Origin of the sequence: Streptomyces sp. Rer75, from assembly GCF_013414305.1 — a bacterium.
GTDB lineage: Bacteria > Actinomycetota > Actinomycetes > Streptomycetales > Streptomycetaceae > Streptomyces > Streptomyces himastatinicus.
On sequence record NZ_CP058693.1, the window covers coordinates 3133750 to 3189813 of the forward strand.

54 protein-coding genes, 1 tRNA gene and 1 pseudogene (2 of these 56 cut by a window edge) are annotated in these 56064 nt (G+C 71.2%); 28 read left to right on the plus strand and 28 right to left on the minus strand.

The genetic code is table 11. From position 1 onward, the window contains the following. Nucleotides 1–219, minus strand: the start of a protein-coding gene (locus HYQ63_RS13240; protein ID WP_257231820.1) for a phosphotransferase family protein. It extends 708 nt beyond the left edge of the window; 219 of the gene's 927 nt are visible here — the first part of the coding sequence; it begins with the start codon at nt 217–219; its stop codon lies off the left edge, out of view. Between the two features lie 136 nt (nt 220–355). Here HYQ63_RS13240 and HYQ63_RS13245 point away from each other — a divergent pair, with 136 nt between their 5' ends. Next, entirely contained in the window at nt 356–967 is a 612-nt protein-coding gene (locus HYQ63_RS13245) for a restriction endonuclease (RefSeq protein WP_179940046.1), read from the plus strand. Between the two features lie 176 nt (nt 968–1143). After that, nucleotides 1144–1617 carry a nitroreductase/quinone reductase family protein gene (locus tag HYQ63_RS13250; RefSeq protein ID WP_257231821.1) on the plus strand — a complete coding sequence of 158 codons (474 nt, stop codon included), beginning with the start codon at nt 1144–1146 and terminating at the stop codon, nt 1615–1617. Between the two features lie 16 nt (nt 1618–1633). Here HYQ63_RS13250 and HYQ63_RS13255 read toward each other — a convergent pair whose 3' ends face one another. The 3 genes from HYQ63_RS13255 to HYQ63_RS13265 all read right to left on the minus strand — a co-directional run bounded on the left by HYQ63_RS13255 (nt 1634) and on the right by HYQ63_RS13265 (nt 4368). Continuing rightward, nucleotides 1634–1999 carry an MmcQ/YjbR family DNA-binding protein gene (locus HYQ63_RS13255; RefSeq protein ID WP_179934007.1) on the minus strand — a complete coding sequence of 122 codons (366 nt, stop codon included), beginning with the start codon at nt 1997–1999 and terminating at the stop codon, nt 1634–1636. A 146-nt stretch (nt 2000–2145) separates the two neighbouring features. Further along, nucleotides 2146–2832 (minus strand): NUDIX hydrolase, encoded by a 687-nt coding sequence (locus tag HYQ63_RS13260; protein ID WP_257231822.1) that lies wholly within the window; start codon nt 2830–2832, stop codon nt 2146–2148. 6 nt (nt 2833–2838) lie between these two features. Next, complete coding sequence (locus tag HYQ63_RS13265; protein WP_179934008.1) at nt 2839–4368, minus strand: hypothetical protein; 1530 nt, start codon at nt 4366–4368, stop codon at nt 2839–2841. A 216-nt stretch (nt 4369–4584) separates the two neighbouring features. Between HYQ63_RS13265 and HYQ63_RS13270 the strand changes: the two genes are divergently transcribed. After that, nucleotides 4585–4905, plus strand: coding sequence for an MBL fold metallo-hydrolase (locus tag HYQ63_RS13270; RefSeq protein ID WP_179934009.1), 321 nt, complete (start codon nt 4585–4587; stop codon nt 4903–4905). Here the strand turns inward: HYQ63_RS13270 and HYQ63_RS13275 are convergent. From HYQ63_RS13275 to HYQ63_RS13285, 3 genes are all read right to left on the minus strand, one after another. Further along, nucleotides 4871–5497, minus strand: a complete 627-nt coding sequence (locus tag HYQ63_RS13275; protein ID WP_179934010.1) for a LysE family translocator — start codon at nt 5495–5497, stop codon at nt 4871–4873. The two genes, HYQ63_RS13270 and HYQ63_RS13275, sit on opposite strands and share 35 nt — an antisense overlap. Nucleotides 5498–5665: 168 nt before the next feature. Further along, a complete protein-coding gene (locus HYQ63_RS13280; RefSeq protein ID WP_179934011.1) occupies nt 5666–6169 on the minus strand; it encodes a hypothetical protein in 504 nt (167 codons plus the stop codon). A gap of 284 nt (nt 6170–6453) precedes the next feature. Then, nucleotides 6454–6528, minus strand: a tRNA-Val gene (locus HYQ63_RS13285). Nucleotides 6529–6684: 156 nt separating this feature from the next. Between HYQ63_RS13285 and HYQ63_RS13290 the strand changes: the two genes are divergently transcribed. From HYQ63_RS13290 to HYQ63_RS44615, 3 genes and pseudogenes are all read left to right on the plus strand, one after another. Then, nucleotides 6685–7935, plus strand: coding sequence for a hypothetical protein (locus HYQ63_RS13290; RefSeq protein WP_179934012.1), 1251 nt, complete (start codon nt 6685–6687; stop codon nt 7933–7935). 94 nt (nt 7936–8029) lie between these two features. Continuing rightward, the gene (locus HYQ63_RS13295; protein WP_179934013.1) at nt 8030–8251 is read left to right on the plus strand and encodes a zinc ribbon domain-containing protein; all 222 of its coding nucleotides are present in this window, start codon (nt 8030–8032) and stop codon (nt 8249–8251) included. A 90-nt stretch (nt 8252–8341) separates the two neighbouring features. After that, nucleotides 8342–8920 (plus strand): annotated as a pseudogene (locus HYQ63_RS44615) (DUF4383 domain-containing protein); the annotation flags it as partial. 307 nt (nt 8921–9227) lie between these two features. On the opposite strand, the gene HYQ63_RS13305 reads toward HYQ63_RS44615, so the two are convergent. The 3 genes from HYQ63_RS13305 to HYQ63_RS13315 form a co-directional block, all read right to left on the minus strand. Beyond that, complete coding sequence (locus tag HYQ63_RS13305) at nt 9228–9839, minus strand: O-methyltransferase (RefSeq protein WP_179940050.1); 612 nt, start codon at nt 9837–9839, stop codon at nt 9228–9230. 80 nt (nt 9840–9919) lie between these two features. Next, nucleotides 9920–10579, minus strand: coding sequence for a response regulator transcription factor (locus HYQ63_RS13310; protein ID WP_257231823.1), 660 nt, complete (start codon nt 10577–10579; stop codon nt 9920–9922). Next, nucleotides 10564–11745: a sensor histidine kinase gene (locus HYQ63_RS13315; protein WP_179934015.1), complete on the minus strand. Its 1182-nt coding sequence runs from the start codon at nt 11743–11745 to the stop codon at nt 10564–10566. Before HYQ63_RS13315 ends, HYQ63_RS13310 begins: the two co-directional genes overlap by 16 nt. A gap of 134 nt (nt 11746–11879) precedes the next feature. On the opposite strand from HYQ63_RS13315, the gene HYQ63_RS13320 reads away from it, so the two are divergent. Further along, on the plus strand, nt 11880–12512 hold the full coding sequence (locus tag HYQ63_RS13320; protein ID WP_179934016.1) for a DedA family protein: 633 nt from the start codon (nt 11880–11882) through the stop codon (nt 12510–12512). Here the strand turns inward: HYQ63_RS13320 and HYQ63_RS13325 are convergent. The 3 genes from HYQ63_RS13325 to HYQ63_RS13335 are packed head-to-tail and all read right to left on the minus strand — an operon-like array spanning nt 12481 to nt 17079. Beyond that, nucleotides 12481–13341 (minus strand): HAD family hydrolase, encoded by an 861-nt coding sequence (locus HYQ63_RS13325; protein ID WP_179934017.1) that lies wholly within the window; start codon nt 13339–13341, stop codon nt 12481–12483. The genes HYQ63_RS13320 and HYQ63_RS13325 overlap by 32 nt on opposite strands. Nucleotides 13342–13372: 31 nt before the next feature. Continuing rightward, entirely contained in the window at nt 13373–15886 is a 2514-nt protein-coding gene (locus HYQ63_RS13330) for a phosphoribosyltransferase (RefSeq protein WP_179934018.1), read from the minus strand. After that, the gene (locus tag HYQ63_RS13335) at nt 15883–17079 is read right to left on the minus strand and encodes an HpcH/HpaI aldolase/citrate lyase family protein (protein WP_179934019.1); all 1197 of its coding nucleotides are present in this window, start codon (nt 17077–17079) and stop codon (nt 15883–15885) included. Before HYQ63_RS13335 ends, HYQ63_RS13330 begins: the two co-directional genes overlap by 4 nt. A gap of 223 nt (nt 17080–17302) precedes the next feature. Between HYQ63_RS13335 and HYQ63_RS13340 the strand changes: the two genes are divergently transcribed. Continuing rightward, nucleotides 17303–18376, plus strand: a complete 1074-nt coding sequence (locus tag HYQ63_RS13340; RefSeq protein WP_179934020.1) for a TerD family protein — start codon at nt 17303–17305, stop codon at nt 18374–18376. Between the two features lie 46 nt (nt 18377–18422). On the opposite strand, the gene HYQ63_RS13345 is transcribed toward HYQ63_RS13340, so the two are convergent. The 6 genes from HYQ63_RS13345 to HYQ63_RS13370 form a co-directional block, all read right to left on the minus strand. Further along, nucleotides 18423–19148 (minus strand): TerD family protein, encoded by a 726-nt coding sequence (locus HYQ63_RS13345; protein ID WP_179934021.1) that lies wholly within the window; start codon nt 19146–19148, stop codon nt 18423–18425. Between the two features lie 135 nt (nt 19149–19283). After that, nucleotides 19284–20462 (minus strand): DUF475 domain-containing protein, encoded by a 1179-nt coding sequence (locus HYQ63_RS13350; protein WP_179934022.1) that lies wholly within the window; start codon nt 20460–20462, stop codon nt 19284–19286. Nucleotides 20463–20513: 51 nt separating this feature from the next. Beyond that, entirely contained in the window at nt 20514–21089 is a 576-nt protein-coding gene (locus HYQ63_RS13355; protein WP_179934023.1) for a TerD family protein, read from the minus strand. A gap of 148 nt (nt 21090–21237) precedes the next feature. Then, nucleotides 21238–21813: a TerD family protein gene (locus tag HYQ63_RS13360; RefSeq protein WP_179934024.1), complete on the minus strand. Its 576-nt coding sequence runs from the start codon at nt 21811–21813 to the stop codon at nt 21238–21240. 138 nt (nt 21814–21951) lie between these two features. Continuing rightward, nucleotides 21952–22410 (minus strand): peroxiredoxin, encoded by a 459-nt coding sequence (locus HYQ63_RS13365; RefSeq protein ID WP_009718271.1) that lies wholly within the window; start codon nt 22408–22410, stop codon nt 21952–21954. Nucleotides 22411–22518: 108 nt separating this feature from the next. After that, a complete protein-coding gene (locus tag HYQ63_RS13370) occupies nt 22519–22959 on the minus strand; it encodes a DUF3052 domain-containing protein (protein WP_009718270.1) in 441 nt (146 codons plus the stop codon). Nucleotides 22960–23454: 495 nt separating this feature from the next. Between HYQ63_RS13370 and aceE the strand changes: the two genes are divergently transcribed. Further along, on the plus strand, nt 23455–26184 hold the full coding sequence (aceE, locus tag HYQ63_RS13375; RefSeq protein WP_179934025.1) for a pyruvate dehydrogenase (acetyl-transferring), homodimeric type: 2730 nt from the start codon (nt 23455–23457) through the stop codon (nt 26182–26184). Between the two features lie 1020 nt (nt 26185–27204). Here aceE and HYQ63_RS13380 read toward each other — a convergent pair. Both HYQ63_RS13380 and HYQ63_RS13385 read right to left on the minus strand, forming a co-directional pair. Next, entirely contained in the window at nt 27205–27603 is a 399-nt protein-coding gene (locus tag HYQ63_RS13380; RefSeq protein ID WP_179934026.1) for a peptidase inhibitor family I36 protein, read from the minus strand. A gap of 122 nt (nt 27604–27725) precedes the next feature. Further along, nucleotides 27726–29327 carry an MFS transporter gene (locus HYQ63_RS13385; protein WP_179934027.1) on the minus strand — a complete coding sequence of 534 codons (1602 nt, stop codon included), beginning with the start codon at nt 29325–29327 and terminating at the stop codon, nt 27726–27728. A gap of 117 nt (nt 29328–29444) precedes the next feature. Here HYQ63_RS13385 and HYQ63_RS13390 point away from each other — a divergent pair, with 117 nt between their 5' ends. From HYQ63_RS13390 to HYQ63_RS13410, 5 genes are all read left to right on the plus strand, one after another. After that, nucleotides 29445–30104, plus strand: coding sequence for a TetR family transcriptional regulator (locus tag HYQ63_RS13390; protein ID WP_123099277.1), 660 nt, complete (start codon nt 29445–29447; stop codon nt 30102–30104). A gap of 124 nt (nt 30105–30228) precedes the next feature. After that, nucleotides 30229–31434, plus strand: a complete 1206-nt coding sequence (locus HYQ63_RS13395; protein ID WP_179934028.1) for an alpha/beta hydrolase — start codon at nt 30229–30231, stop codon at nt 31432–31434. A 149-nt stretch (nt 31435–31583) separates the two neighbouring features. Continuing rightward, nucleotides 31584–32639 carry a DUF4429 domain-containing protein gene (locus HYQ63_RS13400; RefSeq protein ID WP_179934029.1) on the plus strand — a complete coding sequence of 352 codons (1056 nt, stop codon included), beginning with the start codon at nt 31584–31586 and terminating at the stop codon, nt 32637–32639. Between the two features lie 130 nt (nt 32640–32769). Further along, complete coding sequence (locus tag HYQ63_RS13405) at nt 32770–34137, plus strand: sensor histidine kinase (protein WP_179934030.1); 1368 nt, start codon at nt 32770–32772, stop codon at nt 34135–34137. Next, nucleotides 34134–34814, plus strand: coding sequence for a response regulator transcription factor (locus HYQ63_RS13410; protein ID WP_123099280.1), 681 nt, complete (start codon nt 34134–34136; stop codon nt 34812–34814). The genes HYQ63_RS13405 and HYQ63_RS13410 overlap by 4 nt, the downstream gene beginning before the upstream one ends. 12 nt (nt 34815–34826) lie before the next feature. On the opposite strand, the gene HYQ63_RS13415 is transcribed toward HYQ63_RS13410, so the two are convergent. Beyond that, nucleotides 34827–35462, minus strand: a complete 636-nt coding sequence (locus tag HYQ63_RS13415) for a C39 family peptidase (RefSeq protein ID WP_179934031.1) — start codon at nt 35460–35462, stop codon at nt 34827–34829. A gap of 62 nt (nt 35463–35524) precedes the next feature. Here HYQ63_RS13415 and HYQ63_RS13420 point away from each other — a divergent pair, with 62 nt between their 5' ends. Together HYQ63_RS13420 and HYQ63_RS13425 are read left to right on the plus strand one after the other, a co-directional pair. Further along, complete coding sequence (locus HYQ63_RS13420) at nt 35525–36055, plus strand: GNAT family N-acetyltransferase (RefSeq protein ID WP_179934032.1); 531 nt, start codon at nt 35525–35527, stop codon at nt 36053–36055. A 66-nt stretch (nt 36056–36121) separates the two neighbouring features. Next, the gene (locus HYQ63_RS13425) at nt 36122–37312 is read left to right on the plus strand and encodes an alpha/beta hydrolase (RefSeq protein ID WP_179934033.1); all 1191 of its coding nucleotides are present in this window, start codon (nt 36122–36124) and stop codon (nt 37310–37312) included. Nucleotides 37313–37372: 60 nt separating this feature from the next. Here HYQ63_RS13425 and HYQ63_RS13430 read toward each other — a convergent pair whose 3' ends face one another. Then, a complete protein-coding gene (locus HYQ63_RS13430; protein ID WP_257231824.1) occupies nt 37373–37903 on the minus strand; it encodes a MerR family transcriptional regulator in 531 nt (176 codons plus the stop codon). Between the two features lie 126 nt (nt 37904–38029). On the opposite strand from HYQ63_RS13430, the gene HYQ63_RS13435 reads away from it, so the two are divergent. Beyond that, on the plus strand, nt 38030–38839 hold the full coding sequence (locus HYQ63_RS13435) for a serine hydrolase (protein WP_179934034.1): 810 nt from the start codon (nt 38030–38032) through the stop codon (nt 38837–38839). Between the two features lie 37 nt (nt 38840–38876). Here HYQ63_RS13435 and HYQ63_RS13440 read toward each other — a convergent pair whose 3' ends face one another. After that, complete coding sequence (locus HYQ63_RS13440) at nt 38877–39608, minus strand: GntR family transcriptional regulator (protein ID WP_179934035.1); 732 nt, start codon at nt 39606–39608, stop codon at nt 38877–38879. A gap of 191 nt (nt 39609–39799) precedes the next feature. Between HYQ63_RS13440 and HYQ63_RS13445 the strand changes: the two genes are divergently transcribed. The 4 genes from HYQ63_RS13445 to HYQ63_RS13460 are packed head-to-tail and all read left to right on the plus strand — an operon-like array spanning nt 39800 to nt 44320. After that, nucleotides 39800–41131 carry an MFS transporter gene (locus HYQ63_RS13445; RefSeq protein WP_179934036.1) on the plus strand — a complete coding sequence of 444 codons (1332 nt, stop codon included), beginning with the start codon at nt 39800–39802 and terminating at the stop codon, nt 41129–41131. 39 nt (nt 41132–41170) lie between these two features. Continuing rightward, the gene (locus HYQ63_RS13450) at nt 41171–42475 is read left to right on the plus strand and encodes an L-fuconate dehydratase (RefSeq protein ID WP_179934037.1); all 1305 of its coding nucleotides are present in this window, start codon (nt 41171–41173) and stop codon (nt 42473–42475) included. Between the two features lie 52 nt (nt 42476–42527). Continuing rightward, nucleotides 42528–43550, plus strand: a complete 1023-nt coding sequence (locus tag HYQ63_RS13455) for a zinc-binding dehydrogenase (RefSeq protein ID WP_179934038.1) — start codon at nt 42528–42530, stop codon at nt 43548–43550. Next, nucleotides 43550–44320 carry an SDR family oxidoreductase gene (locus HYQ63_RS13460; RefSeq protein WP_179934039.1) on the plus strand — a complete coding sequence of 257 codons (771 nt, stop codon included), beginning with the start codon at nt 43550–43552 and terminating at the stop codon, nt 44318–44320. The genes HYQ63_RS13455 and HYQ63_RS13460 overlap by 1 nt, the downstream gene beginning before the upstream one ends. Nucleotides 44321–44385: 65 nt before the next feature. On the opposite strand, the gene HYQ63_RS13465 is transcribed toward HYQ63_RS13460, so the two are convergent. Beyond that, nucleotides 44386–45051 carry a pirin family protein gene (locus HYQ63_RS13465; RefSeq protein ID WP_179940059.1) on the minus strand — a complete coding sequence of 222 codons (666 nt, stop codon included), beginning with the start codon at nt 45049–45051 and terminating at the stop codon, nt 44386–44388. Between the two features lie 112 nt (nt 45052–45163). On the opposite strand from HYQ63_RS13465, the gene HYQ63_RS13470 reads away from it, so the two are divergent. The 5 genes from HYQ63_RS13470 to fabF all read left to right on the plus strand — a co-directional run bounded on the left by HYQ63_RS13470 (nt 45164) and on the right by fabF (nt 50120). Next, complete coding sequence (locus HYQ63_RS13470; protein WP_179934040.1) at nt 45164–46348, plus strand: CdaR family transcriptional regulator; 1185 nt, start codon at nt 45164–45166, stop codon at nt 46346–46348. An 89-nt stretch (nt 46349–46437) separates the two neighbouring features. Beyond that, nucleotides 46438–47397, plus strand: coding sequence for an ACP S-malonyltransferase (locus HYQ63_RS13475; RefSeq protein ID WP_179934041.1), 960 nt, complete (start codon nt 46438–46440; stop codon nt 47395–47397). A gap of 21 nt (nt 47398–47418) precedes the next feature. Next, nucleotides 47419–48453, plus strand: a complete 1035-nt coding sequence (locus HYQ63_RS13480) for a ketoacyl-ACP synthase III (RefSeq protein ID WP_179934042.1) — start codon at nt 47419–47421, stop codon at nt 48451–48453. 82 nt (nt 48454–48535) lie between these two features. Beyond that, complete coding sequence (locus tag HYQ63_RS13485; protein ID WP_009718247.1) at nt 48536–48784, plus strand: acyl carrier protein; 249 nt, start codon at nt 48536–48538, stop codon at nt 48782–48784. 70 nt (nt 48785–48854) lie between these two features. Then, nucleotides 48855–50120, plus strand: a complete 1266-nt coding sequence (gene fabF, locus HYQ63_RS13490; RefSeq protein WP_179934043.1) for a beta-ketoacyl-ACP synthase II — start codon at nt 48855–48857, stop codon at nt 50118–50120. 70 nt (nt 50121–50190) lie between these two features. Here fabF and HYQ63_RS13495 read toward each other — a convergent pair whose 3' ends face one another. Then, complete coding sequence (locus HYQ63_RS13495; RefSeq protein ID WP_179934044.1) at nt 50191–51126, minus strand: NAD(P)-dependent oxidoreductase; 936 nt, start codon at nt 51124–51126, stop codon at nt 50191–50193. A gap of 28 nt (nt 51127–51154) precedes the next feature. After that, nucleotides 51155–51649: a DUF3145 domain-containing protein gene (locus tag HYQ63_RS13500; protein ID WP_009718244.1), complete on the minus strand. Its 495-nt coding sequence runs from the start codon at nt 51647–51649 to the stop codon at nt 51155–51157. A 326-nt stretch (nt 51650–51975) separates the two neighbouring features. Here HYQ63_RS13500 and HYQ63_RS13505 point away from each other — a divergent pair, with 326 nt between their 5' ends. Beyond that, the gene (locus tag HYQ63_RS13505; protein ID WP_179934045.1) at nt 51976–52863 is read left to right on the plus strand and encodes an SGNH/GDSL hydrolase family protein; all 888 of its coding nucleotides are present in this window, start codon (nt 51976–51978) and stop codon (nt 52861–52863) included. Nucleotides 52864–52867: 4 nt separating this feature from the next. Here HYQ63_RS13505 and HYQ63_RS13510 read toward each other — a convergent pair whose 3' ends face one another. Next, nucleotides 52868–55393: a glycoside hydrolase family 3 C-terminal domain-containing protein gene (locus tag HYQ63_RS13510; protein ID WP_179934046.1), complete on the minus strand. Its 2526-nt coding sequence runs from the start codon at nt 55391–55393 to the stop codon at nt 52868–52870. Nucleotides 55394–55520: 127 nt separating this feature from the next. On the opposite strand from HYQ63_RS13510, the gene HYQ63_RS13515 reads away from it, so the two are divergent. Beyond that, a protein-coding gene (locus HYQ63_RS13515) for a TetR/AcrR family transcriptional regulator (protein WP_179934047.1) crosses the window boundary here: on the plus strand, nt 55521–56064 show its 5' portion. The gene runs 113 nt beyond the window's last position; 544 of the gene's 657 nt are visible here — the first part of the coding sequence; its start codon is at nt 55521–55523; its stop codon lies off the right edge, out of view.

Sequence of the window (56064 nt, forward strand, 5' to 3'; positions counted from 1 at the left end):
CGCGGCCCCCGCGTAGGCGGCCTCCAGCGACGCCGCGGTGTGCCGGGGCGCCAACTGGTCCAACGTCACGAACAGGGTCGTCCCACCACCGGCCACCCGCCAGTGGTGCGCGCCGAACCCCCAGGGCAGATAGTCCGCCTCGGCGGCCTCGGGCAGCCAGTGCGCGGCGACCGCACGCGCGACCGCGTCGTCAGTGAGGAAAGAGGGACGGGACAGCACAAGGCTCACCCTAGAAACGACGCGCGTCGCCATCACCGGAATTTCCCCGGCTCGCGAGGGGAAGAGGGTCGTGGTGACGACACGACGAGGACGTAAGCGGCCATTACGCCGCGGGGCCTGGCCCACCGGCGCCGCGCTGCTGCTCGTCCTGGCCCTGACCTGGGCCACGGTGTGGCCGTACGTCGTCGGAGCGACCCTGGTGGCGCTGCTCGGCGGCGCCGTCTGGTGGCTGCGTACGACGCACCGCACGACGGTCGCCGACCATCGCGCCTGGCAGGCCGAGGAGGAGAACAAGGCGCGCGAGCGCTCCATGGCCGAGGTCGACGCCATGACGTGGCAGCGGTTCGAGCTGTACGTCGCGGAGCTGTGCCGCCGCGACGGCTGCACCCAGGTCGTCGTCTCCGGAAAGTCGGGCGACCTGGGCGCCGACGTCACCGGCCTGATGCCGGACGGCCGTCGGCTGGTGATCCAGTGCAAGCACTACGCGGCGCACCGCACCGTATCGAGCGGGGACATGCAGAAGTTCCTGGGCACGGCGAAGGCCGAACACGGCGCGGACGTCGCGGCCTTCGTCACCACGGCCGACTTCACGCGAGCGGCCCGGGCCCTGGCCGTGAAGCACGGCATCCTCGCCCTGCATCGCAACCTCCTCGGCGCCTGGGTCAGGGGCGCCACCCTGGAGTCCCTGATCCCGCTCAACGGAGCGGGCAGCGGCCCCCCGCGCGGGCGCCGGGCGCGCGGGACGTAACAGCGCGGCCCGGATCACCCAGCACGAGCTGTTCGAGCGCTGCGTGGCCTATACGCGCCGCATGCTGGACGACAGCAGACCGATCGCCTGAAGCATTGTCAGCACCGGTAGCACGCCCCTAGGTTGACGAGCAGACGATGTTCGACGGGACGAGGGCGAGGAGGAGTCCGTCACCCATGGCTCGTACGCGATGGCATCCGCCGGAGCGCTTCTTCAACGCCGCGAACCGCGTGGTCCGGCCGCTGCTCCGGTCCCGGCTGCACCCGCTCGTGAGCGGTCGGCTCATGCTGCTCACCTACGAAGGCGCCAAGTCCGGGCGCACCTACGCGATTCCGGTGGCCTACCACCGCCCGGCCCCGGACGAGGTGTGGGCCTTCGGCGCGCGGACCGGCTGGATGAGCAACTTCCGGAACCGTCGCACCGTACGTCTGCGGCTGCGCGGCCGGGAGGTACGCGCGGAGGCCACGGCCGTCGAGGACCGCGAGCAGGTGGCGCGCTTGCTGGAGGAACTCGTCCAACGCAACGGCCCTGGGTCCATCCGGGACCCGTTCGTCGGCTTCCCGCGCGACCGCCACCCGACGCACGAGGAGGCGCTGTCCGCGGCGGACAGGGTACGCATCGCGCGCTTTCACCTGTCGACCAAGCCCTGAAGGCTCAGTGCCCAGGTCAGGACCGGTCGAGACGAAGGCGCTCGGCCCTCGGCAGCCCCGCGACCACCAGATCGTAGGAGTCCTCGATCAGCTCCCGGACCAGCTGGTCCGGGAGGTCGCCGTCCACCGTCACCGTGTTCCAGTGGCGCTTGTTCATGTGCCACCCGGGCACGATCAGCCCCGGGTGGTCACCGCGCAGCCGAAGCGCGGCCTCCGGATCGCACTTCAGGTTCACCGTGAGGGGACGCGCGTCCAGGGTCGTCAGCGCGAAGATCTTGCCGCACACCTTGAAGGCCGAGACCTCCGGCACGCGGGGGAAGGGGAACTCCTCCGCAGCCGCGTTGAAGGACACGCAAAAGGACCGCAGCTGCTCGGGGGTCACTCCAGGTCTCCTCGATCTCGGCTGATGGGGATGGCACCACAGCTCTACCAGGCCCGCGACGGCTCTGCCACATCCTCCACCATGGGCCCCGGCACGCGCCCACCGTCCATCCGTCCAGCCATCCCCGCAGGCACGGCCCGCCTGCGTCACGGGGTGTCGTCGTCCGGTCCTTTCGCGAAAAGACCGGCCAGCCGGGCGCGGGTGACCACCGCGATGGTGAAACCATCGGTGATGTCTCCCTGGCCGATCAGCTCTTCCGCCCGGCTGAAGGGCATCACGACGGCTCGCCGGATGCCCTCTGCCCTGTCCAACGTCCCGACTCCGGGAATGCGAGCCGCGTAGAGCTCGGCGTGGCCACCGAGTAGTCCACTGTCGGCGTGAACCGTGCCGAGCGAGATCAGTTCCCCGGCCCGGACGCCCAGCTCTTCCTCGAGCTCCCGGATCGCATTCGCCGGTCCGCCCTCCCCCGCTTCCCCCATGCCGCGGGGTGCCTCCAAGTGCCAGGCCCGGGTGGCATGCCGGTAGTGCTCGACCAGGACGATGTCGGAGCCGGTGCCGATCAGCGGCAGGACCACCACCCCGGGGGCGCCTCCCGCGGGCAGCGTCCTCACATACAGGCCCAGGCTGCCGTCAGGGAAGCGAACGGCGTCGCGAACGACCGTGATGAACCGGTCGGCGTACACCACACCGACCGGCTCATCGGACCCGGTGCTGCGCCGGGCCGCCTCGATATCGACCGGGTCGAGCAGGATCTCGATCCCGCCTGGCGCGTTGACGAACATCTCCGGATGCTTCCGGCGCAGGTCCTCGTAGGAAGGGTCGGGAGACTTCACGGTGCTTCAGTACTCCAGTACATCGTCGTTCTCCTGGATGGTGGTCGAACTGGTGGCCGATGGAGCGGCGCGGTCCTCCGTGTATCCCGGAAGCCGCCGGGCCAGATCGCGGAACTCGTTCCACTCACGTTCGCTGTCCAGCCGAACGGAGGCGATCTCGCGGGCGAATTTCTGCTCCCGCTGCCCGGCCGCCCGATTACGCAGGACCATCTGTACGGAACCACCGAATGACCCCACCGACGTGGCTCCGAGGCTCGCTGCCACGGACCACCCCTCGGCACCGGTCAGCGCAGTGAATACCGCCCCGCCGACCGTGAGGACGACTTCGAGGACAGGCGACCACTTGTTCGCCTCGGCCTTGGAACCCCGACGGGCCTCGACAAGCCTGACGATTTCGGAATTGAGCCGGACGTAGCGATCGAATACGTCCCCGACATTGGCATGGAAGGCGGCGGGATCGGCCGTCAGCGAACTGAACGCTTCCATGTAGCGATGCCACGGCCCGCTCTGCCGAAGCGACCAGATGTCTTCGAGGGCCAACGTGTCGATTTCCGAAGGGGTGAGACGGTCCTGAACGGTGGAGAACGCCTGCCGCTGGAGAAACTTCACCAACTGCTCGGGGTCGCGAACGGTAGCGCCTGCCGAAGCCACGCGTACGTCCCGCCACTCCTGTAACGCCACCCGGCGCAGACTTCCGGTCGGAGTCAGCGGGTACATGCCCAGGGCGTCGGCGAGATTGACGTTGTAGATGAGGTCCAGCAGGTGCTTGACCTCGGCGGAGAAGGGCTTGCTGCCGTCATACCTGCCGTCGGAGACGGGCGAACCGTCTACGCACACGAACTTCTCGTACAGCAGGTTCCGGGTGACCGCGGCGTCGCGGATGCGCTGCCTGTTGCTGAACTCGACCACCTCGCCGACCCGCTCCACGAACGCCGGTACCTTGTCGTTCGGCACACCCACCTGAGAGGCGAGCAGCGGGAGGTCCTTCGCGGTCAGCCCCTGCACCCGGGCGGCGAACGGGTTGATCAGAGCCGACCTGCTGTCCCTGGCGTTCTCCTGGTCGTTCCAGGACAGACGGACGCAGGTGACCTTCTCCGTGGCGGGCATCTCCGCCAGGGTTTCCCGCCAGGCATCGAAAGCGTCCTCGTCCAGATCCACCCCTTGCGGGCGGTCGGTGGGCTCCCGCTCCCTGAGTAAGAAGGGAACCAAGGAGCTGTCCGCCAGCAGTTTCTGATGAGCCCTCCTGGCTTCTCCGCCGTCTACCAGATCACGGCTCACGGCAGGGTTGTTGTAGAAGAAAACCCTGTTCACAACGACCTGCCGGGTATTGATGAGGCTGCGGAAATACTCGGCCCGCACTTGGTCGTTACGGAGATCCTGGATATCCCGCAGGGACTTGCCTTTCGCGATCATCTTTCGCGTCAGGTCCGCACTGACCCACTGGTTGTCCAGCGACTGCGCGATAACCGCCCCCGGATCCAGATTCTCAGGACGCGCGCGGGTCAGCGCGCCTTCACCGTCATGGCTGCTGCTCATGGTCTCTCCCCCTGACTCAAGGCCCAGCGGATGGAATCCGTTCTCGGGCGAGATCGGCTCCAAAACGCCGCATCGCCGAGCAGAGAGCAATCTGCCCAGAACCACCCGCCGCCAAGCTGACTCGTGCAGCAGACACCTTGTCGGCGGTGGTGGTCCTCGTTGAGCCCTCGGCGAAGGGCCGGACGACCGTGCGGGCGGCCGTACAGGCTGCGTCGTATGGAGGTCATCGAGGTACTACCGAGCCTGCGCATGCTTCGCTTTCCCGTGGGGGCCGCCTACCTGTGGCGGGACGGCGACGAGCTGACCCTCATCGACACCGGGACGGCCGACTGCGCGGCGGAAGTCGAAGCTGCGCACACGAACGGCTCGATCGCGCTCCACCTGCCCGGGCCGAGGGTACTGTTCACCGGCGACGCGGTCGCCAACGTCGGCCGGACCATGCTGGGCGTCTTCAACACCGACCGTGCCCATGCCATCGAGTCGCCTTCAGCGCTTGGCAGCTTCAGCTCGCCATTGCGGTTCGAATCCCCAGGGTGATCAGCACAGTTCCCGCCAGGCGACTCATGCCACGTCGGAACCGAGGTGTGTCGATCGTTGTGCGCGCGGCGGCGACCACAGAGGTCCAGAACAGCAACCACACCAGGACGACAGCCACATGCACTACGGCAAGCGTCGCGATCTGGGGAGCGATGGGGCGGCTGGACGTCAGGAACTGCGGTAACAGGGTGAGATAGACCGACGCAGCTTTCGGGTTGAGGACGTTGGACCACAGCCCCTGGCCAAAGCCCCCGAGCTGGGCCCAGGGCAGACGCCAACGCCGCCGTGTCGTTGGTTCAACGCCTCGGCGCGTCGAGCGCCACGTGGTCACGCCCAACCAGATGAGATAGATGCCGCCCAGAAGCTTCACCACGGTCAGCGCCTCAGCCGACGACATGACCAAAGCCGACAGGCCAATCGCGGCGCACGTTGCGTGCACCAGGAGTCCGCAAGCCGAGCCACAAGCGGCGCGCACGCCATCGGACCGCGAGCCCGCGATCACCTGCTGCGTGACGAGAGTGAAGCTCGTGCCGGGAATCAACGTGAGGGGTACGACTGCGGCCACGAAGCCGAGTAGCTGATGCCACTGCACCCAAGCAGCGCATCCAGCAGACACGCGGCAAGCCACCAATAGGACCCGCATCGACTCGAAGATCGTTTTCGCACTCAGCGCTTGCGCGGCGCCTGAGCGGATCGAGCGAGCAGAAGGGGATGTCGAGCAGCGGCAGACGTCAGGCGGAGTCGCCTCTCGTTCGAAGCGCTACATCACGCCCATACCTCGCTTGACCAGGCTTTTGAACTCGCTCGCGAACTCGTTGATCAATTCTCGCATCTGACGGTGCAGGTCGCGGGCAGCTGCATGTACGTGAGGGGCAAGGCGGGGCGCGGAGATCGCCTGATGTGACACGATCTCAGCATCCACTCCTGCGGCCTGGCGACGAATGATCCCCGGCATTTCCAGTAGCTTGATCGGCTGGTCGACCATTAAGCACCATTTTGGCGCCGTGCGCGGCAAAGTGGGTGCTATGTCATGCCATTCGCCCGACGGTGTCCGCCCGGACACGGCAGGGCGTAGCTGGTCCCCCGCCTGCACGAAAGGGTCGGTGAACCTCGATAGCTCGTCTTGCAGTGAGTCGACCCCGGCGATGGTGGCTGCCTTGATACTTGCTCGCCCCATAAACCTGCTCGCCGCCGCAGTGGCAACAGCTCCGGCAAGCATGCCCCCGAGGCCAATCCATGCCACCGGGATTTCCGACTGTGCCACATGCCCTCCGCCCCTCCGGGAACACCCAGCTAGGAGGATTCTGGCAGGGGCGTCCACATTACGGAACGCGCGAGGGCGCGACTGTACCCACGCGGACGGTGTCCCGTTCACCCGCGGCCGGTACGCAGCCGGTCGTCGTGGCGATCGGGCACGGTGCGAGCGCTGGCGGTGGCACCGTCGGATCGACCCGAAGTACGCCGAACTGGTCGCGACCATCCGTCGTCGTTGATGTCAGCGGCAGATGTCAAAGACCCCCGGCCGGGACCGGCCGGGGGTCTTTGGGGTGGTGGGCGCAGACGGGTTCGAACCGCCGACATCTGCCTTGTAAGGGCAGCGCTCTACCGCTGAGCTATGCGCCCTGAGCGAGCTGTCAGCCTACCTTGTTCGCGGGGCGGCGCCGCAATCCGGTTGGGGTGGGAAGAAAGCCGGAGACGCGAACCGTACCGACCTCTGTGTTCGTCCCTGGTGGGTGGGAGAATGACATCCGGGCCCGGGCGATCCAATGGGAGAGGTAAGTGGCGGCGACACCTGCGCGGCGGTGGTTCGGGGGACGCGGGGAGAGCCAGCGGGCGGAGGCGCAGGCGGCGAAGGATGCCGCGGCGGCCGCGTTCTATGAGCTGGACACCGCGCAGCGGGATCTGCGGATCTCGATCGAGACGATCACGGCGGTGGACGACTCCCCCGCCGCCCGCCGGGCCGCCGCCGACTTCGCGGCGCTCGGGCAGCGGATCGACCAGGTCAGCCACGACTACATCACCGCCGTGGACGCGCATGACCTCGACCGTGACGGGCTGGACGCGGCGGCGGCCGGGCGGGCGCGGACGGAGCTGACCCGGGCCCGGGACGAGCTGCGGCGGACCAAGGCGGACCTGGACCGGTTCGGGCAGGGGCTGGGGTCGCTGCTCCAGCAGGCCGAGACGCAGCTCGCGCGGCTCGCGCCGGCGGTGGAGCGGGCGCGGCAGGCGCTGCTGGCGGCCACGAACGCGCTGGACGAGGTGCGCGGCTCCGGGCTGCGGGCGGACGATCTCGCGGCGCGGCTGGCGGCGCTGTCGCCCGAGCTGACCAAGCTGAACCAGGGCGCCGGGCAGCACGGCGTGCAGGAGACCATCCGGCGCGCGGACGATGTGCTGCGGCGGGCGGAGGCCGTCCGCGGGGAGGCGGAGCGGCTGCCGGAGCGGGCGGCCGAGATAGACCGGCGGCTGGTGTCGCTGCGTACCCGCGCCCAGGCGATCACCACCCGGGCCGCCCAGGTGGAGCCGGTGCTCAGTGAGCTGCGCCGCCGTTACAGCGCGGCCTGCTGGCAGGATCTCCAGTCGGTGCCCGGGCAGGCGGCGCGGGACGTGGCGCAGGCGGAGGCGAAGCTCGGCGAGGCGCGGACGGCGCGCGAGGAGCAGCGCTGGCCGGACGCCACGGCCCTGCTCGGTACGGTACGGGCGCTGCTGAACACCACGGACGAGGCGGTGTCGGCGGCCGGGGACCGGTTGCGGCGGCTGGACGAGGTGTCGTTCAACCAGGACAAGGAGATCGAGCGCACCCGTTTCGCGATCCGCGACGCGCAGCGGCTGGCGATGGCCGGGCGCAGCACCCCCGATCCGCGCCACGCCCGCCCGCTGGACGACGCGGTGGCGCGGCTGGAGCGGGCGATCGCGGGGTTGGAGGGGCGGCACCCGGACTGGTGGCACTTCCTCACGGAGACGGAGGCGGTCCGGCAGACGGTCGCCCGGGTGGTGCAGGAGATCCGGGATGAGCTGGGGGCCGGGGGCTGAGCCGGATACGGGCCGGGGCTGAGCTGGATGGCCGGGGTGGGCCGGGTGTCGGGAATGGGGTTCTGGGGGCGTTCGGGCTGGTTATGCTCCTGACATGCCTCGCTACGAATACCGCTGCCGCGCCTGCGGGACCACCTTCGAGCTGAACCGGCCCATGGCCGAGTCCTCCGCGCCCGCCTCGTGCCCGGAAGGGCATGACGACACGGTGAAGCTGCTGTCGACCGTCGCCGTCACCGGTGGCGCCGCCTCCTCCTCGGCACCCGCGCCGCCCGCCGGTGGCGGGGGCGGATGTTGCGGTGGCGGGTGCTGCGGCTGATCCTGGGAGGTACGTCATCGGGGGTGCGTAAAACGGCACGTACCCCCGCGTACCCACCGCGGGTACGGCCTCGCCGGTAAGGAGGCCGACATGGCTACTGGCCGCCCCTCCCCCATCGGTCCGCACCCCGCGGGCACCGCGCGGCACTTTCCGGAGCGGATCGGCGGGCACACCAAGCTGGATGAGCATCTGCCGGTGGACCACCGGCTGAGCAGGGTCTATCGCCTCGGGGCGGGGCTGATGGGCCTGGTCCTGGTCGCCTTCGGGGTCCTCGGTCTGACCGACAACATCGGGTTCTTCGACACCGGTGGCGCGACCGTCGCCGAGCTGAACACCAACGGCGCGCTGAGCGTGCTGTCCATCGCCATCGGGGTGCTGCTGTTCGTCGGCATGGTCATCGGCGGCAACTTCGCCTCGACGCTCAACATGGTGCTCGGGCTGCTCTTCCTGCTGAGCGGGTTCGTCAATCTCGCGCTGCTGGAGACCAGCTTCAACTTCCTGGCCTTCCGGCTCCAGAACGTGCTGTTCAGCTTTGTGGTGGGCCTGATGCTGATGTGGTTCGGGATGTACGGGCGGGTCAGCAGCAAGCTGCCGCATGACAACCCGTACTGGATCTCCCGCCACCCCGAGCAGGCCCGGCGCGAGGCCCGGGCGCGCGAGATCATGGCCGCCCGGCGGCGGGCCGCGGAGGGCGGCGCGGAGCAGCCCGGACAGCCGGGGCGGCCGGAGCAGCCGGGTCAGCGGAGCATGGTGGACCACGTGGGCGGCGAGGAGGCCGTCGACCGCGAGGCGGAGAAGACGGCGGAGAGAACGACGGAGAGAACGGCCGAAGGAACGGCCGAAGGCGCGGCCCAGGAAAGCGGGCAGCCGCCCGGGAAGTGGGGGAAGCTGGACCGGGCGCCGGGGGACGCGGAAACCCACTCCCCCAAGCGCCGCTGGCCGCACCTCCCCCACCGCCACCGCCGCGCGCGGCAGATCAGCGGCGGCGAGCCAGGGTCAGGCCGTCGGCGATCGTGAGCATGACCGCCTCCATGCGGTCATCGGCCGCCACATGGTCGTTGAACTCCTTGATCGCCGCACCGCCACCGGAGGCCGCCGGGTCCACGACGGCCCCGCCGTAGAAGACGTTGTCCGCGACGATCAGCCCGCCCGGGTTCAGCCGCGGCACCAGCTCCTCCCAGTACGGGATGTAGTTGCCCTTGTCCGCGTCGAGGTAGGCGAGGTCGATGTGCGGCTCGGCGGGCATCGCGCGCAGGGAGTCCAGGGCGGGCGCGATCCGCAGGTCGATGCGGTCGGCGACGCCCGCCTTGGCCCACGCCTCGCGCCCGTACGCGGTCCACTCGTCCGATACGTCGAGGGCGACCAGCGTGCCGTCGGCGGGCAGGGCCCGCGCCATCGACAGCGCGGAGAAACCGGTGAAGGTGCCGACCTCGACGATGTGCCGGGCGCCGGTCAGCCGGACCAGGAACGCCAGCAGCGGACCCTGCTCCTCGGCGGACTGCATCCCGGCGTACTCCGGCAGCCGCGCGTGCGTCACGTCGACCAGTTCGCGCTGCACGGGGTCGAGCGGCGGGTTGTGGGCCAGCATGTAGCCGTACAGCTCGCCGGTGATCGGGGTGCTCTTGCTCTCGGCCACGGGGCCTCCCTCTCGTCCACTCCGCTCCGTGTTCAGCTTCCCAGGTAGCGCAGTACCGCCAGAACTCGGCGAGAGTATCCCGAGCTGCCGGGGAGTTCGAGCTTGTCGAAGATCGCGTTGATGTGCTTCTCCACGGCGCTGCGCGAGACGTACAGCCGCTCGGCGATCGTGGCGTTGGCGTGGCCCTGGGCCATCGCGTCGAGTACGTCGCGCTCGCGCGAGGTGAGCCGGGCCAGCGGGTCGGTGTGGGTGCTGCGGGAGAGCAGCCGACGGACGACCTCGGGGTCGAACGCGGCGCGGCCCGCGGCGACCCGCTCCAGGGCGTCGAGAAACTCGTCGACCTGGACGACCCGGTCCTTGAGGAGGTAGCCGACGCCCTCGCCCGGGCCGCTCAGCAGCTCGGTCGCGTACCGCCTCTCGACGTACTGCGACAGGACCAGCACGCCGACCGCCGGGTGGCGCCGCCGGATCTCCAAGGCGGCCCGTAGCCCCTCGTCGGTGTGGGTGGGCGGCATGCGGACGTCCACGACGACGGCGTCCACGCCCGGGTTCCGGTCCACGGCCTCGATCAGCGCGGTGCCGTCGCCCACCGCGGTCACCACTTGGTGGCCCTCGTCGGCGAGCAGCCGCACCAGGCCCTCGCGCAGCAGGGTCGAGTCGTCGGCCAGGATGACGCTCAAAGGGGCAGGCATGGCAGCTCCGCGGTGATGGTGGTGGGGCCGCCGGGCGGGCTGACCACCCGGAGCCGGCCGTCGAGCGCGGCGGCCCGGCGTGCCAGCCCGAGCAGACCGCCACCCGCCGGGTCGGCACCTCCGGTGCCGTCATCGGTGATCCGTACGAGGAGGATGTCCGCGCCCTCGCGCCGGGCGCCCGGGGTTCGACGCGTCAGCGCGATGTCGATACGGGACGCGCCCGAGTGCTTGACCGCGTTCGTCACCGCCTCGGAGACGACGAAGTACGCGACCGTACGAACCGTCGTACCCGGCTCCGCCGCCAGCCCGTACTCCAGCCGGACCGGGATCGCCGACCGCTCGGCCACCCCCTCCAGCGCCACCCGCAGCCCGGCCTCGTCCAGCGCGGCCGGGTAGGCGCGCCATGCCACCTCGCGCAGATCGCTGAGGGCGTGTCGGCTCTCCTCGTGGGCCTGGACGAGCAGGGCGTGCGCCCGCTCCGGGTCCTGGCTGCGGCGCGCCCGGCCCAGCAGCATCCCGAGTGCGACGAGCCGCTGCTGCACCCCGTCGTGCAGATCACGTTCGATCCGCCGCCGCTCCTCGTCCACGGCGTCCACGACCCCGGCGCGGCTGGCGGCCAGCTCCTCGATCCGGTGGTGCAGGGCGTCCTGCGGGCTGGGGCCGAGCAGATGCCAGGCGAGCTGCCCCTCCCAGGCCGCGACCGCCACGATGCCCTGGGCCGCGAGGATGAACAGGACCACGCCGCCGAACCCGGTCGTGACCAGGTCGAACCAGTGGTCGCCGCCGAGCACCGGCACTCCCCACAGCAGCAGCGAGCCGAATCCTGCGCCGATCGCGGCCAGCGCCGGCACCACGCCGCCGAGCAGGCCCAGCGCCCAGCGCGTGGCGAGGTAGCGCAGCGCCTGCTCACCGCCGTACTCAGGCGTGACCTCGGCGTCGAGGAAGCGGGCCAGCCTGCGGCGTTCCACCTCGGTGAGCCACCGGGCGCCCGCCGTCAGCGGGCGTAGGACGCGAATGCGGGCGCGCGGCCGGGTGGTCACGCACAGCAGGGCCAGCCCCGCGCCCACGGTGTACAGCAGCTCGGCGAGAGCGGTGCCCGCGCCGATCAGCAGCCCGGCCACCAGTCGCAGCCCGTGCCGTAACCACTTCCCCACGGACGTCCCCATGGGCCGCAACGCTAGCCGCTGCCTCCCGCCCGCACACTGAGGATTTCCGCAGGTTCTGGCTGCGGTGCGGACCCGCACGACCGGGCGGGCGGCCTCATGGTCCGGCGGACGTGCCGTTTCTAGCGTTGTGTGGCATGACTGATCGCATCGCCGACTGGGCGACCGGCCTCATGGACGCCCTCGGGGCGCCGGGCGCGGGCGCCGCCATCGCACTGGAGAACCTGTTCCCGCCGCTGCCCAGCGAGGTGATCCTGCCGCTCGCTGGGTTCGCGGCGGGGCAGGGGCGGATGAACCTGTACGCCGCGCTGCTGTGGACCACGGCCGGTTCGGTCGTGGGCGCGCTCGCCCTGTACGGGGTGGGCGCGCTGCTCGGCAGGGACCGCACCCGCGCGCTCGCCGCGCGGCTGCCGCTGGTCAAGGCCACGGACATCGACCGGACCGAGCAGTGGTTCCAGCGGCACGGCACCAAGGCGGTCTTCTTCGGCCGCATGATCCCGATCTTCCGCAGCATGATCTCGATACCGGCCGGCATCGAGCGGATGCCGGTCCCTGTCTTCCTCGCCCTCACCACCCTCGGCAGTCTGATCTGGAACGCGGTCTTCGTGCTGGCCGGTTACGCGCTCGGCGACAACTGGCACCAAGTGACGGACTACGTCTCGGTGTACTCCAAGGCCGTGCTGGCGGTCGCCGGGCTGGCGGTGCTCGGCTTCGCCGCCGCCCGGCTCGCCAGGCTGCTCAGCCCCGGCCGCGGGAGACGGCGCGGATGACCTCGCGGCGGGCCTTCGCCCAGTGCAGGGAGGCGTGTTCGGACAGGGCGCGGGCGATCGCCTCGCCCGCCGCGACGCCCTGCTCCTCGACCGCCGTGACCTGCGGTGCCGTCCAGCCCGCGGTGGCCAGTTCGCCGTGGCCGGGGCGCCAGGCGTGGTCGGCGGCCTCCAGCAGGTCGGCGTCGAGGAACGAGTCGCCCGCGGTGAGCACCTCGTCCGCGCCGCTGCGGCGCTTGACCTCGGCGACGGCCGCGCTCTTGGTGAGCGGCTTCGGAACCGCGTAGATCTTGCGGCCCTGGAGCGAGACGGTCCAGCCGCGCGGCTCAGCCCACACCGCCAGCTCCTTGACGTACTCGTCGGGCAGCAGCTTCCGCTCCACGACGAGGTACGCGAACAGGTCCTCCGCGACCCGCTCCTTGAGCAGCCAGGCCGGGTCGGCGGTGGCGGTGAGGTGGGCGCGGACCTCCTCCAGCGGGGCGCACGCGTCGGCCAGGGCGCCGCGCACGCCCGCGTGCCACTCGGGGTCGGACTCGCCGTCGACCAGCAGATGGCCGCCGTTCGCGCAGATCGCGAAGCGCGGGGGCGGGCCGGGGAGATGGACCCGCCGGTACTGCTCGGGGGTGCGGGTGGTCGTCGGTACGAAGACGGCGGTACGGCCCAGCTCCGCGACCAGCCCGGCCGCGGCCTCCGTCAGGTACGACAGGGGCTTGCCCTGGTACACCTCGACGCACAGCAGCCGGGGCGCCTCGGCGTCGGGCATGTCGAGTCCGAGCGCCGCCGCCGAGTAGATCAGCGTGCGGTCGAGATCGCTTGCCACCAGAACGGTCATCGGGCCGCCTCCGCGGAGTGTGCCAACAGGTTCATCTCGCCGCCACCGCCTTGCCGTCCGCGCCCGTGGCGCCGCGTGTGTAGCGCGGGTGGATCAGCCCCACGCAGGTGTACGGCAGGCCGTCCGCCTCCTCGACCGGCACCCCGCGCTGCTCGGCGAGCAGCCGTACGTGGTCCAGGTCCGCGCCCGCGCCCCGCTTGGCGAGGATCTTCCAGGGGACGCGGCGCAGCAGCACGCGCGTGGTCTCACCGACGCCCGGCTTGACGAGGTTGACGTCGTGGATGCCGTACTCCTCGCTGATCCGCTCGACGGCCCGCCACCCCTCCCAGGTCGGGGTGCGGTCGGCGGCGGCAAGCTCCTTCACATCCGCCGCCACGTCGTCGGCGACCTCCTCGAAGCGGGCCGTGATGGCGTCGAGGAAGGCGCCGGAGAGGTCCACGTCGGCCAGCTCGCGGTAGAACTTCGCGCCGTGGAAGTCGTCCGGACCGACGAGGTCGGAGCGGAGCACGGTGCGCGATATCAGCCCGGAGACGGTCGAGTTGAGGCACGCGGAGGGGACGAGGAAGTCGTCGCGGGTGCCGTAGGTGTCCACGCAGCGGCCCGGGTCGGCGAGGACGGCGATCCGCGGGTCGAAGTCCGGGTACGGGGCGAGGGCGTCCGACAGCTCGCGGGTGATCGCGCCCTTGCCCGTCCAGCCGTCCACGAAGACGACATCGGCCGGGTCGTGGTGATCGGCCAGCCAGCGCAGCGCGGCGGTGTCGATGCCGCGGCCGCGCACGATGGAGACCGCGTAGTGCGGCAGGTCGAGGCCGTGGGCGTGGCGCGCCCAGCGGCGCATCAGCACGCCGACGGGGGTACCGGCCCGGGCGAGCGAGACGAGGACGGGGCGGGTGGAGCGCTCGGCGAGCACGGTCTCGGTGACGGTGCCGACGGCGCGGGCGATGCGGGCGGCGGAGGTGTCGAGCGCGGCCCGGAACAGCTCCTGGTACGCCTCGCTGGGCTGGTACTCGACGGGCAGCGACTCGGCGTAGTGCGCCCCGCCGCTCTGGATCGCCTCCTCGCGCTCCTCGGTGGGGGCTTCGAGGGTGACGTGGGAGAAGTCCTGGAGCAGCCAGCCGACCTCGTCGGGGGCGTAGGACGAGAACGCGGGACCGCGCAGGGGCTCGGGCGGCGGTTGGTGCATGGAGGGGGCCTGTCGTTCGGGGACGGGAGCGGGGACGGGGACTGTGGGGGGAACAGTGGGCGGCGGTACGTGGGAGGGGACGACGGCCAGCAACAGCCGGCCGGTGTGCGGGGCCAGCCGCGCGAGCAGCCCGTCGGGGGCGTGCAGCGCGGGGGTGTCGGCGGCCGAGTCCACGACGGCGACGACCGCGTCGAAGCGGCGCGCGGGGTCGTTGCCGGGCGCCACGTTGTAGGCGTAGCGCGGACCGGGCCCGTCGGCGGGGGTGTCATGGGCGGGGAAGGTGAGCGCGGTACGGATCGCGTACCCGGGGTCGTCCACGGCGAGCACGGGCGACCGGGTGGTGGTCGAATACCGCACCTCGGCCCCGTCGAGTACGTCGTCCAGCGCCCCGGCGAGCCGCAGCGGGGCGTACATCAGCTCCTCGAAGCCGAGCACCAGGACGCGGCGGGGCACGGCACCGGGCGCGGGGGTCAGCGCCTCGGCGAGGCGTGACGCCATGGCCGGGAGCGCGGTCTCCAGGCGGGTGCGGTGGGCGGGGGTGAAGCCGTGCCGCCCGCCGTCCGGCAGGCCCTCGGGCCAGCCCAGCTCGACCCGGGCGGCGGCTGGGGTCGCGGCGGGCGCCCCCGCCCCCGGCGGGCCCGGGTCGTGGGCGGCCACGAGGGCGCGGCCGCGGGTCAGGACGTCGTCCGGGAGGTGGACCGCGCCGGTCGCGGCGGAGACGAGGTCCACGCGGGCGCCCAGGTCGGACGCGAAGGCGTCCAGGCGGGCGCGGTCCTCGGGGGAGCGCATGTCGACCAGGGCGACCACCACATAGCGGTCGCGGGGGAAGCGGCGGTGGAGGGCGGCGATGGTGTTGAGGACGGTGCGGCCGGTCGAGAACTCGTCGTCCACCAGGACCAGCGGACCGTCCGTGGCCAGCAGCCGGGGGTCTTCCGGGAGCAGCAGATGGGACGTGGCGTGGCTGTGCTCCTCCTCGAAGCCGCCCACCGTGGGCACGCCCGCGACCGGGCGGCGGGTCGAGTGCAGGTACGGGGCGAGGGCCAGGCCGTCCGCGACGCTGTGGCCGAGGCCGGTGGCCGTCTCGGCGTAGCCGAGGACGACGGCGCGGGCCGCCGACGCGTCGCCCAGCAGGGCACGCACCTCCTGCCCCAGCGCCACGCCCGCGCCGTGGACGGCGGCGGGGCGCTGGGGGACGTGTTTGCCCAGCACGTTCGACACGAGCAGATGCGCCCGCTTGGGGTTGCGCCGCAGCGCGAGCCCGAGCAGCCCGGGCAACTGCCCGTCGCCGTCGAGCCGTACGCCGAGCCGGTCCGCGACCCACTGTCCCGACCACACCACGCTGTCTGCCTCGCTTTCCCTCATGCGGTTCGTGCGGTCCGCAGGCCGGCGGCCAGCAGTTCCACGAAGCTCACGTCCTCCCGGGCGACGCCGAAGACCTCGGCGCGCTGCAAGGTCCGTTCGGCCCAGGCCCGGTGCGGTTTCACCTCGTTCATTTTGTTGGTGTACGCGGAGCGCAGCACACCGCCCCCGCAGCGTTCGGGTTCGAGGATGTCCACCGCGTCGCTGAACTCCTCGTGGCTGACGACGGACAGGGCGTGCACCGGGGCGACATGGGTGGGGTGGATGCAGGTCTTGCCCTGGAGCCCGTTGGCCCGGTCCAGTTCGATCTCGCGCAGCAGCCCGTCCATGTCGTGCTCGATGAGCGCGGCACGCAGCGATTCGGCCCGCCCGGAGAAGGGGCTGAGCCGCAACTGCGGCTTGAACATGCGCTCGTGCTGCTTGAAGTACTCCCACACCGGCCCGGTGACGGTGAATCCGGTGCCGTCCGCCCGGCCCAGCATGTTCACCACGTCGCCGATGACGGAGGCGACGAGCTGGACGTCGTACGCGGTCATGTCGGGCGCCCGGCGCAGCCCGTACGCGGAGCACAGGTCGGTCACCCCGAGCCGCAGCGCCAGCACCCGCTCCCGGTATTTGTCGACGATCCGGCCGATCCCGGCAAGGGTGTCGGTGCGGGTTTCGCGGTGCATCAGCTCAGGCGACTCAAGGACCGGCATCGCGTAGAGCCGCCGACCGCCCAACACCTCGGCCACCTCGCGGTTTTCGGCCGCTATCAGCGCCTCCAGGAACGGAACGCCGCGTTCCTCGGTGAACTTGGGCAGTACGAATCCGGACAGCAGCCGAACGGCCGATCCGAGCCGCCGGACGAGGTCGACGATCTGCTCGGGGGTGCGGACCCGGATGAAGAGCAGCGGCAGATCGGTGTCCCCACCGCGCGCGGCGAGGGCGGCGAACTGCCGCACGAGGTTCTCCTCGGCGCCCGGCACCTCGGCGTCGTGGATCGAGTCCTCCAGGCACAGCACCATGGAGACAACGCCCCGACCTGCCTGTTTGACGATGTCCTCGGCGAGGCCGGGCCGGGTGGCGGGACTGTAGAGGGTGGCGCCGAGCGCGACGGCGAGGGTCCGGGCCGGTGAGTCGACCGAGAATTCAACGGGCTGCTGGTGGAAGAGGCGCGTCCGTACCTCGTCCGGCAGATGTCCAAAATGCCGCATTTATCTCCCCGCACTGCCGGTATCCCCACCCGGGCCACACGACCCTCGGGTGGCCGATTATCGTACGTCCGGGCCCGGGTCAAAAGTTCCCCAAGGGCGTGAAAATCACGTAACTGCTGTGCGTCGCTCCGGTATCCGGCATGCCCGTCCTGCCACATCCCACCAGCACTGCCACGCCCCCCTGCGTTGTCCCGGCACCGGGCGGGAGGGCAGGATTACGGCCATGACGCACGCGATGCTGAAGGGATCGAACATCCCGCTGGACGCCACGGCCATACGCGCGGTGCTGCGCTGGACCCCCGGCACGGACGTGCCGGACGTCGACGCCTCGGCGCTGCTGCTGGGCGGGGACGACCGCGTGCGCTCGGACGAGGACTTCGTCTTCTACAACCAGCCACGGCACCCCTCGGGCCTGGTCCGGCACCTGCCCAAGAAGCGGGCGCCCGAGGGGCTGACGGACACCATCGAGGCCGATCTGACCGGGCTGGAGTCGGAGGTGCACCGGGTGGTGCTGGCGGCCTCGGCCGACGGCGGCACCTTCGGGCAGGTCCGGGATCTGAGCCTGCTGCTGTACGACGCGTCGCCATCGGCCTCCGAGGAGCCGCTGGCGATCTTCGCGGTGCTGCCGGAGACCGGCAAGGAGGCTGCGCTGATCTGCGGCGAGCTGTACCGGCGAGGGGACAGCTGGAAGTTCCGCGCGCTGGGTCAGGGCTATGAGACCGGGCTGGTCGGGCTGGCCACGGAGTACGGCATCTCGGTGGACGACGGCGAGGGCGCGGACGCGGTCCGGGACCGGGGCGCCGGACAGGGCTCCGAGGAGCCGGAGGCCGCCCCCGAGCCGCTCTCCGCGTCGCCCGCCTCCCCGCCCGTCTCACCGACCCCGAGCCAGGCCGAGACGGCCGCCCTGCCGCAGCCACAGCCCCTGCCGCAGCCCGACCCCTGGGACCCGCAGGCGACCCAGCCGCTCGCCGCCGGGCAGGGCGCCACCCCGACCGGCGCCACGGGCGACGGCGACTACTATCTGCCGCCGCAGCCCCCCGTACCGCCACAGGCCCCGCCGCACGCCGCGCACGCCCCGGCACCGGCCTATCCGCAGCCGCCCGCCCAGCCCCCGGCGCAGCAGCCCGGGTACGGCTACCCGCAGCAGCCGAGCTACGGATACCCGCAGCCGCCCGCGTACGGCTATCCGCAGCAGGTGCAGCGGACCGATCCGCCGCCCCCGCCGCCGCTGCCGATGCCGTTCCCGGACCCGAACTTCACCCTGCCGCCGCAGGGGCCGCAGTTCCAGAACCGCTAGCACCGCAACCGGTGGCGGCAGCCACACCTTCGGCTCGTAGCCGCGGCTACACCTTCGACTTGTAGCCGCGGCCCCACTGGAGGCCCCACCCGTACAGCCGGTCCAGCTCGGCCTGGAAGCCGTACACGTACTTCACCTCGCGGCGGACGATGATCTCGCCCTTGACGTTCTCCAGCATGACCACGGCGCAGGAGCGGGCCTGCGGGGCCCGCTCGTCGAGCGCGATCTCCACCCGCGGACCGCTGCTGGGGAAGAGCGTGACCATGCCGTGCGTACGGTCGAAGGCGGGGGTGCCGTCGTAGATGTAGACGAAGACGAGCAGACGCTTGATGTCGTCCTTGTGGTCCAGATTGATGTAGATCGTCTCGCCCATGCCGGAGCCGAACCGGTCATCCCCGCTGAGCTTGACGTACGGCGCCTCGTTGAGGTTGCCGAAGAAGTCGCCGAGTGGCTGGACCACGCCCTTGGCGCCGCTCTTCAGCTCGTACATGACGGCCAGGTCCAGGTCGACGTTGACCATGGCGGGCCCCTGGGCCTGCACCACCGGCGGCTTGAACATCTGGAGCGGGTGCCGCAGCAGGCTGGGCCCCTTGCTGTTGAAGTCCGAGGTGCGCATCTGCCAGGACAGGTTGATCCGCAGGTTGCCGCTGGCGGCACCCTGTTTGGTCAGCGAGATCGTCGAGTTCCGCTTGGTCAACTCGACCGCGCCGGTCGCGTCGCCGCTGTCGAACTCGCGCCACGCGGACCGCCCCCAGTTACTCCAGAACGCCATCGTGCGCACCCCCACCCTTCGTGGCTCCCACTGCCTCAAAGCTGCTCAACTGCGGCGGGGCGGCCGGGAGGTCGGAAGACCTCGGCCGCCCCGCTGAGAGCGTTCCTCAAACGCCGGTGCGTCACACTCCGGAGGTCAGACTCCGGACGTGACTTCCGTTTTCTCCTCTGATCCGGCTCCGCCGCCGTGTGCCTCCCGGCGGTTGCGGACGACCGAGGACCAGTACGAGGCGCCGATGAGGGCGACGCCGATCAGGCCGGTGATGACCTCGTTGATCTCGTACTTGATGGTGACGAGCAGGATGGCGGCCAGCGCACCGATCGCGTAGTGAGCGCCGTGCTCCAGGTAGACGTAGTCGTCCAGGGTGCCCTGGCGGACCAGGTAGACGGTCAGCGAACGGATGTACATCGCGCCGATACCCAGACCCAGAGCCATCTCGAAGATGTCGTTGGTGATCGCGAAGGCGCCGATCACGCCGTCGAAGGAGAACGAGGCGTCGATGACCTCGAGGTAGAGGAACATGAAGAACGCGGCCTTGCCGGCCAGGCCGACCCCCGTGGCGCCGCGGCTGCCGCGCTCACCGCCGCCCTCCGGCGGGGCGGCCTCGGCGGGCTTCTTCTCGTCGGCCTCGTCCTCGCCGTCGCCGTCCTCTTCATCGGCCTCTTCGAGCTTGTTCTCGAAGAAGCCGGAGATACCGCCGACGATCAAGTACGTCAGGAGACCGGCGACCCCGGACAGCAGCACGGTCGAGCTCTTGTCGCCGCCGCCGTGCGCCACGTCGGTGGCGAAGGTGGTGGCGGAGATCAGCAGCACGGCCAGGGCGACGACGACCGAGAAGGTTTCCAGCTTGCCCAGCTTGGACAGCGGCTTCTCCAGCCAGTTCAGCCAGCGGATGTCGCGGTCCTCGAAGATGAAGTCGAGGAAGATCATCAGCAGGAACATCCCACCGAAGGACGCGATCGCCGGGTGGGCGGCCGTCACCAGGTGTTCGTACTTGTCCTTGTCGTTGATCGCGAGATTCACGGCCTCGATCGGGCCCAGCTTCGCCGTGATCGCGACGATGACCACCGGGAAGACCAGACGCATGCCGAAGACGGCGATGAGAATGCCGATGGTCAGGAAGATCTTCTGCCAGAAGGCATTCATCTTCCGCAGGATGCCCGCGTTGATGACCGCGTTGTCGAATGAGAGCGAGATCTCCAGGATCGAGAGGATCCCGACGATCGCGAGCCCCTTCCACCCCCAGAGGACGCCGGCCAAGGCCAGACCGATCGCCGTGACGGCGAACGACCAACCAAAGGTTTTGAGGAGCACTGGCAACCCAATCCTTCTTCGAACGGTCTCCCCCGCGCCTTGTACGCGGCTTTACGAAACGTTGACCCCGAAGTCTAGAGCGATGCCCCGGAGTCCTGACGCGTACCCCTGTCCCACCGCTCGGAACTTCCATTCGCCGTTGTACCGGTAGACCTCGCCGAAGATCATCGCGGTCTCGCCGGAGGCGTCCTCGGAGAGGTCGTAGCGGGCCAGCTCAACACCGTCGGCCTGGTTCACCACCCGGATGAACGCGTTGCTGACCTGGCCGAACGTCTGGCGCCTGGCGTCGGCGTCATGGATCGAGACCGGAAAGACGATCTTGTCCACGCGCTCCGGGACCTTGGAGAGGTCGATCAGCAGCGACTCGTCGTCGCCGTCGCCCTCCCCGGTGAGGTTGTCGCCGGTGTGCTCCACCGAGCCCTCGGGGCTCTTGAGGTTGTTGTAGAAGACGAAGTACTCATCGCCGAGCACCCGCCCCGACTCGCACAGCAGCGCGCTGGCGTCGAGGTCGAACGGTGCTCCGGTGGTGGAGCGCGCATCCCAGCCCAGGCCGACGAGCACCTGGGTGAGATTCGGCGCGGCCTTGGAAAGGGAGACATTGCCTCCCTTGGCGAGCGTGACGCCCATGATCAGGTCCCTCCCCGGGGTAATGCGTGGTGCGACGCGCATCCGGCGCCGCACTCCCGCCTGTCGAGTGCAGGGGTGCGGCGCCGGACGTGGCCGCCGCGGCGTGCCCGGCCGACGACTCACGGCCCGGCCGGGCGCCACGGCCGGTTCAGACGTTGACGCCGAAGTCCTGCGCGATGCCACGCAGGCCCGAGGCGTAGCCCTGACCGATGGCGCGGAACTTCCACTCCGCCCCGTTCCGGTACAGCTCACCGAAGACCATGGCGGTCTCGGTGGAGGCGTCCTCGGAGAGGTCGTAGCGGGCCAGCTCAACGCCGTCGGCCTGGTTCACCACGCGGATGAACGCGTTCCGCACCTGGCCGAAGCTCTGCTGACGGGTCTCGGCGTCGTAGATCGACACCGGGAAGACGATCTTGGCGACATCGGCCGGGACACCGGCCAGGTTCACCTTGATCTGCTCGTCATCGCCCTCGCCCTCACCGGTGATGTTGTCACCGGTGTGCTCGACGGAGCCGTCGGGGCTCTTGAGGTTGTTGAAGAACACGAAGTTCTGGTCGTTGGCGACCTTGCCTTCGGTGTTCGTCAGCAGGGCACTGGCGTCGAGGTCGAAGTCGGTGCCCGTGGTGGTGCGGGCGTCCCAGCCCAGACCGACGACGACCGCGGTCAGGTTAGGGGCTTCCTTGGTCAGCGAGACGTTGCCGCCCTTGCTGAGGCTGACTCCCACGAGTCCTCCCAATAAGGTTCTTCAGGAGCACTGTGTGCCCCTATCTCCATGAGGTTTCACACCAGGATCAACGCGTCGATCCTAGTGAGCGGTTCCCGCCCGATACAGGCGTCATACCTGCCTGATTCGGGCTGCCCGTCACAGGCTTTCGAGCGCCTTGGCGTAGTCGTTCAGGTCCCGGGCGTCGGGCAGGCCGTTGACGACCGTCCAGCGGACCACGCCCTCCTTGTCGATCACGAAGGTGCCGCGCACCGCGCAGCCCTTCTCCTCGTCGAAGACGCCGTAGGCGCGGCTGGCCTCGCCGTGCGGCCAGAAGTCCGACAGCAGCGGGTACTCCAGGCCCTCCTGCTCGGCGAAGACCCGCAGGCTGAAGGGCGAGTCATTCGAGACCGCGAGCAGCTGCACGTCGTCATTGACGAACGTGGGCAGCTCGTCGCGGAGCGCGCACAGCTCGCCGGTGCACACGCCGGTGAAGGCGAACGGGTAGAAGAGCAGCACGACGTTCTTCTCGCCGCGGAAGTCGGAGAGCCGGACCGACTCGCCGTGCTGATTCTTCAGCTCGAAGTCCGGAGCCTTCGTACCGACCTCTATGGCCATGGGAGCCATCCCTTCACATCACAGTCGACTGATCACGGACCACCCTACGCGCCGAGCCCCCCACCGAAAGGGAACGGCAGGGGGCTCGGTTGTGTAGGTCCTTCGGCCTCAGCGCTTGCCCGAACGGGCGGCCTTCGGAGTGACCAGGCGGCTGCCGGTCCAGTCCTTGCCCGCGTTGAAGCTCTTCGTCTGGGACAGGCCCGCGGTGGTCGCGGCCTCGTTGATGTCACTCGGCTCGACATAGCCGTCACGGCCGGTCTTGGGCGTCAGCAGCCAGACCGGTGCGCCGTCGTCGATCATCTGGATGGCGTCCACCAGCGCGTCCGTCAGATCGCCGTCGTCCTCCCGGAACCACAGCACAACGGCGTCGGCCACATCGTCGTACTCCTCGTCGACGAGCTCCTGGCCGGTGATCTCCTCGATGGCCTCGCGGAGCTCCTGGTCGACATCGTCGTCGTAGCCGATCTCCTGGACCACCTGTTCGGGCTGGAAACCCAGCCTCGCGGCAGGGTTGGTCCGCTCCTCCGCGTGGTCCGCGGTCGCGCTCACGGATTGCCTCCTGTCATCTTTCGTTCACTCTTCGAGTCTGTCAGCGCCCCGCGCGCGTACGCGAAGCATTGGGGCGTAGTCCACACGGGCCGGGCGGATCGCGCAAGTACCCGGCCAGCGATCCCGCCCAAACGTTGACGTGTCGCCCCAACTCCCATCATGGAGGAACGGCACGGAACGGCGCGCGGCTGCCCGGATTGCTCCGTTATGCCCAGCTTACGTGTGTGTATCGACACCCTACGCCGCCCGGAGCCGAACGGCCGTACGCAGGTGCCCCCGGACGTGGGCGTAAGGTTGCGATTTGGCCGTCGCGACGCCGACCGCACGCCGACCGGTACCGTCCGGCCCAGTGAGCGCCCGTCTCACCAGGTGTTGGTTACCACTCGGTAGAGGTGACGTATCCCGTACCCGAGGTACACGATGGAGACCGGCGCGACAGCAGCAGAGCACGAATCCATGTGCGTGCACAGCACGACCGAAAAGCGAAGGAATAGCGTGGCTTCCGGATCCGATCGCAACCCGATCATCATTGGCGGCCTTCCCAGCCAGGTCCCGGACTTCGATCCCGAGGAAACCCAGGAATGGCTCGACTCGCTCGACGCAGCCGTCGATGAGCGAGGCCGGGAACGTGCCCGCTACCTGATGCTTCGCCTGATCGAGCGCGCCCGCGAGAAGCGGGTGGCCGTGCCCGAGATGCGCAGCACCGACTACGTCAACACCATCGCCACCAAGGACGAGCCGTTCTTCCCCGGCAACGAGGAGATCGAGCGCAAGGTCCTGAACGCGACCCGCTGGAACGCGGCGGTGATGGTCTCCCGTGCGCAGCGCCCGGGCATCGGCGTCGGCGGCCACATCGCCACCTTCGCCTCGTCCGCCTCGCTGTACGACGTGGGCTTCAACCACTTCTTCCGCGGCAAGGACCAGGACAGCGGCGACCAGATCTTCTTCCAGGGTCACGCCTCCCCCGGTATCTACGCCCGCGCCTTCCTGCTCGACCGGCTGTCCGAGGACCACCTGGACGGATTCCGTCAGGAGAAGTCCAAGCTCGGTCACGCGCTGTCCAGCTACCCGCACCCGCGGTCGATGCCGGACTTCTGGGAGTTCCCGACCGTCTCGATGGGCCTCGGCCCGCTCGGCGCGATCTTCCAGGCGCGGATGAACCGCTACATGGAGGCGCGCGGCATCGCCGACACCTCCGACTCCCACGTCTGGGCGTTCCTCGGCGACGGCGAGATGGACGAGCCCGAGTCGCTGGGCCAGCTCTCCCTGGCCGCCCGCGAGGGCCTGGACAACCTCACCTTCGTCGTCAACTGCAACCTCCAGCGCCTTGACGGCCCGGTGCGCGGCAACGGCAAGATCATCCAGGAGCTGGAGTCGCAGTTCCGCGGCGCCGGCTGGAACGTGATCAAGCTGGTGTGGGACCGCACCTGGGACCCGCTGCTCGCCCAGGACCGGGACGGCCTGCTGGTCAACAAGCTGAACACCACGCCGGACGGCCAGTTCCAGACGTATGCCACCGAGACCGGCGCGTACATCCGCGACCACTTCTTCGGTGACGACCAGCGGCTGCGCACGATGGTCGAGAACATGACCGACGACCAGATCCTGCACCTGGGCCGCGGCGGTCACGACCACAAGAAGATCTACGCGGCGTACGCGGCGGCCAAGGCCCACAAGGGCCAGCCGACCGTGATCCTCGCCCAGACCGTCAAGGGCTGGACGCTCGGCCCGAACTTCGAGGGCCGCAACGCGACCCACCAGATGAAGAAGCTGACGGTCGACGACCTCAAGGGCTTCCGCGACCGGCTGCACCTGCCGATCCCGGACAAGGAGCTGGAGTCCGGCGTTCCGCCGTACTACCACCCGGGCCGGGACTCCGAGGAGATCCAGTACATGCACGACCGCCGCAAGGCGCTGGGCGGCTACGCGCCGACCCGCGTCGTGCGCGCGAAGCCGCTCCAGCTCCCCGGCGACAAGGCGTACGCGGCGGTCAAGAAGGGCTCCGGCCAGCAGCAGATCGCCACCACCATGGCCTTCGTGCGGCTGCTGAAGGACCTCATGCGGGACAAGGAGATCGGCAAGCGCTTCGTGCCGATCGCGCCCGACGAGTACCGCACCTTCGGCATGGACTCGCTCTTCCCGTCGGCCAAGATCTACAACCCGCTGGGCCAGCAGTACGAGTCCGTCGACCGTGAGCTGCTGCTCGCCTACAAGGAGTCGCCGACCGGGCAGATGCTGCACGACGGCATCTCCGAGGCGGGCTGTACGGCCTCGCTGATCGCGGCCGGTTCGGCGTACGCCACCCACGGCGAGCCGCTGATCCCGGTCTACGTCTTCTACTCGATGTTCGGCTTCCAGCGCACGGGTGACCAGTTCTGGCAGATGGCCGACCAGCTCGCGCGCGGCTTCGTCCTGGGCGCGACCGCCGGCCGTACGACCCTGACCGGTGAGGGCCTCCAGCACGCGGACGGCCACTCCCAGCTGCTGGCCTCGACCAACCCGGCCGTCGTCGCGTACGACCCGGCGTTCGGCTTCGAGATCGCCCACATCGTGCAGGACGGTCTGCGCCGGATGTACGGCGAGAACAGTGAGGACGTCTTCTACTACCTCACCGTCTACAACGAGCCGATCAAGCACCCGGCCGAGCCCGAGAACGTCGACCGCGAGGGCATCCTCAAGGGCCTGTACCGCTTCAAGCAGGGCGAGAGCGGCACCCACCCGGCCCAGATCCTCGCCTCCGGCGTCGCTGTCCCGTGGGCCCTGGAGGCCCAGCGGATGCTGGCCGAGGACTGGGACGTCCGCGCCGACGTCTGGTCCGCCACCTCCTGGAACGAGCTGCGCCGCGACGCGGTGGAGACCGAGGAGCACAACCTGCTCCACCCGGAGGAGGAGCAGCGCGTCCCCTTCGTCACCCGCAAGCTCGGCGATGCGGAGGGCCCGAAGGTCGCCGTCTCCGACTGGATGCGCGCCGTCCCGGACCAGATCGCCCGCTGGGTGCCCGGCACGTACCAGTCGCTCGGCGCCGACGGCTTCGGCTTCGCCGACACGCGCGGCGCGGCGCGGCGCTTCTTCCACATCGACGCCGAGTCGATCGTGCTGGGCGTGCTGACGGAGCTGGCGAAGGAGGGCAAGATCGACCGCTCGGCCCTGAAGCAGGCCATCGACCGCTACCAGCTCCTGGACGTGGCCGCGGCCGACCCGGGCCCCGCGGGCGGCGACGCGTAACCGTCACGCGACGGCGACAGCACGAAAGCGCCGGGCGAGCTGGCAGACCAGCCCGCCCGGCGCTCTTGTGCCCGCCCGGCGCTCTTGTGCCCGCCTGGCGCCTTTGTGCCCGGCCCGGCCCGAGGCCGGTGGCCAGGCCCCGCGCGCCGGGGCCGCCCCGGCGGGCAAGGTCCGCAGGGCTGACCCCGGCCCGCCGGGCTTCGCACCCGAGCGCCCTGCCTCGGCAGGAAGCACCCGGCCCGGGCGCGGGTCCCCGCCCCGCCCTCGCCGGGTGCGGCACACCCGACCCCACCCCGCGCTTTGTGCCCCGCCCGGCCCCGGGCGCGCACCCGAGCCCGCCCCGGAAGCGGCACCGCCCCGCACCGCCGGGGCCTGGACCGGGCCCCGCAGACTGACGTGCCGCCACGGACCCCCCGGGGTCTAGGGGCAGCCCTGCGACCACGGCCCCACCCCGCCCGGACGCCCCGGCACGCGCCCCGGCCCCGCCAGGCCCCCGGCTGCCCGGGGTCCAGGGGCGGGCCCCTGGTGGGAAGGGGCGGGGCGGGGAACAGACCGCAGCCCCACCGAGCCGCACGCCCCGGCACGCACCCCGACCCCACGAGGTCCGGGACCGCCCGGGGTCCAGGGGCGGGCCCTGGTTCAGAAGCCGCGGCCCCGGCCGAGCCGCATGCACCGGGACGCACCCCGACCCGCCACGCACCCGGCTGCCCGGGGTCCAGGGGCGGGCCCCTGGTTCGGGAAGGGGCGGGGTGGGGAACAAACCGCCGCCCGGCCGAGCCGCATGCACCGGCACGCACCCCGGCCCCGCCAGGCCCCCGGCTGCCCGGGGTCCAGGGGCGGGCCCCTGGTTCGGGAAGGGGCGGGGCGGGGAACAAACCGCCGCCCGGCCGAGCCGCATGCACCGGCACGCACCCCGGCCCCGCCAGGCCTCCGGCTGCCCGGGGTCCAGGGGCGGGCCCCTGGTTCGGGAAGGGGCGGGGCGGGGGAGAAGCCCCGCCCCGCCCCCCCCCGCCCCGCGGGTCACCGCTCCCAGATCTTGAAGGCCCGTACCTGGTAGGCCGTTTCGGGGCTCCAGGAGCCGGTCGGGTAGGTGCGGAATTCGCCCGTCTCGGCGCACTCCGCGCTCTGGTACGCCGTCACCGGGCGCCCCGTGCGGTTGGCCAGGGACGCGGCCGAGGCGCCCCTCGGCAGGGGGACGCAGCTCTCGATGTCGGTGTCGGCCAGTTCGTGGACCTGGCGCGCCCCCGTGAACGCCGCCTTGTGCCAGAGGCACAGCTGCCCCGTGGCACAGCTGCCGAGCCGGGGCCCGGGCACCGCCGCCCCGGCGGAGCCGGAGCCGGAGGCGGAGGCCGAGGCCGAGGCAGGGGTCAGGGCACAGGCCAGGGCGAGGGTCGCCGTGGCCAGGATGGTCTTGCGCATGTGGATCACACCCCGTGTGGAACATCCGGAAATACGAACGGGAGCCAGCCTGTCGGCCGACTCCCGTCCCCACCACGGGGTCGATCAAGGTCCACCCGGATAGGGGGCTTGACCCTGAGGGGTCAGATGTGCACGCCCCCGCCGCCCGCTTCCGCGTTGTCACCGCTCTTGGTGAGCACCGCGACCAGCGCCGCGACCACCGAGACGGCGGCGGCGACACCGAAGGCGAGCCCCATCCCCGACACGAACGTGTCATGCGTGACGCTCGTGATCTTCCCGAGGATCTCCGGCGGGGTGTTCTTGGGCGCCGGCGGGATGCCGACCGCGACGGCGTCGGACGCCTTGGCCGCCTGCTCCGGCTTCATGGGCGGCAGTCCGGCCTTGGCCCACTTGTCGGGCAGGGTGTCGTCCACCTTCCCGGCCATGATCGCGCCGAGGACGGCCGTACCGAGGCTGCCGCCGACCTGCATGGCGGCCTGCTGGAGGCCGCCCGCGACACCGGCGTGCTCGATGGGCGCGTTGCCGACGATGACCTCGGTGGCGCCGACCATCACGGGGCCGAGGCCGAAGCCGAGGAGGGCGAACCACACGGACATCTCGACCGTGCCGGTGCCGACCTCCAGCCGGGAGAGCCCGAACATGGAGACGGCGGTCAGCGTCATGGCGGCCACCAGCGGCACCCGCGCCCCGAACCGGGTGATCAGCGCTCCGGCGATCGGCGAGGAGACGATCATGGTGGCGGTCAGCGGCAGCAGGTGCAGACCGCTGTTGACCGGGGTCATGCCGTGCACGTTCTGAAGGTAGAAGGTGACGAAGAACAGCCCGCCCATGAAGCCGAAGGCCATGAGCACCATCAGGATCGTCCCGGCGGTCAGCGGCACCGAGCGGAAGATGGACATCGGCAGCAGCGGTTCGCGCGTCCGCTTCTCCCAGCGCACGAAGGCGAGGAAGAGGGCGGCCGAGAGGCCGAGGAACCCCAGCGTCTTGGCGCTTCCCCACTGCCAGTCGGTGGCATTGATGAGCGCCCAGATCAGGCAGAACATCGCGCCGGACAGCAGCACGATGCCGGGGAGGTCGAAGGACCGCGGGGCGTTCTTGGCCCGGTGGTCCACGAGGATGATCAGGCCCAGGACGAGGGCGAGGACGCCCACGGGCAGGTTGATGAAGAAGACGGACTGCCAGTTGACGTGCTCGACGAGCAGTCCGCCGACGATGGGTCCGGCGGCGGTGGAGGCGCCGATCACGGCGCCCCAGATGCCGATCGCCATGTTGAGTTTCTCGACGGGGAAGGAGGCGCGCAGCAGGCCGAGCGCCGCGGGCATCAGCAGCGCTCCGCACAGGCCCTGGAGCACCCGGAAGCCCACGACGAGCGCCACATCGCCGGAGAAGCCGATGGCGGCGGAGGAGGCGGCGAAGCCGACGACGCCGATGAGGAAGGTCTGCCGGTGGCCGAAGCGGTCACCGAGTTTGCCCGCGGTGATCAGCGCGACCGCGAGGGCCAGCAGATAGCCGTTGGTGATCCATTGGACGTCGGCGAGCGAGGCGCCGAGGTCCTTCTGGATGGCCGGGTTCGCGATGGCGACGATCGTGCCGTCGAGGGCGACCATCGTCACACCCATGGCGACGGTGAGGAGCGTCAGCCAGGGATGACCCCGCAGCCCCTTCGGGGGATCCGATATGGGAGGTTCCGGCGCCGTATCGGCGACGGTGGTCTCAGACGTCATGCTCGGAGGCTAATGTCAGCGTCTGACAATTGACAAACTGATTCATCAGCTGGTCTCTGTCGAGTGGGCCACAGGTAGGGTGGCCAGCCGAAACGCGACAGAAAGCGAGCACGAGAGGTGACAGCGGACGAGGCGGTGGCACCGCCACCGACCGGACTGCGCGAACGCAAGAAGCAGCGGACCCGCAGCGCACTGGTGCGCTCGGCGCTGGATCTGTTCACCTGTCAGGGGTACGACCACACGACGGTGGACGAGATCGCGGAGTCGGTGGACGTCTCGCAGCGCACCTTCTTCCGTTACTTCGCCAACAAGGAGCAAGTGGCCTTCGCCACCCAGGACTCGGCGGAGTCGCACTTCTTCGCGGCCCTGTGCGCGCGCCCCGCCCACGAGGCCCCGCTGGCCGCCCTGCGGGGCGCGGTGCTCGACGCGTGGAGCACCATGGGGGACTCCGTCGAGCAGTTGGTTCCGGCCGAACTCCACATGCGGATGTACCGGGTGATCGAGTCGACGCCGGCGCTGCTCGCCGTCCATCTGCGCCGCACCGCCGAGCTGGAGGAGCGGATCGCCTCGGAGATCGCCCGCCGCGAGGGCCTCGACGTATCGGTGGATCCCCGGCCGCGGCTGCTGACCGCGATGTTCGGCGGTGTGATTCAGATCGCAGGGAAGCTGTGGGGGGCGGGCGACGACGACTCCACGGACGCCCTGCGGGACATCACCGCGTTTCACCTGGACCATGTGGGTCCGGCCCTCGCCGAGAACTGGCGCACCGAGCAGTAAAACCGACAAGCATCACTAAATGCATCAAATCCGACATAAGCTTCCGTCAAAACCACGCTCTCAAACGTGATGCACATCACGGTATTTGGCACCTGTGGGCGCGCTTCTCCTAGGGTGTCCCGCGGTGACTTCCTTCTCGGAGCTCGGTTCTCCCTCTCCCGGTTCCACCGCTTGGCGCGCTCTGCTCGCCCTGGCGGTGGTGTTCGTCCTGCTCGCCACCACCGGCTGGACGGCCATACGGAGCCACAGAGGAGACTCGGACCCGCTCTCCGTGTCGGTCAACGCCTGGCGCCACGGCGCCCTCGACGGTCACGCCCTGCCCGACCCGTACGCGTCGCCGCGCTTCCTCGGCCGCTGGCTGGACTCGCTCACCAAGGCGCAGCGCGACCGGCTCGTCCACCGCTACCCGCTGGTCATCGGCAATCTCAACGGCGCTCCGGCGGCGCTGCGCTACCGCGCCAACCGGATCGCGCTGACCCAGGCCCGGGACATCGAGCGGCGGCGCATGCACAACAGCGAGCTGACCCCGCTGGGGCGCCATGACGCCGGGCGGCGCATGCACCGGTACGAGGACCTGCTGAGCGGGAAGCGGCAGATCCTCTCGTTCGATCCCTCGGGCCCCGGGCGGGCCGCAGAGGTCTTCGGCGACCTCGCCCACGCCAGCCGCGTCTCGGTCGTGGTGCCCGGCGTGGACACCAACATCCTGACCTTCCAGAAGTCCGACCGCCCGTACACCGCCACCGTCGGCATGGCCCGCGCTCTCTACCACAACGAGCGCACCGAGGCCCCGGACACCAGGACCGCCGTGATCGCCTGGGCCGATTACACCTCCCCGGCCGGTATCGGCATGGACGCGGCCACCGGCAAGCTCGCCGCCCAGGGCGCACTGCGACTGCGCGCGCTGGTCAACGCGCTGCCCACGCCCGCTCGCGTCTCGCTGATGTGCCACAGCTACGGCTCGGTCGTGTGCGGGGTCGCCGCCCGCGACCTGCCGTCCAAGGTCACCGACATCGCGGTGGCGGGCAGCCCCGGCATGCGCGCCGACCGCGCCTCCGAGCTGGGAAGCAACCGCCGGGTGTGGGCGATGCGGGACTCCGGCGACTGGATCCAGGACATCCCGCACCTGGAGGTCGGCGGCCTCGGCCACGGCGCCGACCCGCTCTCCTCCGGCTTCGGCGCCCGCGTCCTGTCCGCCGCCGGGGCCGAGGGACACGCCGGGTACTTCACCCCCGGCACCACCAGCCTGGACAACTTCGCGCGGGTCGGGGTCGGCCGGGTCAAGACCGTGAGCTGCGGGGACGGCGCCGCGTGCACCACCGGACTGAGCTGACCCCGGCTGACCTGGGCTGACCTGCGGATGAGCGCACGAGAAGCGGGTAGTGAGCACGTGGACAGCACCCACCGGCCGCGAGGAAGACGTTTGACGCGCGTAGCGCTCAAGGGGGGACGGGCGGGCCACCGCCGCATACGATGAGCCGCATGGGTGATGTGCTGGCCGGTTTTCAGACCGTCTGGGAGTTCGACACCGACTCCGTGCTCATCCGCTTCGAACGGGGGATCCGCACGCCGAAGCTGCTCCAGGCGCTCGGCGAACGCCACATCCCCTACGAAGCGCTGTCCGCGGTCGATCTCGCTCCCGGTAAACGCGGAACGGTGGTGCTGCGCGCGGTGCCCAGACCCGGCGCCGATCCGCTGATGGACGTCGCCGACGGGCAGCTCAGGGAGGGGTACGACCCGTACCGCCTGGTGCTGCCCGCCGAGCGCGCGTCCCTCGCCGAGTACTACGCCGACGAGATACGCGGCGCGCTCGGGCCCGACACGGACACCGCCGCCGAGTCCCATCTGGTGGCGGCGCCCGCGCCGCCGCTGTCCTTCAAGGCGTACGACGGCAAGGCGTCCTTCGACGGCAAGGCGGTGTCGTTCCGCTGGTTCTGGACCGGCGCGTCCTCCACGAAGTGGAAGGCCGGGGACCAGCGGTTCCGGATCGACGAGCTGGCCGGGGTGGAGTGGCGCTCGCCCGAGAACAGGGGCTCGGGCGGCGCGGCCGGGAAGGCGGCGGGCACGGCACCGGCGGAGGATCCGGAGGCGCCGGGAGCGGACGCGAAGGGCCCGGCGGGGAAGGGCCAGGCGGGGAAGAGCACGGGATCCAAGAGTTCCGGTGCCAAGAACTCCGGTTCCAAGGGCTCGACCTCCAAGAGCGGCTACGGCCATCTGCGACTGGTGCCGCGCGGCACCGAGGACCACCCCGCGGGCCGCCCCGACCATGACCCGGCGGCCGTGGTGTTCGGGATGGGGTACGGGCTGGTCCACGAGTCCCTGCCGTTCGCCGCCGCCGTCCTGGAGGCCGTACGGGCGTCCGCCCCCGCGCCGTGTGCCGAGGGCTCCCCCGCCCCCGCCCGCACCCCGGCCCCGGCGCGCCGCGACCCGGCCGACATCGCCGACCGCATCCGCCACCTCGGCGAGCTGCACACGGCGGGGCTGCTGACGGACGAGGAGTTCAGCACGAAGAAGGCCGAGCTGCTGGCGGAGCTGTAGGCGGGTCCGTCACCGGGTGTCAGGAGGGGGGATGCAGGGGGCGGGCCGGGCCCCCTACCCAGGTATGAGCCACAAGTCGGCTCCCAGGTATGACGTGCGCGAGGCACGCCGAACCTACGCTGAGGCGACCATGTCCTCACCCTCGTCGGCCTCGTCGGCCTCGTCGGCCGGTTTCTCCCCCGGCACCGCGTCCACCGCGCACGAGAGCCTGCCCGCGGCCGCCCGGCGGCAGGCGGGCGGCCTCGCCCGGGCCCTGGTGACGCCCAGCTATCCGGCGACCCCGCTGCTCGCGCGGTCCTCCCGGCCCTGGCGGCGGAAGGTGCCGTACGCCCTCGCGATGATCCTCACCGCGATCCTCGTCCCGGTCACCGCCCATCTCCTCACCGAGGACTACGGGGTGAGCGGCGGTCTCGCCACGCTGCTCGGGCTGGCCCAGGGCACGCCGCTGCTGCTGGCGGTCACCCGCCCCCTCCAGGCGTGGTGGATCGTCATCCTCGCCGATGTGACGACCGCGCTGGTGGTGCTGGGCGCCTCCGACCCCCAGCACCGCGTCTGGCCCTGGCAGCCGCCCGCCATCATCGGCTACCTCTTCCTCCTCCTCGCCCTCGCGCTGCGCGAGCCGCGCCGCACCCTGGTGGCGGTGTGGCTGGTCACCGGGGGCGCCGGGCTCGCCCTCGGCATGGCGTTCCAGACCAAGAGCGACGGCAGCAACGTGCTGCTGTTCGTCCTCAGCGGGGTGGTGCTGCTGGTCGGCGGCGCGCTGCGGGAGCGCGGCGACGTCCAGCGGCGGCTGGCCGAGCAGGAGACCATCAGCGAGGCCGAGCGGGCCCACCGCACGCTGCTGGAGGAGCGCGCCCGCATAGCCCGCGAACTGCACGACGTCGTCGCCCACCACATGTCGGTGATCACCGTGCAGGCGGACAGCGCCCCGTACCGGATCGGCGGGCTGCCGCCCGAGGCGGAGCAGGAGTTCGGCACCATCGCCGCCACCGCCCGCGAGTCCCTCGCCGAGATGCGGCGGCTGCTGGGCGTGCTGCGCAGCGAGGAGACGCGCGGCGAGCGCACCCCGCAGCCGGGGCTGCGCCAGGTGCCGCAGCTGGTCGAGGCGACCGTACGGGCCGGGATACCCACCGAACTGTCCCTCGGCGACGAGGTGGCCGGACTCGGCGCGCTGCCGCAGGCCGTGGACCTGTCCGCGTACCGGATCGTGCAGGAGGCGCTGGCCAACGTCGTGCGCCACGCCCCCGGCGCCGCCACCCGCGTCTCGGTCTCGGCGGCCGAGGACGGCTCCGGGCTGACCCTCCTCATCGTCAACGGCCCCCCGGCCGAGGGCCCCGCCACACCCCTGGAGACCAGCGGCACCGGCCACGGTCTGGTGGGGATGGTCGAGCGCGTCCGCCTCGTCGGCGGCTCGCTCGACACCGGCCCGCTGCCGGACGGCGGCTTCCGGGTGGCGGCCCGGCTCCCCCTCATCGACCTGGAAGAAACGGACCCATGACCATCCGCGTGATCATCGTCGACGACCAGGCCATGGTCCGGGCGGGCTTCGCCGCGCTGCTCGCCGCGCAGAGCGACATCGACGTGGTCGGCGAGGCCCCGGACGGACGCCAGGGGGTGGACGTCAGCCGCAACACCCACCCCGACGTCGTCCTCATGGACGTCCGCATGCCCGAGATGGACGGCCTGGAGGCCGCCCGCCAGCTCCTCGAACCACCCCGCGGCGTCACCCACCGCCCGAAGGTGCTCATGCTCACCACCTTCGACGTCGACGACTACGTCTACGAGGCCCTGCGCGCCGGAGCCAGCGGCTTCCTCCTCAAGGACGCCCCACCGGCCGACCTGATCTCGGCGGTCCGCGTCGTCGCCGCGGGCGAGGCCCTCCTCGCCCCCTCCGTCACCCGCCGCCTGATCGCCGAATTCGCCCGCCAGCGCCCGGCCCCCCGCCGCAACAGCTCCCTCCTGCGCCGCAGCGGCCTCACCCCGCGGGAGACGGAGGTCCTGGAGCTGATCGCGCGCGGGTTGTCCAACCAGGAGATAGCGGAGTCGCTGGTCCTCGCAGAACAGACGGTCAAAACCCACATAGGCCGCGTCCTTGCCAAACTCGGCCTGCGCGACCGCGCCCAAGCGGTGATCTTCGCCTATGAATCGGGCCTGGTGACCCCGGGCAGCCGATAGCGGGCAGCGATGTCAGCCCACCCGGCTCCCCAGGACGACGCCGCGACCGGCGAAGAATCGTTCGAGATCCACCCAGGGCACCTGGTGGTACTCCTGCGAATGCCCCGGGAACCCCGACGGATTGTGCAGCACGACCCCCTTGGGCCCGCAGCCCACCGCGAGCACCAGATGCCCGCCCCGCAGCGGGGGCTCCGGGTCGAGCGTACGGATCGAATGGTGCACCGACAGCATCACGAGCCGCCCCCGGGCCACCTCGGCCTCGATGTCCCCGGCCCCCAACTCGGGCCGCGCCCGGGCGTACAGGCCCCAGCGCCGGACGACCCAGTCGGCGAACGGCGCGTAGATCAGCCCCTTGACGGTGGTCTCGCCGGTCCGCACGTACGCCCCCGCCTCAAGGGCGTCGCGCAGCAGAGGAATCGACGGCGGCACAGGATGCCCGAAGTGGTCCAGAGCCATGCGCAGACAGGCCATGCCGCAGATGCGCGACGCCCAGAACCCGTACTCCTCCCGGTTCCCCGCCCCGCTCTTCTGCCACAGCGGATCATCGGCCGACGCCCGAGCACCCGTCACGAACTCGGGTACGAGGTCCGCGGACTCCCACTGCGCGTAGTAGGGCACACGATGCGTCGTCGAAGAGGCGTCAGTCATGGTCCACAGTCTGCTACGGGACACCCACCACGCAGCAGCTGTCCCGCCTTGAAAGGAGCCCTGTGCCAGAGATCTCCGTGCGCCCCGCAACCACCGCCGACCGCTCCCTGGTGGAGCGGCTGTGGCTGATGTTCCGCCATGACCTGTCGGAGTACGACGAGATCCTGCCGGACACCGACGGAACATTCTTCGCCGAGCGGCCCCGCACCGCGCTCGCCGACGCCGACTGGGCGGCGTACCTCCTGACGATGGACACGCGCCCGGCCGGTCTCGCCCTGGTCCGGGGGCTGACCGGTCCGAAGCGCGTGCTGAACACCTTCTTCGTGGTGCGGGGCGCGCGCCGGACGGGGGTCGGACTGTCCGCGGTTCAGCAGGTGATGGCCCGGCACCCGGGCCCGTGGGAAGTCGCCTTCCAGGACGTGAACACGGCAGCGGTCCGCTTCTGGCGCCGCGTCGCCACGGCAGTCGCCGGGGACGCGTGGACCGAGGAGCGCAGGCCGGTGCCCCATCGGCCGGACCTGCCGCCCGACGTCTGGATCTCTTTCGGGGACCCCCTACCCCGGTATGACATCCGACTTGGCACCGGGGGTTGACGCCCCGCCACATGTCCGCTCCTTACGTTTCCCTCCGCCACCGAACGGAAGAGGGAAACCGCGGCCATGTCCCAGACGCTACGCACCAGGCACTACGCCCGACGGCTGATCACAGCGGCGCTCACGATCACCGTCATGGCGGGGACGGCCGGGTGGACCGTGGCGCACGAGGAGCAGGCCATCACGGGGCCGCCGCCGGGGACCGGGCAGTGGCTGGCCGATCACTCGCTGGGCGGGCGCGAACTGCCTGACCCGGAGAGCGCGTCGCCCGCCCGCATCGCCCGGTTCTTCGACGGGCTCGGCCACGCCCAGCGGCAGGCGCTGGTCATCCGGCACCCCGAGGTCGTGGGCAACCTCGACGGGGTGCCGCTCGCGTTGCGTTACGCGGCCAACGCCCGGGCCGTCCGGGCGGCGCGGGACGCGGAGCGGAAGACGGACCCGGACAGCGCGCTGGCCGAGCGGTACGACGCGCTGCTCGCGCCCGGGCGGCAGATCCTGGCCTTCGATCCCCGCGGGCGCGGCCAGGTCGCCGAGGTGTACGGGGACCTGGCGACGGCGCAGCGTACGGCGGTCGTCGTACCGGGGTCGGACATCGACCTGGCCAACTTCGACCGTACGCACGACCGTTACGGCGCCCCCGCCGGGATGGCGACGTCGCTGCGGGCGCAGCTGGCGCAGGACGCGCCGGGGACCCGTACGGCCGTGGTGGCGTGGGTGGGGTACACCACCCCGGTCGGGCTCGGGCCGGACGCGGCGACCAGTCGGCTGGCGAAGGCGGGCGCGCCGCGGCTGGACCGCTTCCTGGCGGGGCTGGCGGTGACCACGGCGGGGACCGCCGAGTCGCCGCCCGCCGTGTTCTGCCACAGCTACGGTTCGGTGGTGTGCGGGGTGGCCGCGGCCGCGATGGACCGCACCCGGGTGTCCGACCTGGTGGCGTTCGGCAGCCCCGGCATGGGCGTGGACGACGCCGAGGAGCTGGGCACCGAGGCCCGGGTGTGGGCGGCGCGGGACGGCTCCGACTGGATACGACGGGTCACCGGCTACGACTTCATGGGCCTGGGCCACGGCGAGGACCCCACGGCCTCCGCCTTCGGCGCCCGCGTCGTCTCCGCCGACCACGCCGACGGCCACACCGGCTACTTCGCCCCGGGCACGGACTCGTTGCGCAACTTCGCGCGGATCGTCCTCGGCGACTTCGGGTCGGTGCGCTGCGGCCACCCCGCACAGGAGGAGGACTGCCGTCATGACCTCGTATGACGCCGCGTATGGCGCCGCGTGTGCGGCGCGGCCAACGACGCCTACTGAACCCCCGTGGAACTACGTTCCCTCCGGCAGACCCCGGCCGTTGGCGTAGACATTGATCTTGAAGTCGAGGACGGCGAGCGTGCTCTCCAGCTCGGCGATCCGTTCCCGGACCTTCGCGCGGTGCGCGGTCAGCAGCTCCTCGCGTTCGGCGTAGGTGTGCTTGCCCTCCCGTACCAGCTCGGCGTAGCGGACCATGTCCGCCACCGGCATTCCGGTCAGCCGCAGCTTGCCGACGAGGTCGAGCCAGTCGAGGTCGCGGTTGGTGAAGCGGCGCTGGCCGGTGTGGGTGCGGTCCACGTGCGGCATCAGGCCGATCCGCTCGTACCAGCGGAGGGTGTGCGCCGTGAGCCCGGTGTGCTCGGCGACCTCGCTGATCGTGTACCGGTCCTGGCCGGTCGGCCGGGGGTGCGGGCGGCGCCCCACGCACGCGCGCGGCCTGGCCAACGCCGGAGCCTGCTCCAGGTCCTGCTCCAGGTCCTGTTCCAGGTCCTGTTCCCGATCTTGCTCCAGGCCCTGTTCCAGATCCTGTTCCATCAGGGTCATGCCGATTCACCCTCTCGCCGTCGCCGATGCGCGAAGCCCTCGACGATCTCAACGCCAGGAGCTTCGCGTGCACTCCGAGCAAGCGCGGATTTGGTGGAAACTTGGCCGACGATAGGCTCGGGCCCCATGGAGAGCCTGCGGATGATCGAGAACTGGCCGGTCCCGACGGCGGCGGCCGCCGTCGTACGCGCGGACGGCACCGTGGCCGGATCCCATGGTCCGGTGGGCCACAGATTCCCGCTGGCCTCGGTGACCAAGCCGCTCGCCGCGTACGCGGCGCTGGTCGCGGTGGAGGAGGGCGCGGTGGAGCTGGACGAGGCGGCCGGGCCCGAGGGCGCCACGGTGCGCCATCTGCTCGCCCACACCTCGGGGCTCGCCTTCGACGAGCACCGGACGGTCGCCGCGCCCGGCAACCGGCGGCTGTACTCCAACGCCGGGTTCGAGGTGCTCGGCGATCACATCGCCAAGGCGACGGACATCCCCTTCGGGGAGTATCTGCGCCAGGCGGTCCTGGAGCCGCTGGGCATGACCGCGACCGAGCTGACCGGCTCGCCCGCCAAGGACGCCGTCTCGACGGTGGACGACCTGGTGCGCTTCGGCGCCGAGCTCCAGGCCCCGCGGCTGCTGGCGGCCGAGACGGTGGCGGAGGCGACGGCCGTGGTGCATCCGGGGCTGACCGGGGTGCTGCCGGGGTACGGGCACCAGAAGCCGAACGACTGGGGGCTCGGCTTCGAGATTCGCGACGGGAAGTCGCCGCACTGGACGGGGGCGTCGTCCTCGCCCCGCACCTTCGGGCACTTCGGCCAGGCCGGCACGTTCCTCTGGGTGGACCCGGAGGCGCGGGCGGCGTGCGTCGCCCTCACGGACCGGGCGTTCGGCCCGTGGGCGATCGAGGTCTGGCCCGCGTTCACCGACGCGGTGCTGGCGGAGCTGTAGCCCCGGCGAGGAAACACCCCCGTGCCTTCCTGGCCGCTCAGGCCAGGAAGCGCCGCGGCGGCACCTGGGGAGCGCTCACCGCATGAGGGTCGCCGAACGCCCTCGCGAACCTCTCGAACGAGTTCCTGAGGTGATCGGCCATGGCCTCCTCGGCCGCGCCCGGCTCGCACCGGCCGATCGCCGCGCTGATCCGCCGGTGCTCGACGACGGTGTTGGCCGTGTCGATCTCCTCGGGGTAGAGCCGGAAGGTGTGCAGATGGCAGTGGGTCTGCCCGTACGCCTGCTCCACCACTGAATTGCCCGACGCCGTGATGACGGCCGCGTGGAACGCGGCGTCGTGCGCCACCAGCTCCTGACGGACGTCCCTGACGTCCGGGTCCGGGCCCCCCTTCGCCCGCCTGGCCAGCAGGCCCTCGAAGTCGTCCAGCTGCCGACCGAGCGCGGCTCCCGGGTTGGTCAGCCGGTCCACCGCCGCCGCCCGCGCCGCCCACGGCTCGACCAGCAGGCGGAACTCGAACAGCGCGCGCAGACCGGGCAGGTCCAGCAGCGGCGTCGTGCTGTAGCCGCGCCCCTGCTGGTACGTGATCAGGTTGTCGCCCTCCAGGCGCTGGAGCGCCTCGCGCACCGGCGTCTGCGAGACGCCCAGGTCCCGCGCGAGAGCCACGATGTTGATCTTTGTGTCGGGCGGGATCTCCCCTCCGATGATCAAGGAGCGCAGCCGGGCGTGAACCTCGGTCGTCGACGGCTTGGCCGTGGTCTTCGGTGGCACGCACACCTCGTCAGTCCGGGCGGGGAAACGTCTGCTTCGCGATCGTAACCCTGAGTTTCTCCCCCGTCGGAGCCGGTCACCGTCCGCATCCCGATCCGACGGAACCCTTGACTCCGTATAGCATTCACTCTAAGTCTATAGAGATCCGTCGGACCCTATACACATCAGCGTCGATGTCGGAGGACGGTCCTATGACTTCCCCTCGCGTTCAACCCGCCGCCCCGCCGGCGGCCGCACGCCCGCCCGGAGCCGTCGGCCGCACGCGCTGGTTCGTCATCTGGCTGGCGTTCGCCGGGCTGACGATCAACTACCTCGACCGGTCCAGCCTGAGCGTCGCGCTGCCCTTCATGGGCGAGGACTTCCACCTGTCCAGCACCCAGCAGGGCTTCGTCTTCGCCGCGTTCTTCTGGGCCTACGACTTCTTCCAGCTCGCGGCGGGCTGGTACGTCGACAAGGTCGGCCCCCGGCGCTCCTTCACGATCGCGGCCATCTGCTGGTCGGTCTTCACCATGGCGACCGCGCTGGCCAGAGGCTTCTGGAGCCTCATCACGGTCCGGTTCCTGCTCGGCGCCGGGGAGAGCCCGGCACCGAGTACGGCCGCGAAGGTCGTCGCCACGTGGTTCCCGGTACGGGAGCGGGCGTTCGCCACCAGCGTCTGGGACTCCGGCTCGCGCGTCGGCGCCGTGATCGCGCTGCCGATCGTGACGCTGATCGTGGCCGTCACCTCGTGGCACACCGTGTTCATCGTGATCGGCTGCGTCGGGCTGCTGTGGGCCCTGGTGTGGTGGCGGGTGTACCGCGGTCCGCGGGAGCATCCGTCCTGTACGGCGGCGGAGGCCGACTACATCGAGTCCGGCGGTGCGCGCGCGGCGGCGAACGACGACGAGGCGGCGGCCGCCCTGTCGTGGCGGTCACTGTTCCGGTACCGCGCCGTGCTCAGCATGATGTTCGGCTTCTTCTGCCTGAACAGCGTGATCTACTTCTTCATCACCTTCTTCCCCAGCTATCTCGTCACCGAGCGGGACTTCGACCTGTTGCAGCTGGGCTTCTTCGGCGCGGTGCCGGGCATCTGCGCCGTCGTGTTCGGCTGGCTCGGCGGGCTCGCCGCGGACCGGGCCGTCCGGCGCGGGCACACCGTCAACCGGGTCCGCAAGGTCACGATCGTCGGGGGCCTGACCGGCGGGTCGGTCATCATGTTCGCCGCCCTGGTGCCCGAGGCGTGGATGGCGCTGGTGCTGCTGTCCGTCGCGTACTCCAGCCTGACGATCGCGGGCACCGGCATCTGGTCGCTCCCGGCCGACATCGCGCCCAGCTCCCGGCATGTGGGAATGCTCGGCGGCATCCAGAACTTCGCCTCCAACTTCGCCGGGATCCTGACCCCCATCCTCGTCGGGGTGCTCGTGGACCACACCGGCTCCTTCGTCGCCCCGCTGACGGTGATCGGCTGCCTGGCCCTGCTGGGGGCCCTCAACTACCTCGTCCTGCTCGGCAGGGTCCAGCCCCTGCGGGTCAAGGCCCCATAACCGCACCACCACCCACCCTCCACCTCATCAGGGAGCACGATGACCGCGATCACCGCCGTGGACGTCCTCGACGTCCGCTTCCCCACCTCGGTGACGGCCGACGGATCCGACGCGATGAACAAGGACGGCGACTACTCGGCGACGTACGTCGTCCTGAGCACCGACGACCCGGAGCTGTCGGGATACGGGTTCACGTTCACCATCGGCCGCGGCAACGACCTGTGCGTGGCCGCCGCCGAGCAGCGCGCCCGTCCGCTCCTGGGGCGCGGCGTCGAGGACATCACCTCCGACCTCGGCGGCATCTACCGCGAGCTCCAGTCCGACTCGCAGCTGCGGTGGCTCGGCCCCGAGAAGGGCGTGGTGCACCTCGCCCTCGCGGCGGTCATGAACGCGGTCTGGGACCTCGCCGCCCGACGCGCCGGGCTCCCACTGTGGAAGATGCTGGCGACGATGACCCCCGCCGAACTCGTCGACGCCGCAGACCTGCGCTATCTGTCCGACGTCCTGCCCCGCGAGGAGGCGATCGACCTCCTCACCCGCAAGGCCGGTACGCGCGAGGAGCGCATCGCGCGGCTGGAGCAGACCGGCTACCCGTCGTACACCACCTCGGCCGGATGGCTCGGCTACTCCGACGACAAACTGCGGACGCTGTGCCAGGAGGCCGTCGACGCGGGATACCGCCACGTCAAGCTGAAGGTCGGCGGGAACCTGGAGGACGACGTGCGGCGGTGTGCCATCGCCCGGGAGGTCATCGGCGACGACGCCGAGCTGATGATCGACGCCAACCAGGTCTGGGACGTCCCCGAGGCCATCGACTGGGTCGGCGCGCTCGCCGAGTTCAAGCCGCTGTGGATCGAGGAGCCCACCAGCCCCGACGACATCCTCGGACATGCCCGGGTGCGCCGGGCGGTGGCCCCGATCGGGGTGGCCACCGGAGAACACGGCATGAACCGGGTGCTGTTCAAGCAGCTCTTCCAGGCCGAGGCCATCGACTACTGCCAGCTGGACGCGTGCCGCCTCGGCAGTGTCAACGAGGTGCTCGCCGTGCTGTTCATGGCGGCGAAGTTCGGCGTACCGGTGTGCCCGCACGCGGGCGGCGTAGGGCTGTGCGAACTCGTCCAGCATCTGTCGGTGTTCGACTTCGTGGCCGTCTCGGGGAGCCTCGACGGCCGTGTCACGGAGTTCGTCGACCACCTCCACGAGCACTTCACCGACCCCTGCGTCGTCCGCGACGGCGCGTACGTGCTGCCCACGCAGCCCGGCTACAGCGCCCGGATGCACGACGCCTCGCTGGCCGAGTACGCCTTCCCCGACGGCTCGTACTGGGCCGGACGCTCCACCTGACGCGCACGACCACCTCCACGCGAACACGACACGATCGAAGGGCTCGCAACGGATGCACGCAGCACGGTACGTCGGCAACCACACCATCGCCGTCGCCGAGGTCCCGGTGGCCCCGCCACCGCCCGGCCAGGTCCAGCTGGACGTGGCCTACACCGGGATCTGCGGCACGGACCTGCACCTCCTGCACGGCGCCATGGACGCACGGGTCACGCTCCCGGCCGTGATCGGCCACGAGATGTCCGGCCGGATCGCCGCCGTCGGCGAGGGCGTGACGGGCTGGGCGGTGGGCGACCCGGTCACCGTCATGCCGCTCGCCTGGTGCGGCGCGTGCCCGGCCTGCGCGGCGGGCCACCAGCACATCTGCCAGAACCTGGACTTCATCGGCATCGACTCCCCGGGATCGCTCCAGAACCGGTGGAACGTCCCCCAGGAGGTGCTGGTCCGGCTGCCCGGCTCCCTCCCCCTCGACCGGGCGGCGCTCGTGGAGCCCGTGGCCGTGTCCGTCCACGACGTGCGGCGCGCGGACGTCCGGCCGGGCGAGAAGGCCGTGGTCGTCGGGGGCGGCCCCATCGGCGTCCTGATCGCGGTCGCGGCGCGGCACGCCGGGGCCGAGGTCGTCGTGGCGGAGGTGGACCCCGAGCGCCGGGCCATGGTCGCCGGGCTCGGGTTCGACGTGCTCGACCCGGGCGCCGACGACCTCGTCGCCCGGGTCACGGAGTGGACCGCGGGGGCGGGGGCGGACGTGGTGTTCGAGGTCTCCGGGGCCGCAGCCGCCGTGCTCGGCGCCACCTCGCTCGCGCGGGTGCGCGGCCGCCTGGTCATCGTCGCGATCCACCCCCAGCCGCGGCCGGTGGACCTGAAGCAGGTCTTCTGGCGCGAGCTGACCGTGCTGGGCGCGCGCGTCTACGAGCGGCGGGACTTCGAGACGGCCGTGACGATGCTGGCCGACGGGGTCGTACCGGCCGACCGGCTCATCACCGGCACGGTGCCGCTGGCGCGCGTGGCGGACGCGTTCGACCAGCTGTCCGCGGGCAGGGCCATGAAGGTCCTCGTCGACTGCCAGGAGGTGGCGTGATGACCGGGAACCCCTTCGACCTGACCGGCAAGCTCGCCGTGGTGACCGGCGCCAAGCGCGGCATCGGCAAGGCGATGGCGGAGGCGCTCGCCGCGGCGGGGGCGGACGTGATCGGGGTGAGCGCCACGCTCGAACCCGAGGGCAGCGCAGTGGAGGCGGCCGTCCGTTCCCACGGGCGCACGTTCACCGCGCGCCGGGTCGACTTCGCCGACCGTGCGGCCGTACGCGCGCTCGGCGCGGAACTCGCCGCCCTGGAGCGGCCCGTGGACATCCTGGTGAACAACGCGGGGACGATCCGGCGGACCCCGGCCGCCGAGCACCCGGACGAGCTGTGGGACCACGTCATCGAGGTCGACCTGAACGCCCAGTTCGTGCTGACGCGCGAGGTGGGGAGGGCCATGCTGGCGAAGGGCGTCCGAGGAAAGATCATTTTCACGGCGTCCCTGCTGAGCTTCCAGGGCGGCATCACCGTCCCCGGCTACGCGGCGGCGAAGTCCGGCATCGCCGGGCTGACCAAGGCGCTCGCCAACGAATGGGCGCCGCACGGGATCGGCGTCAACGCCATCGCCCCCGGCTACATCGCCACCGACAACACCCAGGCGCTCCGCGACGACAGCGAGCGCTCGCGCGCGATCCTGGAGCGCATCCCGGCCGGCCGGTGGGGGCGGCCCGAGGACATCGCCGGGGCGACGGTGTTCCTCGCCGGCCCGGCGTCGGACTACGTCTCGGGCACCGTGCTGCCGGTCGACGGGGGCTGGCTGGGCCGCTGAACCCTGCGGACGCTACGGGTGCGCCCGGCATGCCCGTGCCGGGCGCACCCGGCGGCCCTACCGCGCTAGCCGTACACCGGCTCCGCGCGCATCTCCCACACCAGCAGCTCCGCCGCCCCCACCGCGCGCGCCTCCAGGTCCCGGGTGTCCGTGGCGCGGGCCGCGTCGCCCGCCGCGAGGGTTTCGTCGCCCACGCGCACCTCACCGCGCACCACGTGTGCGTACACCCACGGCGCGTCCGGCAGTGCGGTGCGCTCGCCGTCGGTGAGCCGTCGCAGGTGGAGCACCGCTTCGGCGCGGGCCAGGGCGTACGGGGTGCCGTCGGCGATGCCGCGGACGACCTCGTACTCCGGCTCGGCGCCGACCGCGCCCGAGGCCAGCCACATCTGGACGAAGGTCAGCGGCGCATCGGACTCGTTGCGCTCGGAGTGGCGCACGCCGCCACCCGCGCTGAGCCGCTGGACGTCGCCGGGGCGGACCACGGTCCGGTGGCCGGTGGAGTCCTCGTGGGTGAGTTCGCCATCGACGACCCAGGTCACGATCTCCAGGTCGCGGTGGGGGTGTTCCGCGAAGCCGGCGCCGGGGGCGAGGCGCTCCTCGTTGCAGGCGACGAGAAGCCCGAACCGCACGTTGTCCGGATCGTAGTGTCCAGAGAAGGAAAAGGCGTGGCGCGTCTCGACGCCCGCTCCGTCCCCGCCCCGATACCGTGCACCGGACCGCTGTACCCACATCACCCGGTCCACGGTAGTGCGCCCCCGGACCGGCCCGTCCCCGCCCCCGTCCCTACCTGCGCGTAGCCTCCCGCCCCCAGCGTTCACCCTCCGATAAGGCAGTCTTGTCCTCGTGCCTGAACCAGCCGCGAACACCCCGCATCCGCACAGTGCCACCCTGCGACGCCTGGAGAAGTCGTCCGGGAAGCTCGCCGCCGCCGCCATCGCGCGCATGGACGAGCAGCTGCCGTGGTACCGGGCGATGCCACCGGAGAACCGCTCGTGGATCGGTCTGGTGGCGCAGGCGGGCATCGCGGCCTTCACGGAGTGGTTCCGGCACCCGGAGGCACCCCAGGCGATCAGCACCGATGTGTTCGGCACGGCGCCGCGCGAGCTGACCCGGGCGATCACACTGCGGCAGACCGTGGAGATGGTCCGTACGACCATCGAGGTCATGGAGTCGGCCATCGACGAGGTGGCCGCGCCGGGCGACGAGGCGGTGCTGCGCGAGGCGCTGCTGGTGTACGCGCGGGAGATCGCCTTCGCCACCGCCCAGGTGTACGCGCAGGCCGCCGAGGCGCGGGGCGCCTGGGACGCCCGGCTGGAGTCGCTGGTGGTGAACGCGGTGCTGTCCGGGGAGGCCGACGAGGGCGCGCTGTCCCGGGCGGCGGCGCTCGGCTGGAGCTCCCCCGAGCACGTGTGCGTGGTGCTGGGCACGGCGCCCGACGGGGACAGCGAGCTGACCGTGGAGGCGATCCGGCGGGCCTCCCGCCACGCCAAGCTCCAGGTGCTCACCGGGGTGCTCGGCAACCGGCTGGTGGTGGTGGCGGGCGGTTCGGACAATCCGCTCCAGGCGGCGAAGGCGCTGATCGGGCCGTTCGCCTCGGGGCCGGTGGTAGCCGGTCCCGTGGTGTCGGACCTGCTGGCGGCCACCCGCTCGGCGGCGGCCGCCGCGGCCGGTCTCAAGGCGTGCACGGCCTGGCCGGATGCCCCGCGTCCGGTGCTGGCGGACGATCTTCTTCCGGAACGTGCGATGGCCGGGGACCCGGCCGCCCGTGCCCAGCTGGTGGAGGAGATCTACAGACCGCTGGAGGAAGCGGGCTCGGCGCTGCTGGAAACGCTGAGTGTGTACCTGGAGCAGGCGAGCAGTCTCGAAGGCGCCGCCCGGATGCTTTTTGTTCATCCCAACACCGTGCGCTACCGGCTACGACGTGTGACCGACGTCACCGGATGGTCACCTTCTGACGTGCGGTCGGCGTTCACACTACGGATAGCCCTGATCCTCGGACGTCTTGCCGACGGGGACATCTTTCCGTAGCTGTTTGTTGGACCCCGACAATTCCCTTGACCGTTCTTCGTCCTTGTCCTCACGGGCGGGCGGGACCACCCACAAGAGAGAGTGTGAGAGTGCTCGTACTCGTCGCTCCCGGCCAGGGCGCCCAAAAGCCCGGCTTCCTGACCCCCTGGCTCGACCTCCCCGGCGTCACCGAACGTCTGCGGTGGTGGTCGGCCGTCTCCGGCCTGGATCTGGTCCACTACGGGACCGAGGCCGATGAGGAGGCGATCCGCGACACCGCGGTGGCCCAACCGCTGCTGGTGGCCGCCGGACTCGTCTCCGCCCAGGCGCTGTTCGCCGACGGCCCGCACCGCGTCCAGGACGTGGTCGGCGCCGCCGCGGGCCACAGCGTGGGCGAGATCACCGCCGCCGCGGCCACCGGTGTACTCAACGACGAGGCGGCCATGGTCCTGGTGCGCCGCCGCGGTCTGGCCATGGCCGAGGCCGCGGGCCGCGCCGAGACCGGCATGGCCGCCATACTGGGTGGTGAGCAGGAGACCGTCGTCGCTCACCTCGACAAGCTCGGGCTGACCCCGGCCAACGTCAACGGCGCCGGGCAGATCGTCGCCGCGGGCACCGCCGAGCAGTTGGCGGCGCTGGCCGAGGACAAGCCGGAGGGCGTGCGCCGCGTCGTTCCCCTGAAGGTGGCCGGCGCGTTCCACACCGACCACATGGCCCCGGCGGTGGCCACGCTGGAGGACCTGGTCGCGGGCGTGCCGATCGCCGACCCGGGCACCGCGTACGTGTCCAACCGGGACGGCGGGGTCGTGGCGTCCGGCGCCGAGGTGATCCAGCGCATGGTCGCCCAGGTGTCCAACCCGGTCCGCTGGGACCTGTGCATGGAGACGTTCCAGAAGCTGGGCGTCACCGCGATGATCGAGGTGGCTCCGGGCGGGACGCTCACCGGTATCGCCAAGCGGGCCCTGCCGGGCGTGGCGACCCTGGCGCTCAAGACTCCGGACGACCTCGACGCGGCACGCGCGCTGATCGCCGAGCACGCCGTACCCGCCGCCGACACCCCGGCCGTATAGCCGAATAGGAGTTCCGAGAGCATGACCGCGAAGATCAGGCCCAGCAAGGGCGCCCCGTACGCGCGCATTCTCGGCGTCGGCGGCTACCGCCCCACCCGGGTGGTGCCGAACGAGGAGATCCTCAAGCACATCGACTCCTCGGACGAGTGGATCCGCAGCCGTTCGGGCATCGCCACCCGCCACTGGGCCGGTCCGGACGAGACGGTCGCCCAGATGTCCGTCGAGGCGGGTGGGAAGGCCATCGCCGACGCGGGGCTGACGCCCGAGCAGATCGACGCCGTGGTCATCTCGACCGTCTCGCACTTCAAGCAGACCCCGGCGGTCGCCACGGAGATCGCCCATCTGCTCGGCACGGGCAAGCCCGCCGCGTTCGACATCTCCGCGGGCTGCGCGGGCTTCGGCTACGGGCTGACCCTCGCCAAGGGCATGGTCACCGATGGCTCGGCGGAGCACGTGCTGGTCATCGGCGTCGAGCGGCTCTCGGACCTGACCGACCTGGAGGACCGGGCGACGGCCTTCCTGTTCGGCGACGGCGCGGGCGCCGTGGTCGTCGGCCCGTCCAAGGAGCCCGCGATCGGCCCGACCGTCTGGGGCTCGGAGGGCGACAAGTCCGAGACCATCACGCAGACGGTGCCGTGGAACGGCTTCCGCATCGGCGACGTGACCAAGCTGCCGCTCGACAGCGAGGGCAACGTCAAGTTCCCCGCCATCACCCAGGAGGGCCAGGCGGTCTTCCGCTGGGCGGTGTACGAGATGGCGAAGGTCGCCCAGCAGGCCCTGGACGAGGCGGGCATCAGCGCGGACGAGCTGGACGCGTTCATCCCCCACCAGGCCAACATGCGGATCATCGACTCGATGATCAAAACCCTCAAGCTGCCGGAGCACGTCACGGTCGCCCGTGACGTGGAGACCACCGGCAACACCTCCGCCGCCTCCATTCCGCTCGCCATGGAGCGGCTGTTGGCGACGGGGCAGGCGAAGAGCGGCGACACCGCGCTCGTCATCGGCTTCGGGGCGGGTCTCGTCTACGCAGCGACGGTCGTTACCCTCCCATAGGCTCTCTAGCCCAGAACCACGCAGCCCCGGACGAGTCGGGCGCTGCTCACCCACCGCAACACACCGAAGAAGGAGCGCCGCAATGGCCGCCACGCAGGAGCAGATCCTCGAAGGTCTCGCCGAGATCGTCAACGAGATCGCCGGTATCCCGGCCGAGGACGTCGCGCTGGACAAGTCCTTCACCGACGACCTGGACGTCGACTCGCTGTCCATGGTCGAGGTCGTCGTCGCCGCCGAAGAGCGCTTCGACGTGAAGATCCCGGACGACGACGTCAAGAACCTGAAGACCGTCGGCGACGCCGTCGACTACATCCTGAAGCACCAGGGCTGAGCCGAGCGTCTGTCGCCACCCACGCGGTGGCAGAGGTCCAGCACCTGCTACGTAGGAGTGAAGAATTCCTGTGAACTCGACCAATCACACCGTGGTCGTCACCGGTGTTGGTGCCACGACGCCGCTGGGTGGCGACGCCTCATCGACCTGGGAAGGACTGATCGCCGGTCGCTCCGGCATCAGCCACCTGGAGCAGGACTGGGCGGCCGAGCTGCCCGTCCGGATCGCCGCGAGCATCGCGGTGGACCCGGGCACCATCCTGCCGCGCCCGCAGGCGCGCAAGCTCGACCGGTCGGCGCAGTTCGCGCTGATCGCGGCCCGTGAGGCATGGGCCGACGCGGGCTTCACCGGCAAGGCCGGCGAGGACCCGTCGGTCGACCCGGACCGGCTGGGCGCGGTCGTGGCCTCCGGTATCGGCGGCGTGACCACCCTGCTCGACCAGTACGACGTGCTGCGCGAGAAGGGCGTCCGCAAGGTCTCCCCGCACACCGTGCCGATGCTGATGCCCAACGGCCCGGCGGCCAACGTCGGCCTGGAGGTCGGCGCCCGGGCCGGTGTCCACACCCCGGTCAGCGCGTGCGCGTCCGGCGCCGAGGCCATCGGCTACGCCATCGAGATGATCCGCAGCGGCCGTGCCGATGTGGTCGTCGCGGGCGGCACCGAGGCGTCCATCCACCCGCTGCCCATCGTCGCCTTCGGCAACATGATGGCGATGTCCAAGAACAACGACGACCCGCAGGGCGCCTCGCGTCCCTTCGACGTCAGCCGCAACGGCTTCGTGATGGGCGAGGGCTCGGGCGTGATCGTCCTGGAGTCGGCGGAGCACGCCGCCGCGCGCGGCGCCCGGGTGTACGCGGAGGCCGTCGGCCAGGGCATCTCGGCCGACTCCCACCACATCACCCAGCCGGAGCCGTCCGGCAACGGCATCGCGCACGCGCTCCAGAACCTGCTGGAGAGCAGCGACCTGAAGCCCGCCGAGGTCGCGCACATCAACGCGCACGCGACCTCGACGCCGCAGGGCGACGTGGCCGAGATCAAGGCGCTGCGCAAGATCTTCGGCGACGATGTGGACCACATGGCGATCTCCGCCACCAAGTCCATGACGGGACACCTGCTGGGCGGCACCGGCGGTGTGGAGACGGTGGCCAGCGTGCTCGCGCTGCACCACCGGCTCGCCCCGCCGACGATCAACCTCGACGAGCTGGACCCGGAGGTGGACGCGGACGTCGTGCGCGGCGAGGCGCGGCCGCTGCCGGGCGAGGGCCCGATCGTGGCGCTGAACGACTCGTTCGGCTTCGGCGGCCACAACGTGGTGCTGGCTTTCCGCACCGTGTGAGGCAGCCGAACGAGTGAAGGGCGTGCCCCCGGCCGGGGGCACGCCCTTCGGTGTATCAGCCCTGGGTCGGTTAGGTGCCGTGGGTGCCTTCGGTGCCGTCCGCACCGTCCGCACCGTCCGCGCCGTCGAAGCTGGCGAAGTACGAGGCGATCATGTCCTCGTCGCCGTGGCCCTGCCCGACGGCCCGCCGGAACCGCTCCGCGCCCGCGGCCGCCAGGTCCAGCCGTACGCCGGACCGCTCCCCCGCCTCGACGATCAGCCGGGCGTCCTTCTCGGCGGTCTTGGCCGCGAAGCTGGGTTCGAGGTTGCCGCTCAGCAACTGGCCCGCCTTGGCGTGCAGATAGCCGTTGTCCAGCGGTCCGCCGGCGATGGCGTCGAAGAAGCCCTGCGGCTCCACGCCGAGCCCCTTGGCGAGGGCGAGCGCTTCGGCGGTGCCGTGGGTGATGGCGAGGATCCAGCTGTTGACGACGAGCTTGAGCCGGGTGGCCGCGCCCTCCTCCCCGGATGCGCCGACCCAGACCGTACGGCTACCGATCGCGTCGAAGACCGGCCGCACGGCGGTGCGGGCGGAGGACGGACCGGCGGCGAGGACCAGGAGCTGTCCGCTCTCGGCGGGCTGCTTGGTGCCGAGGACGGGTGAGTCGAGGAGGATCAGGTCACGCTCGCGGGCGAACGCGGCGAGCGTGTCGAGCCCGTCGAGGCCCGCGGTGGTGGCCTGGGCCCACACCGTGCCGGGGCGCAGTGCCGGGGCGGCCTGGCGCATCGTCTCCAGGGCGGCCGGGCCGTCGTGCAGGATCGTCAGGACGACGTCGGCGCCGTCCACGGCCTGTGCGGGGGTGTCGGTGACGCGTACGCCATCGGGGCTGAGCGGTTCGGCCTTGGCGCGGGTGCGGTTCCACGCCCGGACGTCGAGCCCGGCGCGGGCGAGATTGCGCGCCATGCCGGAGCCCATGATGCCGGTGCCGAGGACCGCGACGGAGGTTGCTGCCGGGAGTTGTTCGGTCATGCCGTCACGCTAGGTCGTGTCGTGGCGGTCAGACGACCTGGTGCAGCCAGCGGACGGGGGCACCCTCACCCGCGTAGCGGAACGGCTCCAGCTCGTCGTCCCACGGCTTGCCGAGCAACTTGGCGATCTCCGCCTGGAGATCGCCCTCGCCCCGGGCGGAGCGGGCCAGCGCGGCGCGCAGCCGGTCCTCGGGGATCAGGATGTCGCCGTGCATGCCGGTGACGGCATGGAAGATGCCCAGTTCGGGGGTGGAGCTGTAGCGCTCGCCCTCGGCGGTGGCGCAGGGCTCGGCGGTCACCTCGAAGCGCAGCAGATGCCAGCCGCGCAGCGCGGAGGCCAGCTTGGAGGCCGTGCCGACCTCGCCCTGCCAGGAGAACTCGGCGCGCCATGCGCCGTTGGCGGCGGGCTGTTTGATCCAGTCGAGGGTGACGCGCACACCGAGTACGCCCGCGATGGCCCATTCGACGTGCGGGCACAGCGCGCGCGGAGCGGAGTGCACATACAGAACTCCACGTGTCGTCACCGGGGCCTCCTGTGCGGTTCGAGGTGCGCCTTCCCCAGCGGCCTCGTGCCCGTACCGGTCACGCCCGGGACAGCACACGTCATTCTGCCCTAATGATCACCCTCGCACCAGTCCCGAGGTTACCTGCGGTGAAATTTATCGGGCAGAATTCTCTAGAAAAGGGACAGGATGTGACGCAACGTAATGTGACGGTATCGCAATGCTCTTCCCGATGCTGGGCTGCTGCCCAACTGCCACAAGAAAAACGTACCGCGCGGACCGGCCACAGGAGTGACGTACCGTCGGTCCCGGATAGATATCACTCAACAGTCGGAGGGGGAACAGCCATGCGGGCCAGCGCACCACGCCGGAAGCAGCGCACCACCGCGTCGATGCGCACCGGTGTCGTCCTGCTCACGACGGCCGCGGTCATGAGTTCGGCGGGCTGTTTCGGCAGCTCCGACGACCCCTCGCGGAGCGGGCCGAGCCGGGGCGGCAAGCAGGCCGAGGGGCCCGCGTGGAACACCCGCCCCAGCTCCATCGCCTCCCTGGGCGACTCCATCACCCGCGGCTTCGACGCCTGCTCGGTGCTCTCCGACTGCCCCCGGGTCTCCTGGTCCACCGGCACCGATGTGGACAGCCTGGCCCAGCGACTGCGCTCGGGCGCGCGCAGCTGGAACTACGCCAAGACCGGCGCGGTGATGGCCGATCTGCCCGGCCAGATGGAGGCGGCCGCGACGCGCAAGCCGCAGCTGGTGACCGTGATGATCGGCTCCAATGACGCCTGCCGGGACTCGGTCGACGACATGACCCCCACCGACGAGTTCCGCTCCACCTTCACCTCGGCCCTCACCCGGCTGCGCCGCGAGGTGCCGAAGACGCAGGTGTACGTCGCGAGCGTCCCGGATCTGAAGCGGCTGTGGTCGCAGGGGCGGAAGAACGTGCTGGGGCGGCAGATCTGGAAGCTGGGCATCTGCCCGTCGATGCTGAAGGACTCCGACGCGATGGACGCGGCGTCGACGGAGCGGCGGCAGCGGGTGGACGAGCAGGTGGACGACTACAACCAGGTGCTGAAGGACGTGTGCGGGAAGGACCCGCTGTGCCGCTACGACGACGCGGTGCACAAATACCGCTTCACGGAGCGCGAGTTGAGCAAGTGGGACTGGTTCCACCCCAGCAAGGCGGGGCAGCAGCGGCTGGCTGCGATGGCCTACCGCCGCATCACCAGCCCCTGACGTCTCAGGACACCACCACCGGTGCCGTGAGGCGGAGGTCAGCCACGCTGCGGCCCGCCTCCGCCGTGTACGCGCCGGGGACCAGGCGCCAGGCGTCCGCCTCCTCATCCCAGATCTCCGCCGCGCGGCGCCGCACCGGGATCGCCACCTCCGCCGTCTCCCCCGGGCCCGCCTCCGCCGCCGCGAAGCCCGCCAGGCACCGGGCGGGGCGGTCCCCCGCGGCGAGTACGGAATCGTCGGCCTGCGGGGCCAGATAGAGCTGGACCACCTCCCGGCCGGGCCGGGGGCCCACGTTCCGCACCCGGACCGTGATCGTGCCCAGCCCGCCCGCCGAGTCGTCCGCGGAGTCCCCCGTGGGATCGCCCGCGGGGGTGAAGTCCACCGCCTCGTACGCCCAGTCGGTGTACCCGAGCCCGTGCCCGAACCAGTACGCCGGAGCGGCCCCCTCCTGCCGCTCCCACGCCCGGTAGCCGATGAAGACGCCCTCGTCGTAGGAGAGTTGACCCTCGCTGGGGGCCACCTGGCTCACCGGCGCGTCCGCCAGCCGGACCGGCCAGGTCGTCGGGAGGCGGCCGCCCGGCTCCTCGACGCCGAGGAGGACGTCCGCGAGGGCGGCGCCCGCTTCCTGGCCCGGGAACCAGCTGAGGAGGACCGCGGCGACGTCCTCACGCCACGGCATCTCCACGGGTGAGCCCGCGTTGACGACCACGACGGTCGGGGTGCCGGTGGCGGCGACGCGGCGCACCAGTTCGTCCTGGCGGCCCGGCAGCCGGAGGTTCGTACGGTCGAAGCCCTCGCTCTCGACGCTCTCCGTGGTCGCGACCACGACCACGGCGGTGTCGGCGGCGGTGGCCGCGGCGACGGCCTCCTCGATCAGGTCCTCCGGATCGCGCTCCGGGGCACGGTGCACCAGGCTGAAGCAGACGGCCTGCCAGTTCGCCTCCGCCGTCTTGGCGACCGTGCTGGTGAGGCTGACCTCGACCGGTTCGCCCGCGGTCAGCTCCGCCTGCCCGCGCGGCACGGGCGAGCCGAAGAACGCCTCGAACGGGTCGTCGGTCTCGTCCATCGCCTGGTGCCCGTCGAAGAGCACCTCACCGCCGACGACGAGCCGGAAGCCACCCAGGCCCCGGGTGCCGAAGGAGTGCGCCCCGCTCTCGCGCGGGGTGAAGGTGCCGGTGACCTCGACGGTGTGCAGCTCCTCGTACGCGACCCCCTCGGGGAAGTCGCCGAGCCACTGCACCTGGCCGCTGGGCAGCCGGGACTCGCCCAGCACCCGCCCGTCCTCGGCCCGGACGACGGCGCTCAGCGCGAAGCCCTGCCCGGCGGGGGCGAGTTCGTCGGTGGGGTCGGCCCCCACGGCGTAGGTCAGCCGGACGTCGGCGGGCAGCGCGGCGCGCAGCCCGTCCAGCGGGGAGACCACATGGTCGGGGAAGACCAGCGCCGAGCCGCCGCCGAGCACCCGGGCGTCGCGCGCGGCGGCGCCGATGAGCGCCAGGGACCGGATGCCGGAGGGCCCGCCGGGGCTGAGCGGCAACGCCTCCGTCTCGTTGCGCAGCAGCACGAAGGACCGCCGGGCGATCTCGCGGGCGAGCGCGTCGCCGTCGATCGGCCCGGGCCGGTCGGCGGGGGCGACGGCGGGCTCCGCACCGTCCAGCGCGCCGACCCGGGCGGCCAGGGTCAGCACTCGCCGCACCGCGTCGTCGACGTCCGACTCGGCCACCAGGCCGTCGCGCACGGCGGCGGCCAGCGCCTCGCCGTAGACGGTCTGCGGGCCGGGCATGGCGACGTCGAGCCCGCCCGCCAGCGCCCCGGCGGTGTCACGGGCGGCCGTCCAGTCGGAGACGATGAAGCCGTCGAACCCCCACTCGCCGCGCAGCACGCCCCGCTGGAGGGCGCGGTGCTCGGTCATCGTGGCGCCGTTGACCCCGTTGTAGGCGGCCATGACACCCCACGGGCGGGCGTCTTTGACGATGGCTTCGAAGGGCGCGAGATACAGCTCGCGCAGCGCCCGCGCGCCCACCCGGTTGTCGACGGTGAAGCGCTCGGTCTCCGCGTCGTTGGCGACGAAGTGCTTGACGGTGGTGCCCACCCCGCCGTCCTGGACGCCGCGCACATAGCCGGTGCCGATCGCGCCGGTGAGATACGGATCCTCGCTGTACGCCTCGAAGTGGCGGCCGCCCAGCGGCGATCGGTGCAGATTGACGGTCGGGGCGAGCAGCACGTGCACCCCCTTGCGGCGCGCCTCCTGGGCCAGCAGCCGTCCCGCGCGGCGGGCCAGCGCCGGGTCCCAGGTGGCGGCGAGGGCGGTGGGGCTGGGCAGGGCGATGGAGGGGTCGTCGGCGGTCCAGCGCACGCCCCGGACGCCGATCGGGCCGTCCGACATCACCAGGGAGCGCAGGCCGATGGCGGGGACGGCGGGCAGGGACCACATGTCCTGCCCGGCGAGCAGCCGGGCCTTGGTCTCCAGATCGAGCGCGCCGAGCGCCTTTTCGACGACACCGCTCACGCCCGCACTGATCGCATCTGCCACGACTCGGCCTCCTCAACGGGTCCGGACGCTCTCCACGCCATCGGCGGGGCCCATCGTGGACCCGTTTACCTGTATTCAGGTAGGTACCGTTATTGTTTCGTTACCAAACCTGTTCTACGGTACTCCCATGGACAGGCTGGACAGGCCGACGGACGACGGCTCCCCGACCGCCACCCGGCGCGGCCAGGAGCGGCGCGCGGAGATCGTCCGCTGCGCCCTCGACGTCATCGCCGAGCGCGGTTACCGGGGCACCACCCTGAGCGCGGTGGCCGAGCGCGCCGGGCTCACCCAGCAAGGGCTGCTGCACTACTTCCCCACCAAGGACGCCCTGCTCATCGCCGTGCTGGCCGAGCGCGACCAGTGGGACACCGGCGCCGCGCGGCGCGACGGCGGCGGCACCTGGCCGCTGGAACTGCTCGCCTCCCTGGTGGAGTACAACGCGATGCGCCCCGGCATCGTGCAGACCTTCTCCGCGCTGCTGGGCGAGAGCGTCACCGAGGACCACCCCGCGCGCGACTGGTTCGGCCGCCGCTATGCGCGGGTGCGCGCCGACATGGCGGACACCCTGCGCGGCGAGTTCGGCGACCGGCTGCCCGGCGGGCTCACCCCGGAGGCCGCCGCGCCGCTGCTGGTCGCGGTGCTGGACGGGCTCCAGTTCCAGTGGCTGCACG

Excerpts from the sequence above, each read along its gene's own strand:
- HYQ63_RS13305 (WP_179940050.1), bottom strand. The coding sequence starts at position 9,839 with ATGCTGGCCCACAACCCGCCGCTCGACCCCGTGCAGCGCGAACTGGTC.
- HYQ63_RS13270 (WP_179934009.1), top strand. The coding sequence starts at position 4,585 with ATGGAGGTCATCGAGGTACTACCGAGCCTGCGCATGCTTCGCTTTCCC.
- HYQ63_RS13405 (WP_179934030.1), top strand. The coding sequence starts at position 32,770 with ATGTCCTCACCCTCGTCGGCCTCGTCGGCCTCGTCGGCCGGTTTCTCC.
- HYQ63_RS13365 (WP_009718271.1), bottom strand. The coding sequence starts at position 22,410 with ATGGCCATAGAGGTCGGTACGAAGGCTCCGGACTTCGAGCTGAAGAAT.
- HYQ63_RS13325 (WP_179934017.1), bottom strand. The coding sequence starts at position 13,341 with ATGACCGTTCTGGTGGCAAGCGATCTCGACCGCACGCTGATCTACTCG.
- HYQ63_RS13410 (WP_123099280.1), top strand. The coding sequence starts at position 34,134 with ATGACCATCCGCGTGATCATCGTCGACGACCAGGCCATGGTCCGGGCG.
- HYQ63_RS13485 (WP_009718247.1), top strand. The coding sequence starts at position 48,536 with ATGGCCGCCACGCAGGAGCAGATCCTCGAAGGTCTCGCCGAGATCGTC.
- HYQ63_RS13445 (WP_179934036.1), top strand. The coding sequence starts at position 39,800 with ATGACTTCCCCTCGCGTTCAACCCGCCGCCCCGCCGGCGGCCGCACGC.
- HYQ63_RS13310 (WP_257231823.1), bottom strand. The coding sequence starts at position 10,579 with ATGCCTGCCCCTTTGAGCGTCATCCTGGCCGACGACTCGACCCTGCTG.
- HYQ63_RS13340 (WP_179934020.1), top strand. The coding sequence starts at position 17,303 with ATGACGCACGCGATGCTGAAGGGATCGAACATCCCGCTGGACGCCACG.
- HYQ63_RS13450 (WP_179934037.1), top strand. The coding sequence starts at position 41,171 with ATGACCGCGATCACCGCCGTGGACGTCCTCGACGTCCGCTTCCCCACC.
- HYQ63_RS13385 (WP_179934027.1), bottom strand. The coding sequence starts at position 29,327 with ATGACGTCTGAGACCACCGTCGCCGATACGGCGCCGGAACCTCCCATA.
- HYQ63_RS13400 (WP_179934029.1), top strand. The coding sequence starts at position 31,584 with ATGGGTGATGTGCTGGCCGGTTTTCAGACCGTCTGGGAGTTCGACACC.
- HYQ63_RS13430 (WP_257231824.1), bottom strand. The coding sequence starts at position 37,903 with ATGACCCTGATGGAACAGGATCTGGAACAGGGCCTGGAGCAAGATCGG.
- HYQ63_RS13505 (WP_179934045.1), top strand. The coding sequence starts at position 51,976 with ATGCGGGCCAGCGCACCACGCCGGAAGCAGCGCACCACCGCGTCGATG.
- HYQ63_RS13295 (WP_179934013.1), top strand. The coding sequence starts at position 8,030 with ATGCCTCGCTACGAATACCGCTGCCGCGCCTGCGGGACCACCTTCGAG.
- HYQ63_RS13455 (WP_179934038.1), top strand. The coding sequence starts at position 42,528 with ATGCACGCAGCACGGTACGTCGGCAACCACACCATCGCCGTCGCCGAG.
- HYQ63_RS13415 (WP_179934031.1), bottom strand. The coding sequence starts at position 35,462 with ATGACTGACGCCTCTTCGACGACGCATCGTGTGCCCTACTACGCGCAG.
- HYQ63_RS13355 (WP_179934023.1), bottom strand. The coding sequence starts at position 21,089 with ATGGGCGTCACGCTCGCCAAGGGAGGCAATGTCTCCCTTTCCAAGGCC.
- HYQ63_RS13250 (WP_257231821.1), top strand. The coding sequence starts at position 1,144 with ATGGCTCGTACGCGATGGCATCCGCCGGAGCGCTTCTTCAACGCCGCG.
- HYQ63_RS13425 (WP_179934033.1), top strand. The coding sequence starts at position 36,122 with ATGTCCCAGACGCTACGCACCAGGCACTACGCCCGACGGCTGATCACA.
- HYQ63_RS13460 (WP_179934039.1), top strand. The coding sequence starts at position 43,550 with ATGACCGGGAACCCCTTCGACCTGACCGGCAAGCTCGCCGTGGTGACC.
- HYQ63_RS13495 (WP_179934044.1), bottom strand. The coding sequence starts at position 51,126 with ATGACCGAACAACTCCCGGCAGCAACCTCCGTCGCGGTCCTCGGCACC.
- HYQ63_RS13465 (WP_179940059.1), bottom strand. The coding sequence starts at position 45,051 with ATGTGGGTACAGCGGTCCGGTGCACGGTATCGGGGCGGGGACGGAGCG.
- HYQ63_RS13380 (WP_179934026.1), bottom strand. The coding sequence starts at position 27,603 with ATGCGCAAGACCATCCTGGCCACGGCGACCCTCGCCCTGGCCTGTGCC.
- HYQ63_RS13315 (WP_179934015.1), bottom strand. The coding sequence starts at position 11,745 with ATGGGGACGTCCGTGGGGAAGTGGTTACGGCACGGGCTGCGACTGGTG.
- HYQ63_RS13265 (WP_179934008.1), bottom strand. The coding sequence starts at position 4,368 with ATGAGCAGCAGCCATGACGGTGAAGGCGCGCTGACCCGCGCGCGTCCT.
- HYQ63_RS13480 (WP_179934042.1), top strand. The coding sequence starts at position 47,419 with ATGACCGCGAAGATCAGGCCCAGCAAGGGCGCCCCGTACGCGCGCATT.
- HYQ63_RS13320 (WP_179934016.1), top strand. The coding sequence starts at position 11,880 with ATGACTGATCGCATCGCCGACTGGGCGACCGGCCTCATGGACGCCCTC.
- HYQ63_RS13345 (WP_179934021.1), bottom strand. The coding sequence starts at position 19,148 with ATGGCGTTCTGGAGTAACTGGGGGCGGTCCGCGTGGCGCGAGTTCGAC.
- HYQ63_RS13335 (WP_179934019.1), bottom strand. The coding sequence starts at position 17,079 with ATGCGGCATTTTGGACATCTGCCGGACGAGGTACGGACGCGCCTCTTC.
- HYQ63_RS13435 (WP_179934034.1), top strand. The coding sequence starts at position 38,030 with ATGGAGAGCCTGCGGATGATCGAGAACTGGCCGGTCCCGACGGCGGCG.
- HYQ63_RS13330 (WP_179934018.1), bottom strand. The coding sequence starts at position 15,886 with ATGAGGGAAAGCGAGGCAGACAGCGTGGTGTGGTCGGGACAGTGGGTC.